The organism is Legionella rowbothamii, assembly GCF_900639985.1.
In the GTDB taxonomy this organism is placed as follows: Bacteria; Pseudomonadota; Gammaproteobacteria; order Legionellales; family Legionellaceae; genus Legionella; species Legionella rowbothamii.
The window spans coordinates 57,672-115,342 of sequence record NZ_CAAAIM010000003.1 but is presented as its reverse complement, the minus strand read 5'-3'; the positions used below and the strand labels follow the sequence as shown (position 1 = coordinate 115,342).

Here is a 57,671-nt window from a genome sequence, read left to right as displayed (position 1 = left end):
ATTCACGAAACTTGCGTGATTTAAATTCGCCTCCCTAAAATCAACATCATGAGCTTTGCACTCCTCTATAATTAAATCCGCAAGCTCTAAGTCATAAAAACTGGAGTGGCTAATGTTGCTGGTGTAAAAATACAAAGGGCTTGCAAGCTTCACTAATGGCCAGCTTAACTCGGTCCAATTGATTCCCACAAGCTTCGAATCGTTAAATGTAACTTCTGAAAATTTACAGCCTGGAAATTTTGACAGAGAAAGATCACAGGAATCAAAATTGCAGTCAGTAAACTTTACTTTTATAAAAATAACCCCAGAAAATTTACATTTTTTGAATTGGCAATTTTGAAACTCAATATGCTCAAGTTCAGTCTCCTCTATACTGAGATTAGAAAATGTTTTATTAGTGTAGAGCTTAAGATCAAAAGCAGACATGATTCGCATATTCCCTTCAGTTAATAAGACTTAATTGTCTCATAAAATAGGATGGCTTAGGAAAAACTTGATTAGGTCTAGGGAACCGCAACGAACAACCGCTCCATTTTCAATCTTTATGTAGATGTGAAGCATCTTTTTCTTAATGCATCTTAAAGTAAGTTGGTGAAAAAATTGTTAATATCTATTAACTGGACCGAAAGTCCAATTTGATTAATCAAAGGTATAAAATATGTCTATTGATAAGATAATTTGTGTAGGGAAAAATTACCTTGAGCATGCCAAGGAACTTGGTGAAGTCATGCCCGATAAACCCGTTTTATTCTTAAAGCCAGCTAGTGTTTTGCAACAAGCCACACATTGGGGGGAGCAGTTAGTGCTTGATTTCCCTAATGAAGATAATGCGGTGCAGCCAGAGTGTGAAATAGTATTGCGCCTAGCCAATGATGGATACCGCATGAATACTGAAGAGGCCAAAAAAGCCATTTCCGCCCTGACTCTTGGCTTGGATATGACCTTAAGGACCCGCCAATCTGTGTTAAAAAAACACGGCCACCCCTGGACTACCTCAAAAGTATTTAAAGATGCGGCGATCATTGGTCCCTGGATTCCCTATCCACAATTTACTAATTATAGGGAAACAACTTTTCAGTTGAGCATTGATGGCTCGCTGCGGCAATGTGCTAAGGGAACCGAAATGATGATGTCTCCCGAGGATTTATTAGTTTATATTAGCCAGTTTTTTCCCTTAAAAGCAGGTGATATTATATATACAGGAACTCCAGCAGGAGTAACGTCGATATCACAAAACAGCGTAGCTGAACTAGAGTGGAGCGATTACTCCTACCGTGTAAAATGGGTATAGGCTAAGATATGTGGTACCAACAAGAAGAAAACTTGATCACCATTAATGTGTACGTCCAACCAGGGGCCAAACATAGCGACATTGTAGGCCTTCATGGAGAGGCATTGAAAATTCGCTTGCAAGCCCCACCACTAGAAGGCCGAGCAAATGAGGCTCTAATAAAATTTATTGCGCACCTTTTTGAGGTCCCTATCCGGCAAGTACTTTTAAAGCGGGGTGAAAAATCGCGACATAAAACTCTGCTCATCACGGGGAGTAAACGCGCACCCAACACGATATACAATCCCTCATAGCCATCCTCTGACAAAAAACCACCATTTAGAAATAATTTACGCGAATACTTCACTATTTATACAAGCTCATTATAATCAGATGTACTAATGCAAAAAAAACACAGGGTTATCTTTGCTAGAGGATTGAGGATGTAAGAAAATGCCGGGGGTAAAAAAACATTATGCGCAACAGGAGCAACATGTACCTACAGAGCCAGAGACTATTCCATTGATTCATATTAGTCCTACTGTACAGAGACGAACCTCTACTTCTTTCCTTCTAGATCCCCCCTCATCTCCTCATTTATTAGAGCCCAAATCATTAAAAAGGAGTTCATCAGCCCCTCCAGAGTCTGATGATATAGAGCGTCTAGAAGACCAAGAAAGCCCCTCTCTACCACCAATATTTTCTTGCTCATCTCAATATTCCCTTCAAGACTCATCCATTACAATGATGCGTAATACCGGGGAACAAAAAAAATTCTATTTACGCTCCACCTTATCCCCTCAAGAACAAATTGCGTTACACAATGCACATCCTTTATTAGCAAAAAGAATTTTAGGTCCTATTATGGACAAAGGCATGGCTCAAGTTCTTCCGCTAGGCCAAGGTACCTTTTCTTCTGTGCGCTTAGCGAACGATGAAGAAGGACGATTTTGGGCTGTGCGAACAATATTAAGCAAAGAAGAACTAATCCAAAACATACCAAATAAATCATTACCCCGGGGCAAAGTATTATTCGATACCATGACTGAACTAGAGGCCCATGCCCTATTAAAAACTCAAAACCTTCATAATTCCATTCTCATAACTGAAGATGTGGCCATACTCAAAACGCCTACGGGAATTCAACTTTATCAGTTTTTACCTCTTGCCGATCTAGGAAATGGCAACCACATAATCAATAAAATGAGTTTTTTTAATGATTCCGAAAAAAAGCTATTATTTTATTACTTCGGAGTCAAATTGCCGCAGGAATTAGAAGAAATTCATGCAAAAGAGGTGGCGATTAATGACATAAAACCGGCTAACATTTTATTTACCAGCACAGGAGCGGTTTATTTTTCAGATCTAGGAGCTGTGAGCTATATGGATGCGCAGCATAAACTAAAATGTGCCTCCCCCCTAAAAGACCTGCGCTATTTAGCTCCCTACCGCCCACTTGCAGAAAATGCTTCAGATAGTGAACACTTAAAGAGAAATCAGCGGGGAGATTTATGGTCTTTAGCCTTAACTTTATTGGAATTATGGGACCAACCCATGGTTACCACATTTATTGATCGAGTTTTAACGCGGCGTTATTGCGAATCGGCACCAGCGGCTAGTTCGGCTCAGGCCTCACCTCCTGGCGTAGGTTATTATGTGGCTGATACCCATATACAAACTGGAGCATTAACTAGTGTTACACTAGATCACGCCCACTCTACCCCCAAACCACCTGTCCCCAAAACACCAGAGGAACTACAACACATCTATCAAGAGGAGTTAGAGGCGTGCCTTTTTGCCTCAGCCTCATTCGCAGCGCTACCCTTGTCCTATCAAATATTATTTAAAGCCATGCTGAATTTAGATCCCGACCCCAATAATATGAACGTCACCCTAGCATCGCTACGCAAGGAACAACACTATTTATCAGTAGAAGCTGTCAATATAGCTCCCCTATTTGCCAAATTCTTAACCATTCCAGATGATAAATTTAATCCCGACCTGCTAAAACATATTATTCAAAAAATTGGTGAACTCTTAAGTAGATTTGAGGGGAACAACTTGGTTTGTAGCCAAATCATCACTAATTTAACTCTCCATGCTCCTGTTGATTTCGCAAAGTTTGTTTTACCTTTAATACAAAGCCTAAACTTCGAAATTATCGCACAACCCAACTCCAAGGTTCTGAATCGATTTTTTTCTCTACGCCCTGATACCTCTTCTTTCGAGGAACAAGGCACCATCAAAGAGTCCTTTATGAGTCTTGTAGATAAATTTTGTAAGGGAGACCTGCCTTATTATATCGTACTCAATAACTTAACAGACCTTCTGTATTCGTTGGAAAGCCAAAAGAATATAACACCATAAAAATGGTACCTGGTTGCAAGCAATCAGGTACAGACCATTTCTCACAAATTTTTAGGACTCTCAACCCCATCAAATAATGGCGCTTCATAACCACCACGTACCCCATGTTTGGATAAAACAACTTGCCATAATTGCATGGAGCGTGCACGAAAGGCCCCTGCGCAAGATAACAAATAATAACGCCACATACGGTAAAAACGCTCATCATATTGCGGTTGTAAAGAAGGCCAATGCTGTTCAAAATTATCGTGCCAAGCCATTAAAGTTTTATCATAATAGGCACCGAAATTAGCCCAATTTTCCATCACAAATAAGCCTTCAACTGCTTTGCTAATTTGGCGCATGGAAGGCAACATGCCATTAGGAAAAATATATTTATTGATCCAGGGATCACAAAAAGTGGTAGTTATATTATTGCCAATGGTATGCAATAAAAATAAACCGTCATCTTCTAAACAATCAGCGACCTTTTGCATGTAAGTGCGATAATTCAAATAGCCTACATGCTCAAACATACCTAAGGAAACAATTCGGTCAAATCGCTCGTTTAGGTCCCGATAATCCTGAAAACGAATTTCAACTGGAAGGCCAGCACAATTTTTTTGTGCATACTCCCGTTGTTCTTTAGAAATGGTGATGCCAACAACAGAGACTCCATAATTTTCTGCTGCATATTTAGCAAAAGAACCAAAGCCACAGCCAATGTCCAAAATCCGCATACCCGATTTAAGCTTTAATTTCTGGCAACTTAATTCCAATTTATTGCACTGCGCTATATCCAAACTCGAGGCATTATGCCAATAGCCGCAGGTATAGTTCATGCGGTTATCGAGCATGGCTTGGAACAAATCATTCCCCAAATCATAATGATGTTGGCCAACAATAAGCGCTCGTTTTTTCGATTGATAATTGAACAGTTTTAATAATAACAGCTTAGGCCATAACCACCGATTCAATTTCACTTTATTTTCAATATCAGCACTAATAATGCGATCAAAAAACTGATCCAATTGACGGCAATCCCACCATCCATCCATGTAGGATTCACCAAGCCCTAAGACCCCCTCGTTGAGGATTCGAATATAAAATTCTTCATTATGAATTTGCAGATCCCAGGGCTCCTTGCCATTGAGTTTAACTCCTGCAAAAAACAATAAATTATCAATAACTTTCTGAGCAGATTTAGAATTCATCAGTAGCCTCTTGCTACTATAGGTGCTAAAGATTATGGCTCATAAATTTGAAATAATGCAAGTCTAATCAAGGATACGCGATGAACAAATCACCGCTCTCCTTGATTAGCACCAGATGGGAGGACAGGCCTTAATTGGCCTCGTCTTTTTATAAGTGTTTTGCCTAGCAGTGGCCGAAACAACTAAAAATAGAAGATTTTGCTTCAGGATTTACCTTATCTTCTCTATTATTCTTGGCTAAGTTCTCTACCTCTTTAAATAAAGAGCATAATTCTGATAAATTATCAGCTTTAAATGCAATGTTGCTGGTGTCAGCACCATGTGCAATCAAATTAGTCTTTAGCTTTTCGATAAAAGCAGAAACCTCAGTTTGCTTCTCCACAGAAAGTCTCTTTAGCTTAATATCTTCTGCCGCGAAAACACCATGAACCATGAGCTGCGGTAATCGTATCCCCTGCTTTAGAGCGACCATCTCATCTCTTAGGTTTTTAAGTTCTTCTTTAGTATAAGGTTTTGTTTGTTGGGGTTCTTGCTTCGCATAGGTCATTTAAAACTCCTTAGTTAATCCGACGCGGATGATACCATAAAACACAAACAGACTCAAATTAAGTCTTTGAGGGCCCTTTGAAATCAATTCCTTATATTGCATCCATTTAGAAACAACGCTATTGTTTGATTGACTCATTGCCGGCGATTAAGGAGAGCAGATAATGACAGACGTATTAGGTAGCATCAGTGCTTTGGCTCTCAATCAACCTGGCGTACAAATTACCGAAGGACTGTTGGTTTTAGCCGCTGCAGCTGGTGTTGGTGGTTATTTTGCGGGAAAAAAGATTGTTGAAATTATACACCGAGATTGGCTCGCCTATGAAGAAAAAAAACATAAAGCTCAAATAGATGCCATCAATAAATTGCATAAGAAATATCTATCTAGCCTGAGTACCTCTACCGGCGCTCAAATTACGGCACTACCCCAAATTTTTCAATTTAAAACAGACCATAAAACCATCGAGTCGCTACATTATAATGCTGATGAGCTCGATGACCTTGGCACAGTTCCTCCAGAAGCCCCCACACCGCTTGCACTTTATGAACAGCATGTTCTCGATGCTATTTTGAAACTCAAAGCATATTACCATGACTTGTCCAGCAACGATGACATTACCGCGGGTGTCTTGTCCTATCTAATGAATATTTTGCAAAATAGATGCCTGAGCTTTGCGGGTTATGAATATGATATAAGCTATCTTAACGCGCTGATCAGTTTCATTAATAATTATGCTTCCATGAAGAACACAGAGAATGACACCCACTTCAATCGCTTAATGGATGTATATACCCCATTAAAATTCGCCGTACAAGAATTAGAAAAACACAAAGAATCCATGTCCTTAAAAGATATGGTAGAAGAAGTGCGCAAGGCTTGTCTGGATACCAATAACCAGCTAATACGCTTGATGGTACGAATTATTGTGCCTGAAAAATATGATTCACTCATTGAAACCGTAACTCATAAAGAATTGGAACAAGACATACTCCGCAAAAAATATGTGGATATTGAAAAATGGGGGATAATTTTTAAAAGCAAACATGAAATTGACTTACCCAACTCCATCTTTCATGATTGGATCATGGGATTATCTAACTATTTCTTAGAGGCACAAGACCCAACAAGTATTCTCCATGGTAAGTCATTTATGCAACCCGATGAACTGTTTTCCTTTATTAATTGGGCTCGTGATGTAGCAATTCACCCTGAACCTGAGAAACTGAACAACCCACACTATAAAGAACAAAAAGAACAGTATAATGAAGATAAGAAAAGGCTCCATGATGCATTAAACCTAATCCATAAAGTCTTCGTCCATGCACCTTGCTTTGTCAACAGTAAACTGCACAAATCAAAAACCAAAGAAGAGTTTATTGTCGTGGACAGTGATGAAGACTTACTTGCTGCTGCAGAATTCATTGCTCAATTTGGCCATTTAATTCATGGGCTTATCTCCTTACAAGGCCTTTGTACTGCCTTATCCTCCCAGATTCAGGAACTGGGTTTAAACTTTTTTAACAGTAAACAGAATTTTGAGCGAACATTCGCATCCTTTAATGAGCTTTATACCCTCGCCCAGCAAGCTCTGCATACGATGCAAACAAGACTGGTAGACATTGATGTAGCCAATGAAAATGTGATGCGTATTGCTTATAAAATTGAATTACAAAACCAGATGGATAAAGCATTAAAAAATGTAGCCGCCAGACTACTCATTCTTGCGGATAAAGTCCGCCACTATAAAAATAAATACCCGAAGACACAGGAGGAATCAACTGAGGAATTGCTTGCGGATGGTGAATTTTTTGCGAAAATGTATCGACAAACACCTCATCAAGAACCACCAACTCCTGACGGTGATGAAATGAGTTCGCTCCCTGAGCAGCCACTCCCAACGCCAGAACCAATACCCCCAACGCTTATCCAGATGAAAAATAGATTGGGACAATTGAGTAATCAATTATATACCGAGGTAGCTCATATCTCGGATGGCAGGAAAAAAGACCCGCACCAGCAAAAATATAACCCGATTTATGATGCGTTAAAAGATTTAGAATTAAAGGCCATCAATATGCTAGAAGAAATTGACAAACTGCAGGGCGAGCAAAAAGAAGCAGATCCTGATCGCGCGGACAAAGCACAAAAGCTCTATAAGTTTACAGTTTCCTTATATGAGTCGACTATTGAATTTCTAGCACAAGTGCCCGAGGAACGTAGCAAGAGTCTAGATGCCTTTACGCAAAAAATGCGGATACAATTAAAGGCTCCAGAAAACAATGCATTTATTAACCGACATTATAATGGTCTGTCTAAATGGATTAACGATCATGTCTGTTTCTTCCCCACAAATACTCGAAAAAAAGTAATCGCGTTGGAGCATGCATATGAAAACTTATCACTCTAGTTCATTATCTTCGTTAAATTTATGGTTAGTCCGACATGGCGAAAGCAGTATTAATGCCGGAACATGGAGTACCAATCCGGCTGATGCACGTCTAACCCCTTTGGGACAAGAACAGGCACAAGCAGCCGCAGTAAGCATTACTGAAACACCGGATTTAATTATTTGCTCCCCCTTTATTAGAGCACGAGAAAGTGCAGACTATATCAGCAAAATTTGGCCCACAGTTCCACTAAACATATGGCCAATTCAAGAATTAATCTATCTTTCCCCAACAAAAATGTTTCCTTTAAGCCTGGCTGAGCGAAAAACACGAATAGCAGATTATTGGCAAAAAGCTGAGCCTTACTACTGTGATGGCGACGATGCCGAGTCATTTGCCAACTTTTTAGAGCGCGTACGCCAGTTTCACTCGCAAATAATACAGCAACAAGGTTTTGTTGTGGTGGTAGGGCATGGGCTATTTTTCCAGGCATTTCAATTAGGATTGACTTATGGATTTGAACCAACTTCGGATTGGATACGTCTATTTCGTCACTACGAAACCAACCAACCAATAAAAAATAGCGAATGGTTAAAAATAATGCGTAATAGTGCGGGGGGCTTAGAGGTTATCGCCTCCAGCCCTATTGAGGATTAAACATCCGCACTTTCCCTAAGGAAATTCCGTCTTAAAAACTACCCCCTAATTCCCCGGCTTGACCGCGGCAATTCAGCCTAGGACGTTTTTCCTTAGCTTGAAGCTACAGCGAATTATCTAGCGTGTGCTTGACCACTTCAGTAAAGTTTTTTAACGCCTTTTCACTTTCCTGTTTAAAAAAAATAAATTTACTGTTTTGCGGAACATGATTGACCCTCATTTCCGATTCCTTCAACGTATTAATCAATAGGGTCTTCAAGGCTTTAGTGTCAGGCTCGTCACCCGATTTGGCCGTCTCAATAAGCTCATTAACCTGTTGCTCGAGTTGTTCGGCTTCCAAAACCAATAAGATCGTGTCAAACATCAAGGGGCGTAAAAATGAATGGCTTAATAATGCAGTTATGGGTTTTAAGATGATCGATAATGAAAACTTGGCAAAACCTGTTGTATGCTCTATTTGATAAATGGCCAAGCATTGTTTTAAAACAAGTAAGTGCTGTACTAAAGATAGCTTATCAACCAACCCATTAACCTCGTTTGCACTCAATCGTTTAAAATCATTGGCAGCGATTTGGATATCTTGTTGTGGATTTAATGAAGCGACTGAAGTAGCAATGATTTCCTCTGCATACTGAATTAATCGCTGTTTGCGCTGCTCAAAAATGGACGTCGGCGTTATGGCCGAAGTTAAATTACCTACAGCATTTGCCGCACTGGCAGCCAGTTCATTTACATAGTGCGGAGTAAAATGCCCCACAACCGTCTGCGTAAGCGAGCTTAGCATTCCCACCGCAAAACGTGCCACACTAATCACGGTACGTACCCCAGTAATACCCAATACTTTTTTCTTACTGATCGGAGGAATATATTCATTCAAAGCTAACCAGTACTCAGCAAAATCAGGATAATTATTTTTTAAACTATTAGGCTCGGTTAAATCATTAGGCAATAGAGTATCTTCATCTAATAATTCGATGAGTTTTTTATAAGCAGTAATCTCTCTTAATGTAGCCACCTTCCCTTCTAATAAATTGCCTATTTTGGTAAACAACATGTTGATGTCTTCATGCTCAACATCAAACTGCTCCACTATTTTTCCCGTGGTCTGTTCAAGTTGTTTCAGTAATTTGTCTACAACAGGTTCTGTAGCAAGCCATCGCTCTATTTGTTCTAGTATGTCTGCTCCCTGCAGTAAGGTTATTTCAGGCCACATTGCCTGAATTGCGACAATGTGTTCAGGAGCCAGACAATATTCGTCAATACGCTTTTTGAGTTCATTTGCAGCATATTGAACACTAGGTTGTTCTTTAAGAATCTGGGCTAAAACTAACGAACTACCTTGAGTAATTGATTGATAACGCAGTAAATGGTGATAATAAATGAGCGCAAACAGTAACGATTCAGGAGAACCAATGCTGGGTAAATGCATCCTTTTCCCGGCCACCTCATTATAAAAGGGGGCTCCTAATTTTTCTGCAGCAGCATTAATCTTGGCCGCATAGTGCAATCCCCAAAGCAAATTAGCTTCAATCTGAGCTCCTTCGGCAATCATAGCCCGTGCAGCAATCCATGATTCGGTCTGAGAATCACTAACTTTGGACGCTAATCCATCAAGATCTGTGGCCAATGCTAACCACCATTCTGTCAGATTCATTTTGCCTTCCTCACTTTAGGAAATTACCATCACGTTTTTAGTTAAACGGCAATCCCCCATGAATATACAAGTTCATCGCCACAAAATAAATAAGTATATACCAAGGTACAAATAAACAAATGGTCCCAAATAAATCAATACAGCATTCACAATACAGTGTTGTATCATTTACACCTAACCTATCCCACGGCTTACCCGTGGGATAGGTAGATAGAAAGTAACGAAGACACGAAAATAATGTGCTAACTCTGCTACTTATTAATAACGACTCGAAGCGCTTGCAACTGCAAAGTCGTACTGTCAATATAATGTTCACTGTCGTTAAGCTGCTGTTTGAAAAAGTCTATTTCATCCTGGCGAATTGCCGGATTAATCGCCTGTAGGGCTTCAAGCCGCTCTACTTCATAGCGAACACTTTTTCGCATCTGTACTTTTGCCTGCTCAACAACCTCAGTTAATTGTCCTTCAGCCACCAGTTTCGTCTTTGCCAAAATACTTTCCACCACTTCGTGTATTTGCGTAATGATTGGATAGCCTAAATGACGTTTAACCGATTGGCACATTTGATTCAATTGGGTGTGATCCAATACTTTCGACAGGTTTTTACCGGAAACATCCATAAATATTCTAATGGGCGTTAAGGGTAAGAAGCGGTCCAATTGCAAACTTTTAGGTGAAGCACAATTTACCGTATAGAAAGACTCTAAAAATACGGTACCTGGGGCAATACTTTTCACAGAAATAGTCGCTAGAGTAGCATTCCCCATTTCCGAATCCAGAATCATCTCCATGCTTTCACTGACCATAGGATGTTCCCAACTCAAGAATTCCATATCCTCACGTTGTAATGCCTTAGGCCGAGCATAAGTAACCGTTACCCCTTCTTCCTTTAAGCCTGGGAAATGACTGATTTTCATATGATCCGTCGGGTGCAAAACTTCGGTGCCCTCGGAATGATATTCATGATCAATACCGTATTCATGAAACACTTGCGCCATGTAGTTTTCCAACGCCAAGCAATTCTCTTCAGCTTCAATGTCAGCAATCAACGCTTGAGCGTGGGGAACATTACAGGAGTTCAGCTCCAATAAACGGTCACGTCCTGCATGCAAGGCTTGATTGATTTGTTCCGTACGCACTTGTGTATCGGCAATGAGCTGGTCAAGCAATGCATCATCGGTAGAGTTCATGGCCTGATCTAAAACAGGCAATAAACGTTCAGAAAACTCTTCATAAAGCGAAAAACCAACAGAACAGCTCTTGGCAAACAAATTAATTCCTTCATGATACCAACGGAACAGTTTTTCCTGGGCTGTATTCAGGAGGTATGGGACATGAATTTCAATGTCGTGCTGCTGACCTATGCGGTCCAAACGACCAATACGTTGTTCTAATAGATCGGGGTTTATTGGTAAATCGAATAGAACCAAATGATGAGCGAATTGAAAGTTTCGTCCTTCACTACCAATTTCCGAGCAAATCATTACCTGGGCGCCCTCTTCTTCTTCACCAAAATAGGCTGCAGCTCGATCACGCTCAATAATTGATAAGCCCTCATGAAAAGCGGTGCTGCGAATGCCTGCGCTTATTTTGAAGTGCTGTTCCAAAGCAATTGCGGTTTTCGCTTTAGCACAAATCACTAATACCTTTTTCGGGAAAAGCTCATTGATTTTATTAGCAAGCCAGCTAACGCGAGGATCACGTCCTAGCCAAAGCTCTTTATTCAGGAAGCTCTCTGGCGATAAATTGGTAATACCAGATTGACCAGCAAGGGAAGAATAAAGTTCTGGACGCTCCAAAGGATAAGCATGTACATGGCGCTGGGGGAAGCCTTGAATTGCAGCACGGGTATTACGAAACAGTACCCGCCCAGTGCCGTGACGATCCAATAGGTTTTTAATAGCCTCCTGAATATTTTCCCCTTTCATTGCTCCCAAGTATGCATCCAATTGTTGCATTAACTGCTGTGGCAATTGGCTTAATGAAGTATTGGCATCATGAGCTAATAATTCTTGAACCAGCTGATTAATTTGTTGATATCCCTCTTCTTCTTTCTTGAATTCAGAAAGATCATAAAATCGAGAAGGATCAAGCAAACGTAAACGAGCAAAATGACTCGCAATCCCTGCTTGCTCGGGAGTTGCGGTTAATAACAAGAGCCCCTTACTTTGAGCTGATAAGGCTTCAACACATTCGTATTCAGGACTCACATCCATTTCAGACCAATGCAAGTGATGTGCTTCATCAATAACTAACAAATCCCAACCACTCGCAATTGCTTGCTCACGAGCTTCATCGTGCTCCATTAGAAAATCAAGGCTGCACAAAACCAGGGTTTCGGTTTCAAAAGGATTAGCAGTATTTGGCTTTAAGTCTTCTTCATCCAATTCGTCATCATAGTCATAATCATCCTCGCCATAAGGATCATGCGACTCCTTATAACGGCTTGCATCTATGATTGAAAAATGCAAATTAAAACGGCGAATCATTTCCACAAGCCATTGATGAATTAATGATTGCGGGACCACAATCAATACCCGATTAGCACGTCCAGTAACCAACTGGTAGTGCAAGATCATGCCGGCTTCAATGGTTTTACCCAATCCCACTTCATCAGCGAGTAAAACGCGTGGTGCATGTCGTTGTGCCACGTCACTGGCAATATAAACCTGATGCGGCAAATGGCTGGTACGCGAGCCCAATAATCCACGAACTTTAGATTGCTGCAATCTACTGGCGTGGTTTAGGGTATCTATTCTTAAACGAAAGGAACTTTGCTTATCTAACAAACCACTAAAGAGTCTTTGTTGCGGTGTATTCAAGCTAATAAAGCAATTTAACAATACTTCACTAATGTGAATCTCGTCCCCTGATTCATCGATACCGCTATAGAAAAAGAGCCCCTGACGCTCCTCGATACGGGTCAATCGTATTTTTTGCTGTTTACTGGTAACAACTTCTTCGCCTTCTTTAAAAATAATGCGACTCAATGGTGCATTATCTGTTGAATAAATGCGTTCTTCACCCGCCGCAGGGAAGCTAATGCTCACTTGCCTACTACTTAAATCTGTAATAATTCCCAAACCCAATTGCGATTCGGTATTACTTATCCATCGTTGACCAATGCTAAATGTCATAAAAATACTACCTTTTCTTAAAAACTAGCTAGAATACACACAACAAATCAGTATATCTCTTTTTAGGACATCTGTCCTAAAAAGAGAGCACAAAATAATTAAAAAAGACAAAAAATAGGTCATTTAATCGGTAAGTTTGCTGCTTTTTTGAGAATAAATCGAAGAAATTATTGTAAAAACAAAGAATTATCCTCATAATGGCCGCCCTTATCATGGCAGCAATCACTAAAAGTGTCTTCTTTTTAAACCTAGTGCTTACATTGCTTATAATATATTGAATTTAAATGAAAATTAATTACTTGTTTTATCGTATTTTTTGGTTAAAAATAAGAATTACAGGGAAATTCTTAGTCAAAGGAACTGAATATGGCTACCAGAGAAGATGAAGTAATAATTAATGTACATGATGTAGAGCAGGAAGCACTTATCCATGTAGCAACAGCAAATACGTCTCCAATGAAGATTACCACCCATGACGCAGAGCACGAAGCGCTTACTGATATTGAATCGTTAATCAAAAGAGCGCAGGCCGATGAAAAAAATGATATAGAAAAATTGCTCATCACTGAAGATATTTTTAAAAAAATCAAAGAAAGCCTTATCGTTACCATCAAAAGTATGGAAAAAAACCCCAGCCTGTTCTCGCGTGCTGCAGATTTCTGGGGTGACTTGCCTCTATGGCAAAAAATTATGGGCGGCCTCACGGTGACGGTCCCCACGTTAATTTTAGGCTTGGTCGCGAATGTTGGGTTTTTACTCGCACTATGCGGGATAACCACGCTTGCTTATGCGGGCGGGGGAATTATTCTCGATGATCACCATAATCATACAGTAAGCATCATCGACAGTTTAACTAAAGGGGTTCTAGGCCTTGCTAACCTTTTAGAAGTGACCATTACTGCTTTAGATAAAATACGCCTAAAGCTCGCTGATGAAGTAGAAAAATTTAGCTCGGAAAATGCCATCCTTAAAAACAGCAACGAAAAGCTATCTGAAGAATTGGAATCACTTGGTCATGAAATTAAAGCCGCTGCCGAATTAACTGAGTCGCTCAAAAACACCAAGGAATCATTAGAAGCAGCAGCCGCCTCCCTGAAAGAGCAAATGCTAGAAAAAGCTGAGTTATTAGACCTTAATCAAAAAAAACTAGTACAAGTCACTGAAGATTATCATGCAAGCCAACAACATCTAGAAAATAAAATAGGCGAGTTTGCGTTGATAGAAAGTAAATTAGGACTAGAACTTGAAAAAACGAGAAAAACCGTGCTCACCCTACAAGACACTGTAGCTCAATTAGTGGATACGGTTATTGTTGGAGAAAGACAACAGCAAGAATTTAAAGAACGCATGGATTCATTTTTTGAAACTCAAGGAAATAAATTTAATTCTATTGCTGAGCGTATCGGTGAAACAGAACAAAAACTTGCGGTATCAGAAGTCAAATTGAAGCAAAACAATGTCGAATATCAATCACAACTCATTGAACTACGTGACCAAATAAAACGACTTACTGAACTTGGGGATAGACGCCAAAAACAAATAGAGAACGTTAGTTCTCTGCCAACAGACGTGTTAATTAACGCATTGCAGAAGAGAGGATTTTTTGCCATAAAAAATCATCAAGCAGAAACACTAAACGGTGCTTTCGAGGCCCAACCAAACAACCCCGTTGTAACTTATTAATCTAAAACACGGTAGCCTGGTTGCTTGCAAACAGGCTACCGTAAACAACCAATCCAATTACATAGCTTAGAGCTTGAACTATTATTCATCAAAGCTACAGACTAACACCATAACAAAAATGGGCAAGAGCCATAATACTCGCCCCAAAATACTTGCAGAGGAAGATAATGCCAAAATCAATCAAAGAGCGTACACAACAGCTTCAAAATACTGTAGTTCAGCTTGTTGATAGTCTAAATCGAGGTAACCTAGAACCAGGAGAATTACAACAAAAGCATGATGAGCTTCAAACATTACTTACCAAACTATCTCAACAAATTAATGAGGGGTACCAAGAATCTGAAAGTAACATGGACGCATTGTTTGGCGGTCAATCTTCAACTGTTCATATTACTGAAATAGAACAAAGACTTGTGAATACTGAAAATGAGTTGAAGCACACCAATGAGAAATGCCAAGCACTTCTCGATAAACAGTCTGAGCTAATAGAGAGATATTCCAAGATATCAGAAAAGCAAATTAACGCATTGAAAGAGAACGGTTTTTTTTCAAAAGCGAGTGTTCCTCCAGAAATCCCATACACCGCTCAAACTCCGCCGAACCAACCCGCAGTGCCTCATTGATAGATACACATCCTTCGGGACACGCCTGGTTGCTCCAATCAGGCGTGCTGACTATTGATTAGAAAAATACGTTTCATAAAGCTTGAGATAACTACTATCTTGTTCCATTTGCAGTAAGACTTTATTAATTTGGCTAATTAAATACTCGCTTCTAGGTGTCGCCATAATTGCAAACCCTTCGCCTAAGGTAACTACCGGCCCTATGGTTTTAAATGAATTACTGCCATTATGATTCCAATAATTGACATCCGAGCGGTATAAGAAAACTGCCGCAATGCTTTTATTGCTTAAGGCAGCAAACATATCTTCTACGGAATTATACTGATTAATCTTGAATACTCCCGGAAAGTTATTGGTGATGTATGAGTATAATACGCCCCCACTTAATTCATCTTTAATGATGCCTATCGCCGCTCCTTTCAACTCCGCCAAGGAATTAATATTACTTTGCTTTAACGTTAAGAACTGACCTTTGCTCAGCATATAGGGTAAGCTAAAAATGAAATCTTTTTTGCGTTCCGAGGAGATCGTAATGCCCGAAAGCGCCAAATCTACTTGACCATTTTTTAACGCCTCATAGATCTGCTGTGAATTTTTTAAAAACACAAACTGGCAATCAAGTTTCGTATGCTTACACAGCATATTCGCCAAATCAATATCAAAACCTTCATGTGGGGAGATAACGAAAGGAGGATCATAGGTTAAGAATGCAATTTTAGTATTACTATAACTGATGTTAGCAAAAAAAATACAACAGAATGCTATCGAGATAATCCTTACTCGCTTCATCGTTCACCCTCTTATATAGCCCTGAAGCCCTTAAAATTCGTCCAAGATTTAAAGTATAGCTCCCTTTTTTGGGCTATGCTAAATAGGATAAAAAGGAGAAATCATGAACAGGGCTAAAAAAGTCGCAATTCTAGGGAGCTCCCGTACCCCCTTTGTTAAATCCCAAACGCTTTATACGGGTAAGTCAAACCAAGATTTATTAGGTGCCGCAGTTGCAGGTCTTATCAAAAAGAGCAAAATTGAGGGAGAGCGTTTAGGCGATCTTATTGCTGGCGCCGTTATTAATCACCCTTTTGACTGGAACCTGTCTCGTGAAGTGGTTCTGGGAAGCAGTCTGTCTCCAGAAACACCTGGTCTCACCATCCAACGCGCATGTGGTACAGGACTGGAAGCCATCAATCTTGTAGCACTCAAAATTGCTAGCGGGCAAATGAGCAGCGGCATTGGGGGTGGTACCGATACCAATTCGGATATCCCGTTAATTGGCCAACGCCGGTTAACGCATTTTTTAATCGAATTCCAACAAGCGAAAGGGTGGAAAGCAAAATTACGAGCCTGTAAGAAGTTTCGCTTCAGCATGCTAAAGCCCTTGTTGCCCGAAGTACGTGAGCCGCGTACGGGCTTATCGATGGGGCAACATTGCGAACTCATGGTAAAAGAATGGAAAATCAGCCGCGAAGCTCAGGATGAACTCGCCTTTCGCTCACATCAAAATGCCGCTAAGGCTTATGATGAGGGTTTCTACGATGATTTAATTACCCCCCTGGATGACTTAACCCGAGATACGATTACTCGCAAAGAGACCACCCTGGAAAAATTAGCTAAATTAAAACCTGCCTTTGATAAGTCAGCCAATGGAAGTTTAACCGCAGGTAATTCTACTCCCTTAACAGACGGAGCCTCTGTCGTCTTATTAGGTTCTCTCGAATGGGCTCAAGCACATCAGTTGGAGGCATTAGCTTATTTTGTCGATTGTGAAGTAGCTGCCGTGGATTATGTTCATGGCGCAGGGCTCTTGATGGCACCAACGATTGCCGTCAGCCGCCTCTTAGAGCGTAATAACTTAACCCTACAAGACTTTGATTTTTATGAAATTCATGAAGCCTTTGCCGGCCAAGTCTTATGTACTCTAAAAGCTTGGGAATCTACCGAATACTGTCAAAAGGTACTGCACCGCGATAAGCCTTTAGGAAGCATTGACTTGCAAAAAATGAATGTTAAGGGTGGTAGTTTAGCGCTGGGACATCCTTTTGCTGCAACAGGTGGACGTATTGTCGGCGCTGCTGCCAAAATACTGGCTGAAGCAGGCAAAGGAAGGATTCTTATAAGTATTTGTACGGCAGGAGGAATGGGGGTCGTTGCTATATTGGAACGCTAGTGGCTTCCTTTTGGCGCAAGATTATCCAACCGATGTAGCCTGGTTGCAACCAATCAGGCTATTGTTAATAATTTTCACCCCTCATTCTCCACGAACTTCTTGCTTAATTTTGCAGTTTAGTTGATGATAATAAAAGATAAATGGACCTTCTTCCCAACAATAAACTAGGGTCAATCGATAAACAATAATAATAAAGATTGGATTTATGGACATTCATTCATTGATTTCGACCCAGCGTGATCGTTATAAAAAATTACCCCCTCGCCAGCAAAAAAAAGTACAAATCGCCGTAGCCCTTCTGTTAATAGTATTACTCATCTCATTTTACAGCCTGACACTGAGTAGTCACCACAAGAAACCGAGTCATGCGCCAATGCTCATTCGCGAAGGCGAGCTCATCAAAGTTCCTGAACATTCCCCGCTACGTTCGCAATTAAATGTCCAAACAGTCAAAGCATCTAATGCACCTCACATTATTAAGCTGACGGGAATAGTTGAAGCAGAACAAACGCGCAATATAAGCATCTTACCCCCCTTAACAGGACAGTTGGTTAGTTTAACTACACAACTTGGAGAAGAGGTAAAAAAAGGCCAAGTGTTAGCCGTTATGCAATCCCCCGCCATGGCTCAGGCCTACGCCGATAAGATTAAAGCTCAAAGTGCATTAAAACAAGCAACGGAAGCTTGGAATCGGGCACAAAAAGTTAACCGTGCCGGTGCAAATGCCATAAAGGATGTAGAACAAATAAAAAATACTTACCTGCAAGCACAAGCAGAGATGTTGCGCGCGCAAGCAACTTTGGCAGCCTTAGGGCAAAATAAAAAGAACTTATTACAAATCATGGCCCCCATTGACGGTAAGATCACCACCCTAAATTATGGTAGTGGCGCCTATATTAACGATCAGAGCACTCCTCTTTTCAATCTCTCGAATATTCATGCGGTATGGGTTACCGCCTGTGTTCCAGAACAGTCCATCCCCTGGGTCAAAAAAGGTCAACGAGTAAAAATTCATGTAGCGGCCTATCCACAGCAGCATTGGGATGGCACCATAACCTTTACCAATCACTTTCTGGATCCCGATACGCGTTGCAATAAATCACGTATAGCCCTGACTAACCCCGATGAACGTTTACAACCCAATATGTTTGCGACGATCAATACCGAGATACCTCAGGATACACAACCAATAGTCCCATTGTCCGCCCTACTCATGCATAATGACACGACCTCCGTTTTTATTGAAACAGCCCCCTGGACCTTTACCCAACGTGCTGTAGTACTCGGCGCTGAAGACAAAGAGCATGTTCGTATTCGCTCAGGACTCAAACCAGGAGATCGCATCGTAAGCGCAGGAGGGATACTTATCAATGATTGATAAGCTGATTGCGCTGTGCTTTCGACGTCGCCATATTGCCTGGGGCGCAGCCATTTTGATTGGTATTTATGGTTATATTTCCAGCACTCAAATGACCATTGAAGCCTATCCTGAACTCGATGACGTACGCGTTTCCATTGCCACCCAATTACCCGGATTAGCGGCCGAAGAAATCGAGCAGCAAGTGACTATTCCACTCGAACGCGAGCTGGTTAGCGTACCCTATTTATCTGAGTTACGCTCAAGTAGTACCTTTGCCCTCTCGTTAATCACCATGATTTTCAAGGATGAAGCAAGTGAGTATTTTGCTCGAGCCCGGGTATTAGAAGCTTTGAGTTCATTGAGTCTTCCCCCAGGCATTCAACCGATAATGGATCCATTAACCGGCTCTGGCAGTGAGATCTACCGCTATACATTAGAATCCAATACCAAAAATCTGATGGAGTTATCCGAAATACAACGTTGGATTGTCATGCCTGCCCTCAAACAGGTTTCAGGGATTGCCGAAGTTAATAATTTTGGTGGTTTAACCAAAGAATACCAACTCAGCCTGGACCCCATAAAATTACGCCGTTTTAATTTATCGTTGGCCGATGTAACCAATGCAATTAACAATAATTCTGCCTTCGCTGGAGGCGGTCGTGTTTCACGAGGAGAACAAAGCTACATAGTTCGTGGTATCGGGCAAATCCGCACTTTAGACGAGCTCGGCGCAGTAGTTGTTACTCAATATCAGGGAACACCCATACTCATTCGTGATTTAGGGCAGGTTGAATTTGGTCATAAAGAACGTGAAGGGATCCTGGGTAAAAACCATAATCCAGATACTATTCAAGGGATTGTCCTTATGCGTAAGGGACTAAATCCAGGAAAAATTCTGGAGGGCTTACACGCAAAAATTGACTCCTTACAAGAACGACTAAAGCCAATGGGTGTATCCATTGTCCCTTATATTGATCGAGATGATTTAGTCCATTTAACAATTCACAAAATAACCCATACGGTTATTGAAGGTATTGCCATTGTATGCATTGTGCTTATGCTATTTCTAGGAAGTTTCCGTAGCGCCATCGTCGTTACAGTTGCCATTCCTGCCGCTCTGGTATCCGTGTTCATTTTTATGAATTTAACGCAAATGCCCACCAACCTATTCTCTTTAGGTGCAATTGACTTCGGGGTTATCGTTGATGGAGCTATTGTGGTTATGGAAACTATTTTGCGCCGTCGAGAAGAACACCCTAATGTCCCATTGTCCGTAGACGATACCTTATCCGCAACCAACCAAGTAGCACGCCCTATTTTCTTCGCCACCCTGATTATTATTTCCGCCTATTTACCTCTCTTTGCTTTTGAACATGCGGAAGGAAAACTATTTAGACCGATGGCATATACGGTAAGTTTTGCACTTTTAGGCGCCTTGGTCTGTTCTTTCGTGCTCATTCCTGGATTAGCCTACACCGCCTTACGTAAGCCGCAAAAAATACACCATAATCGGATGCTCATCTGGTTAACCGTACGCTATCGCGAGCTCTTGCGTGATTTAATTAAGCGGCCAGGGATTGCCTATAGCTTAGGTATCATTATTTTAGCGTTGATTATTATGCTTGGCGCCACGGCAGGTCGGGAGTTTTTGCCCGAACTCGATGAAGGAGCGCTGTGGCTGCAAGCTGATTTGCCTGCTGGACTATCGCTGGAGAAAGGCAATCAAATGGCAAGCACTCTACGGGAAACCATATTAAAACATCCTGAAGTTTCTTTTGTTGTAACTCAACTGGGTAGAAATGATGACGGCACCGATCCATGGACACCCTCACATATTGAAGCTCCAGTGGGTTTAAAACCTTATGGCGAATGGCCTGGAGGGGAATCGAAACAACAATTTATCTCCAAGCTTGCGCAAGAGTTCTCTCAAATGCCCGGCTTTACAATTGGGATTAGCCAACCCATTATCGACAACGTCAATGATCTGGTAGGTGGCGCGCATAGTCCACTGGCATTGAGGATTTATGGCACCGACTTACATGAAGCCCGCCGCATTGGTAATGAAATCGTGGGCGTGTTAAAAAATATTAAAGGAACGGCATCGGCCTCCATATTCCAAGAACCTCCCATTCCGCAAATTACCATCAAAGTAGATCGCGACAAGATGGCGCGATATGGGATCAATGTTGCGGATGTTACCAACTTAATTCAAACCGGATTAGGGGGAGCTCCTATTACCATAATTTATGTAGAAAACCGTAACTATAATGCAACGGCGCGTTTTTCCAAAACAGAAAAAAACAGCATACAAGCCTTAGGTAATTTATTTGTTAACAGTGCTAATGAAGCCAAAATCCCTTTATCAGAACTCGCCACATTAGAATATCGCACCGGGGAAAGTAATATTGCGCATGAACAAGGTGAACGTCAAGTCACGGTTCGTATGGATAATCGTGGGCGCGATCTAACCTCCTACCTTAACGAAGCCAAAGAGAAAATTGCTGAAAAGGTACAGTTTGATAAAAAGCAATTCCGCTTAGAATGGGCTGGGCAATTTCAAAGCCAAGAACGCGCTGAAAAACGTTTAGTCTATATTCTGGGGCTCATGCTCGTACTTATGGGTTTGCTTTTGTTCTTCGAGTTCCAAAAGCTACATTTAGTATTTCTCATTCTTGGAGTCGTTCCCATGGCAACCTTAGGTGGTCTTGTTACTCTACATTTAACTGGAGAAACCATCAATGTTGCAACCGCAGTAGGCTTTATCGCCCTATTTGGTGTTTCCATACAAAATGCCATTATCATGGTTGCCAATATCCGCCGGGTGCGCAAACTAAATCCTTCACTTAATCGAGCAGTAATTGACGGGGCAGCGGAACGCCTGCGCCCAGTGCTCATGACTGCAACTGTTGCTTCTTTTGGTATGCTGCCCGCTGCCTTGGCTACTGGGGTGGGAACGGATGTACAGCGTGGTCTGGCAACGGTCATTGTTGGCGGTTTAGCGGTCTCTACCTTGTTAACCCTATTTATTTTACCCACGTATTATTATGCCTTAGTGCGTTTTCTTGAACACAAACGACCTAAAGCGCGTCTTTTGGGGAAAAACCATGATGCATAATCTAGTACGCATAGGATTGCTGCCACTTTTACTCAATAGTTGTGCCGTGGGGCCCAACTATAAAAGACCGGTGGACCCACTTCCTCAAAGTTATACCAAACCTGCCTCACTGACTAAAACCGCAGCGAGTAAAACACGATTTGGTGCAGCGCAATCTTTTGTTGCAAATCACAAGTTACCCGTCGAATGGTGGCGATTATTTAATTCTGAACCATTGAATGAGTTAGTAGCGGTAAGTTTGCAATATAATCCCACCCTCAGTGGTGCCCAAGATGCTCTTCGTTCGGCTTTAGAAAACGCCTATGCAGGGCGAGGAGCACTTCTGCCTGCAGTGGGCGTATCATTTAATCCTACCACGCAAAAAACTGCCGATATTCTCACCAGCGTACTGGCGAGTAACCAATATCACTATTCGCTATACACCGGGCAAGTGTTTGTGTCCTATACCGTTGACGTCTTTGGTGGAACCCGGCGACAATTGGAATCATTAATGGCGCAGGCCGAATTTCAACGCGTTCAATTAGAAGCCACTTATTTAACCTTAACGGCTAATGTAGTAAATGCCGCAATCCAAGAGGCTGCTTTGCGGGAGCAAATAACTACGACCGAAAAAATTATTAGCGAGCAAAAAAGAATCTTAGCGATTATGCAACACCAATTAAGACTGGGTGATACGGCGCTTGCTAATGTGGCAGTCCAACAAGCGGCCTTGGCCGCATCAATAGCAAGCCTGCCTCCATTGCAAAAGCAACTGGCTATCCAACGAGATTTATTAAATTCCCTAACTGGGCGTTTTCCTGATGATCAACGCACGCCGCAAATTTATTTGAGCTCCTTACAATTACCCACGCAATTGCCCATTTCAATCCCCTCAACCCTCATCGAACATCGCCCTGATATTCGTGCAGCCGAAGCACAGATGCATGCTGCAAATGCGCTAATTGGGGTAGCCATCGCCAATCGTCTCCCCAATTTTACAATTGATACCACCAATGCGGGTACGGCAGCAACTACTCTTGCCACCTTACTGCGACCGGATACTCGCTTTTGGGCTCTCGCAGGCATTATTACGCAGCCAATTTTTAACGGTGGAGCACTGCGTCATAGGCAGCGAGCCGCGGAAGCGACCTATAGACAAGCAGCAGCACAGTACCGCTCAACGGTAATCAATGCCTACCAAAATGTAGCCGATACATTAAAGGCCTTACAAGCAGATGCCCTGGCTTTAGATGCAGCCAATAAAGCAGAACAGGCGGCACGTACAAGCCTTAGAATTTATCAACGCCAATTAGTGCTAGGTGATACCAGCCAGGCGGCTTTACTCCTTAACCAGCAAAATTATCAACAAGCTAAATTGAATTTAATTCAAGCTCAAGCAAATCGCCTCTCGGATACGGTTGCTTTGTTTCAAGCTTTGGGTGGAGGGTGGCAACAAAAACTGGGAATGGAAAAATGAACTGCTTCCCTTTACGAATCAAACTAAGGATGGAGAAGGTTAGGCCCATGGGCCCAACCTACATTATTTAAACCTGAAGAGTAAGTAAGGCGTCTTCCTCACCATCTTGAATAGAGAATACCGTCTTTCTCGCTGCAGTAATCAATCTGCGATCACGGGCTTCTAATTCTTTTTTCGCAAAAAAATTACTTAATAAATACGCGCTCGAGCCACCTACGGCACTAGCAGTTACCACAACCGGTGGAGCAATAGGGGCTGGCCCATTTTCTTTAAAGAAAATTCCCGCGCCGGCAGTAATATTCGCAGCACCATTGAACGCCATATTTAGCAACAAAGTTACATTACCAATAAACGGTAAATCGACGACGATTTGTTGGGGGTCAAAGGAAACCACGAGGGGGTAAGTAGTAGTCTTCTGCGGCCCATGATAATAAACCCCCCGTGCGTACCTGGTTCCTTGAAGCGGATAGGTCAGGCTCAACGATGAATTCAATATATCAGAATAATAGGCAAAACAAATTGCAGTGTTATAGCTTAGCATGGCAATCGTAAGTGAGCTACTCAATGACGTTAACTGGGATTGCATAAATTCGCGGGCCGCTGGTCGTTCAATCTTGGTGCCATAATTTTGTTGAGTAAATTGATCATCATCGCGATATTGCTGAAATTTTTTAAGCGTACTCCCTAAACCTTTTAAAATAACCCCCGAGCTTAGAACCACTGAGCTAATCATGCAGATCATCCCAGGTTCAACATAATCCATGGTGTGATATAATTCCTCTCCATCCAATGATTTGCTAAGTTGCAGGGGCAACGTGTAGTTAATACCGAATAAGTGGTCTAAAGTCCCTGAAACGTCTAATCCTCCCCAGCCAACCGCTGAGCCAGAATATGATGCCTGAAAAGTTTTATCGATTGCTTGGGCCGCCGCAAAACCCATTCCTCCTACACTACACGCAATAGAGCCTGCGGTATCCAACACACTTCCTGCCGTATTGATTACAGCACTGACAATATTTCCCATCCATCCCATAGCATAAATCCTTGTACATACTATAAAGTCCATTGATTTGTCATTATCCAGAGACAAAGAGAAATCAAACCAAACCTAAAACGGTCAGTTGTATCAAATCATAACTAGTTCATGCCGTCAATGACGAGGCATTGGTCTATATAGATAAAAAAAGATCCCATAGCAAAAATTTTACGCCAAAAAAACGTATTATTGTTTTAAAAGTGTACTTATCTTATTGATCTGATTAGTAAAAATCCAAGAAATGCCTCTATTCAATTCACGATATAAGCTGTTTTTCGACTCAACAAAACCCACTCCAACCACTTGCTGCGCAGAAAATAACCGATGTGCAAATTTATTGCTAATCAATACATAATGCCCTAGTAGTCCTCCATAATGCTTACTAAGACTTAAATCACAAAAATCGCCCACATTGTTATGCACGGCAACGAGCAATAGAGCCTTCTTAGGCACCTGATATAGGCAGTGAAAGCATTCGTCTTTTAAACTAAGCAAGTGATAATCCTTTACTGGAGTCAGTTCGTGCAAAACAGCTAACAAAGCTTCTTCATTGTACAATGGCACTTTTAATTCGATAAATAAATGCACTTTCCCACCAAATTCAGCAACAACTTCTGCAAGGGTTGGTATTTGCGGCACTTGAGCTCGTAAATCAGCAAAAGATGCTTCGGCAATAGTTAGATCTCGTCCCCAGAGGCGTTTTAATGTAGGGTCATGATTCACTACAAGCACCTGATCTGCAGTTGCATGCACATCCAACTCAATCCCCCAGCATCCAGCTTTTGCTGCCAAACGAAATGCAGTGAGCGTATTTTCCATCACCCCATGAGCATGATCATGAGCCCCGCGATGAGCGATTAAACGTGCAGCGGATATCTGCTCAGGTTTTGGTGTTTTTCTAGGTAGCAAAGCAAAATAACTATCGAGTATTTTTTCCAAAAGTATAAGTGACATGAACTGACCTCAAATTGTTGATCATTCATTCTATGCAGGGCATTTTAAAAAGGCAAAAAGAGCGGATAATAATGAGAATTTTCATGAAAACTATTCCATTAATAGGCCTAATTGTGTAAAAATAATTAGTTTTTTAAATCTACACGCGAGGGTAGATTACTACTGAGACCTGGATATGCCTTTAATTACCACTGATGTCGATCTCGCCATACGCGATTTACAAGCGGGGAACCCCGTTGCCATACCTACAGAAACAGTCTATGGTTTAGCTGCTCCTATTAATAACGAACAAGCTATTAGAGCCGTTTTTGCAATGAAAGAGCGGCCATTAAATCATCCATTGATCGTCCACGTAGCTCCAAATTGGGATTTATCCTCGCTGATTGAGCATATTCCAGATTATGCAAAACAACTTATTAACGCATTTTGGCCTGGACCATTAACTTTAGTATTACCTTGTACGCCAGAGAAGATAAACCCGATTATTACGGGAGGGCAATCTACCGTAGCCATTCGATGTCCGGCTCACCCCCTTGCTCAAGAACTCTTAAGCAAATTACAGGTCCCTGTTGTTGCCCCTTCAGCAAACCCCTTCGGCAAGGTAAGTCCAACAACGGCCCTACATGTAAAAGAATCGTTTCCTGAAAAAGAATTAACAATATTGGATGGTGGTCGCTGTACTGTAGGGATAGAATCAACCATTATAGATGCCAGCAACCCAGAAACCTATCAAATTTTGCGTCATGGACTTATTGATGAACACGCCATTGCCAGGGTTGTTACAACACTATCAAGTAACCAGCAAAGTACTCTTCGTGTCCCCGGCAAATTAGATAGCCATTATCAACCGCATAAAACATTATATTATTTCACCGACTACGCACAACTTGCGCAATTTTGTCAGCAAAGCAATAACTCAATCTATGCGATTGCCAGCAAACAACCCACAACCATTACCGCACAGCATTATCATCAACTAGCGGATAATCCAGAACAAGCGGCCTTTGATTTATACTATCAGCTAAGACAAGCAGACGCCTCAACAGTACAATGCATCGTCATCGAGTTACCGCCGGCAACAGGTATGTGGCAAGGAGTTCGAGAGAGGATTTTGAAAGCTGGAAGGCCTTATTCACCAGCATAAGGCCCAGAACTGTAGTCCGAATTGATATAGGGTAATCCGGACTACGTTCCCAGTTCTACGAAAATGAGCGGTTACATTTATACTAAAAACCATTGACAGTATCGAAAAATATGAGTAACTTAGCCGCGAATGCCGAGGTGGTGGAATTGGTAGACACGCTAGCTTCAGGTGCTAGTGGGGGTAACCCCGTGGAGGTTCGAGTCCTCTTCTCGGTACCATTTAAACAAAATTTAAAAGCACATTCTTAGATTAATCTTCTCTATTTAAACTCATAGGCTTGTGCCAAAGTCGTGATTAGTCTGCCTCAAAACGACCTTATTTTAATAGTTAAGACTCTCCCATCCTTTAATTCTCTTCATTAGTGGCCATCAACCACATAATACAATACACTTTTGAAGATACTAACTACTCAAGGATTGTGTGATGACGGTGCAATTGCTCTCACTTAATGACGTTAAGCAAAGTATTAATATGCTCCAGGCGATTGAGGCAATGGAGCGTGCTTTTATTCAATTGGCAAAAAATCAAGTTAAATTACCTTTACGAACAGGAATCACTATTGAGGAAGAGCAGGCGCTCACACTTACCATGCCTGCTTATCTTTCCGCCGATAAAGCTTTAGGCTTAAAAGTCGTTTCCATTTTTCCCAATAACTCCACACGAAATAAACCCTCCATTACTGGTTTTATTATGTTACTTGATGCTCAAACGGGAGAGCCGAAAGCCTTAATGGACGCGGGCTATTTAACCGCTCTGCGAACAGGAGCCGTCTCTGGGTTAGCTACAAAATATTTTGCCTGTGAGAATGCCTCCCATGCGGCTATTATTGGCTCCGGAGTGCAGGCAGAAACCCAATTAGAGGCAGTAGCCACCGTTCGTAATATCACAAACGTGTCAGTATGGTCCCGTGACCTGAAAAAAGCACAGAAATTTGCTGCTAAATTTGCAGATCGTTATGAGATTAAGGCTTATGAATCAATATCATTAGCGATTCAACATGCTGATATTATTTGTACTGCAACGAGCAGTAACGAGCCATTGATTCACCTTGAAGATCTTCAAGCTCACGCACACATTAATGCGATTGGCTCACATACCGTAAATATGAAAGAAATCGATAATGAAATACTAGGAAAGGCTCTGGTTATTGCCGATCAACTGAGTGCTGTTTTGGCGGAGTCTGGGGAAATTATAAGTGCGATTGCGCAGAAACAACTTCAGCCCGAATCAATTCTTGAGCTTGGGGCTTGGCTGCTGCACAAAAATATGGAGGATAAAAACCGTCTTACGGTATTTAAATCCGTGGGTCTATCCATTCAGGATGTTAGTGTGGCTTCTGTAGTGTATCAAAATGCCCTGAAGAAAAACCTGGGAACTTCTTTTGCATTGAGTTAAGAACTAAATCGTAGGCTGGGCTGGAAAGCCCAGCAAACAGAGGTGGTGCGACTCCTGATGCTGGACTTATCAGGCCCAGCTTACAGAACAAGAGCTAACTAACTAATACTCCCCATAGCCTCTCCAAAGCGAATCGCACTTCCAGCCTTTAAATTATCATTCCATTGGACTTTATTACCATCTGAAAATAATAAAATTACCGTAGAGCCCAGTTTAAAATAGCCAACCTCACTGCCCTTATGCATGTGCTTAGTCATCATCAAATCCTGGCGATAGTCAAACGAGGCGATTTGTTTGCAGCGTACAATATCACCATGCCAACTCGTACCAATAGCCCCGACAATAGTTGCACCAACCAGAACCATCTTCATCGGACCTACGGTCGTTGCAAAAGAAATGACTAAACGCTCGTTCCGTGCGAATAATTTAGGAACCACACGTGCGGTGGTAGGTTGAACTGAAAATAAGGCCCCCGGCACATACGTCATCGAAAGTAACTCCGCCTCCAAAGGCAAATGTACACGATGATAATCTTTAGGGGATAAATATAAGGTCGCAAAGCGACCGCTTTCAAATTGTTGTGCTTCCTCATCAGAGCAGGCAAGAAGTTCAGCCACAGAATACTCTCGCCCTTTTGCCTGAATAAGTTGTCCTTGATGGATAGCTCCAATCTCGCTAACACAACCATCAACCGGCGAGATAATTTCTGCTTGCGCCAACGGCCGGCATCCTGGCTTTAAATGACGAATAAAGAATTCGTTAAAATTGATATAAGCAGTCGGATCTTCAATTAATGCCTCACTCATGTTCACATTATATTTTTTAATAAAACGCTGAATGATAAAATTCTTAACTTTGGGCTCTTTAACTTCAGCCAAACAACCAGCTAAAGTGGTGAGCCCATGTTTCGGAAGGACATATTGAGGAAAGGTTTTTAATAAATCTAAAGACATGCAAGGAACCCGCCGTATTATAAAAGCAGAATCATACCCCATCCTGTATCCGGCCACAATTTATGCTTCTACATGGTTACTTCAGTAGAACACTTTTTTTCTGGAAGCATTCTGACCAAAGAATGCTTCGATTGCAAATATTGTAAATAAAAATCCTTATGTTCCATTTCATTAAACAGCGCAATCAATGCATACCCCGGATGTTCCTTTAATTTCACATTCTTTTTAATATCTTCTTGTATCTGTTGTATTATATCTAAAAATAATTGCGAGCTGGCTGTTGATGTAGGCTCTCCCTTCATAAAGGTCATAGCCAAAGCAGTAGGAGCATTATAATCACGAAAATAGTCATTAATCTCTTTTTTCCGCGATGAGTTGCCCCAAAAGAACGAACCTACTTTCGATAATCCATTTTCATATTTACCTAATGCAGAATTTTTTACGCGACGTAATCGCTCACTATCACTCTTGGAAATTTGTTCCACCCAGTTATACACCGTATTATAGACCAGAGAAACCCCTTCCATATTTTGTAAATGAACAAAAGCACTGCTATGTTTCGCACAACTGACAGCCGCTTTAGTAAAAACATTAATATTGGCTTCGAAACCACCATTTCGCAAAGCAGTTGAAACACTAGCAATGTAATTTGTTTGTAGCATAACAGGGGTAAGTTCACGAATAATGCAGGTATTTAATGCACCATCCTCTGTCTTTCCGGCACTTAATATATAAGCAAGTTTATTATGATTACTTTCTGTACTTTTCTCTAAATAGTCTTTAGTGGGCTTTGCGCGTACCCGTGTGAATTCAATGCTCTGGCTGTATTTTGTATCAATGATTTCATGCATGTAGAGCTTGAATGTGTCCGGGGACAGGGTATCTACCCATGCAAATAATTTTTCGTTAAATTCTTCAATAACCTGAGGATGCGTCAGTGGCAGTACCTCTCTTTTAATGGTTGGAGGTAATTTTAACATTTCCTCATCGGTTGCATGCAAATGCGTGCTAAATCTGGCTTGTAAAGCAAATTGTTCTAACTCATTTATAATAGGGCCGAATTTATCTTTGGCATAACTTGTAGTATGGGCCAAAGCATCTTTGATTTTATCAGAATATTCCAAGCAAAGTTTAAGTATGTTTTGCGTAAACTCCTTATTGTCGGTATCAAGTAAAACATCCCCTTTCTTTCCATAATATTGGGTGATAATATTTTGCAGCTCATTAGTAAATTGAACCAGTAGATCGAGCGCCTTATTCAAGGAGGCGCCATTGCCATTATTAGGAGTGGTATTACCATGCTCAGAATCTTTTTTTACCTTAATCGCGATGTTCTTTAATGTTCCAAATAACTGCCAAACATCGGTTAAGTCACTATCGGTCACTTCTAGAGCATCTGCAGTCTCAACGATCACCACATCATCTTTTTCAGCAACCAGTTTAGCTAATGATTTAGTTAAATTCCGAGTATCGCGTAATAGAGCTCTTAATCGAAGTGCATAAGCATCACGCCAAACCTGGTGATAGCGTTGGTGTAACTCATCTAAATTATATTTTTCTGTGGAATCCGTAATCGTCTCATTTTGTTTTGCCATCCATTCTTGGATATTCTTATAAATAGAGGGCTTGCGAAACAGTTCTTCATTGGTCGCTAAAAGTGGAACACCAAAACCATTATCTTCACAACCCATATAGAAAACGACCACTCGATACAAATTATCGTAATGCTCTTGATACATCTTCATCATGAAATTGACAAAAGATTTCCTATTGTTTTTTTCATTACAGAATTGAGGAAAAGTCTGCTCATATTTGACCCGCAACGCTTGACCTAAAGAAGTATAATTGAAGGGCATTGTTGTGGGGATTGGCTTATCTTCTGGACTTGCTCCCGTTTCGGAGATATTTTCATCAGAATGCTCGGCCCATTTGACTAAACTTCCGTATTTCTTTATTAGACGTTGATAGTCACTTTCATCTAGGGATTCAAATTCATCAAATAAGCGTTTACATAGAACTTCCGGCTGAAACGTTAAGATAATTTTTAATGCCGCGGCAACTTTTTGTGCTTGCGCCTCAGGGGTTGCTGCCAAACGCGCAAATTGCTCTGGCTCAGCATAAACTTTAGGTAAAGTACTGGGGAGAACCGTTGTTTGCACCATTTCAGGTACAGGAATTGTAATACTGCCTTGACCGGGGTGAGTATATGTTGGTGAATGATAAGGCTTTGAATCAACGCAACATGGAAAACGCTCATAATCACGAACAGTTAAATTGACTCGCGTTTTAGGTAATTCTATTCCAGTACGAGCGCCTTTAATAAAAATGACAAACCAATACCAAAACATGTCATAGTCGATCCCCCCCTTTAAACTCAGATTATGTGGATGCGGATCATCATCACCAAAAGCCCAGCGCCCCAACAAGATTTCCATCATGTTTTCAAGAATTAATGTCTCCGTAGAAGGGATAACCTGTTCTTTTTCCGTAGTATCACTAGGAATAGCCTCACCTTTTATATTAAAGGGCTTAAATCCTTCCAGTTTCAACGAGAAAATACCTAATACTTGACCTTGATCATTGTAAACTAAATGCTCTTCTGCGGTGCGCTCTTGAGATAATTTCAAAATAGTTGATGTAGCAACGCTACTTTTGGCAAGCAACTCAGGAAAATTTCTTTCCGGTTCAAGCTCCTTGAAAAAACCCTCTTTTAACGCCCCATCTTCAATATATTTAGCATGATAGACCTTATGAGAGCCATCACCAACTCGATTACCTAAAATCAATTTTCCTAGAGCGAGTTCCTCCTCTGGCTTTAGCCCCGATCCTAAATTTAGTGCTTTTTTTGGAATACTTACCATGTCTCGTCCATTAGATCGCAATAATCCTTAAAGAATAGTTCATATTAAGCAGAAATATTGAATAAGTTCAAGAATCTTTGGAACTGTTTAGCACAATATTAGACAAATTTTCGCAGCAAGGTAGAGGGGGTTGGACTATATAGTCCAACCAATTAATAAGGTGAAAAAATAAGGGGCAGATGATACCTTAAGGTTTAGGGGGCCAGTATCGCTCCCTCAGGATCTAAAGAGTTAATCATCTCTTTACTGAACATGCGTACAGCCTCGCCAGAACGAGTTTGAGTGAAAAACCAATAATTACCGGTGGCATTTCCTTTAAGGTAATTAAATATACCCGCGCCAAGTAAACTAATAACCGCATTGGCGATATAAATGAGGGCCTCCGAAAGGAAAAGAAGTAGCTTGGACGTTTCTGGGCTGGGAGCAGGATCAACCGTAGCTAGCATCTGTAGCTCCACATTTTGTATTTGTCTTTTTGCTTCTTCAAAAGCTGCCTGAGCATTGCGTCCCGAACTCATTAATGCATTATAAGCTATGCCGTATAAGCTTTTTCGATACTTCCCTTCATCTTTTTCCCACTGTTCGCCCATCTCAAAATAGAAGTAGGACTTAGACAAGCGCGAAGAAATTTTCTTACATTCATCTTCGATACATAAAATAATTTTGCGGAAGCACTCAGCTTTTTTATCATGTTCCCGAGCCGCAAAAGTAATCATGTCAACATCAAATTCTAAATCTTGTAATTGGGTTACACAGATGGAGCGTTCACATAATTTTTTCGCCACTGACCGGTGTTCCTGATTTTTGATCTTAAGAACCACATCTCCTTGTATGGGAATATTATACTTTACCCCAGCATAAAGAACATCGACCAGCACCCGGCGTTGCTCGCTATCCTTAATTGCTGCAAGCGATGGTAAAAGAGTACGCAATCTCGTCCCTTCCTTATCGGCACCTAATACCATACGATAAGCAGCTTGATCCTCAACCGCTGCACTGCGCAAAACTTGCAATGCCTCACTCACCGTTTCCAATTTGTCCAATGCCATCGCATTTAATCTTTTTGCATATTGCGATTCTGAGGTGGCGAAAAAGAAATGATCGATGATTGATTGTTTTAAATGCAGAGCCGGCGTTAATGCCAATCGCCTCAACCCATCAAAACCACCAGGAGTAGTGCCTTTTCTGGCCAAAGTAACTAACGTCGACGCCATTAAAGGGTACCTATTCGTCGCCTCCACAATTTCCTTGTAACCCTCTATGGTTAAAGAGTTTGTAGCCCATATTATTAAACAGAGATCTTTAGCATGCACATCCGCAATACTATTGATAAATTCTAAGGCATTTAATTTTTCTGGCTCTTGGAAAAATTGAGGGACATGTTGAGTAAATCCAATTCCTGGCTTTACTGACTTTACTGGGGTTAGCTGTACTAAACGGTTTATTGATTGAAAATAAAAGTCTTGTGATAAGATTTGCTGAATCAGCTCTTTAGGGTACTTTCTTTGCCACAAAATTGGCAGCAAAGTTATTTGCTCCCTATCCCACATAAAGCCACTATAATCTTTTATAAACCCCGGATCGAGCAAATGCCGATTCTTAGTTAAAGCACCTTCTTTTTTATTGATAAATTCTTCTTCATAAAGAACTGCAATCATACTCAATATATTACGGCTAATACTATCATTGCTACTCAGGGTGGCATTCTCCAATTCAAAGCGTAATTGGCTATTGTCTGCTAGACAGTCTTGCAACATCGCCATCGAGAAAGGTACATCATATTTCATAATCAAGTCTAATGCAGGATTGTCCGCAAAGAGTCGTGATAAATTAATTTTGGATAAATCGACCGGATCGGCAATTGTCGCCTTTTTTTCATTGATTTTCAGGAAACGTAATAGAAGGCGAATACGCTCGAAACGAGGATTAATTTCCTCATTTTCTGCATTAAATGCCAACTGCAACAATTCAGACGGAGCTGCCGCATTAAGCTGTGCCAGAAACTGATTCTTTGTTGTTGGCTCAGAGCTCGAAGCCAGCTCAAATTTAGCATCTTTAATGTGTGCGTTTAAATCAAAACTTGAAAAAAGGATTACCGGTCTAGTTCTTGGGTTCATATGTGCTTTGCGGGTAAAACCTATCATCCATTGTCCGGGCTCATCACGTCGATACATTATCATCATACCGCAATTTTCTTTATTATCATCAATATAAGCTAAAGGTTGGCAGACAAAGTTACGTTTGTATTCTTCGTCACTTTCCTCGTTGTTTTTGAATGGATGAGGGTCTAAAAGAATCTTTAGAATTTCAGCTGACTGATCACCTAGTGAATAATACTTAGCAGCAGTATCCTGGCTCCATATATTGAGATGCTGATTTGCTTGGGTTTCGTTACCTAAAAAAGGAGTTCGCAGTAAATCTTCAACAATCGCATTATCTTGCCTCCCAGTTTGCATAACAAACTGCGGGCAGCCAAAAGCGGAGAAAAGTTGTAGTGCATTTCCTTTTACCAAATAAGGCATAATTCAATTCCCAAAATGACAATTTGTGGCTATTATAACCAATAATGCAGGCAAAGGGTGATAGATTTTTGAAAAATCTGCATTATAAATGCGTTTTTTTGCAACAAAAGATAAAAAGGTTGTAATATTATGAGATGTAACATAATTGGTGCTGGTCGTTTAGGTAAAAACTTAGCGCGAGCATTAAATTCCGCGCAACTTATCTCCACTCTTACTGTGTGCAATCGCAGCCTAGAAAGCGCCAAACACGCCTGTGAGCATATTGGTTCAGGATTGGCTGTATCCCAAGTTAAACAACTTCCCGAAGCAGACATTACCTGGTTATGTTGTAATGATGATGCGATTCCCCAGGTAGTCGCAGAGCTCCTTCAGGAAGCCAATTTAAAACCGGGGAATTTTATCGTTCATAGTAGTGGAGTCTTAAACTCTTCGCTGCTAGCCCCCTTAAAACACTTAGGGTGCTCCATTGCCAGCTTTCATCCATTAAAAGCATTCAAGATTGGTTCTATAGATGCCGCCGCCTTTCACCAGGTTGATTGTGTCCTAGAAGGAGATACTGCTGTATGTAACTGGTTAAAAAAGTCATTTAGCCAACTAGGTGCCTATGTATCAAACTTGCATCCAGAAAATAAAGCTTTGTATCATGCCGCTGCATGCATCGCCTCGAATTATTTAGTCACTCTTATTGCCTATAGCGAGGAATTACTACTAAAGGCAGGTTTGTCTCTAGAACAGGCACGAAGAATGCTGATTAATTTAGCGCAAAGTAATATCCATAACATACAGCAAGTAACTGCCATTAATGAAGCACTCACCGGCCCGCTGGCACGAGGCGATATTAATACCATTAATTTGCATTTAGAGGCGCTAAAAAATCCCCAGCTACGCCAATTATATCAGGCCGCAGGCCAAGCTACGCTGGCGTTAACGACATTACCTGCGGAGCAAAAGGAACAAATTGGGGCCTTGCTGGACAAATAGGCTATTGTTTCACGGGAAACATCGATAAAGGGCCTGGTTGCTTACAGCGAATAGCTCTTACTTAAATATGCTTGGCGAGGGTGTGTGGCAGACCCGCATTACCGCGGCTAGACCGCGGTATCCAGGTTTTAACTTAAGTCTCACTCCGAACTAATGGACAGAATTAAGAGTGTCCAGGCCGGTTCCCAACAACCTCCTGTTGCTGCTCTTCTTGCCTAAGTCTCTCACCAATTTTTTTGATATCACCCAAAGCATCCCTAAAATCAGTTGAATGTTTTTGTAATGACTCTGTCCGTGGGGGTTCAAGATTGCCATTCGTAGCGCGCACCCCTTCCTTACGCCATTTGACCGGTTCAGGACTACCCTCTAAAACTTTTTTATTTTCCCCTTCCACAACAAATGTCGGCTCATCCTCAGGCGTATCATCGATCATACTGTGTGCTTCCTGACTCATACTTACTATTTCAACAAGCGCTTCTTGCTTAACCTGGAGCTTTTCTTGCTGGATGTCGACAGCGTTTTGAACATAATCCTTTTGCGCATCGAGCAACCGCCCCATAAAAGCATCATGTTGCTCTTTTACTTCGCTTTTATATTGAAAATAGCTCGGTGCAGCAAAGCCAAGCAGTGCTCCAAGTGTTCCCAACACCCCACCCCATTTTTCACGAGCGAAGGCAAAATAGCCTTGAGCTTGAGGCCCATCCCAAGCATTTGTTGATTCTTTAGTCAAGCTTTTATGAGCCTGCATTTTGCCGGCTTTGCCTTGGTGTAAATGCTCCAGAGTAGATTCTTCAGCATAGTTACGATTGAAAAGACCTGCAAAACCTCTTTTCGCATTAACTTTCGCCGCAGCACCCTGGTCTACAGCACTAATAATGGAAGCGCCAGATTGTAAATGATTGTCGTATGTCGAATCCAAGGCTTGCTTTAGATTTGCTGTAGCTTTAGTGACTTCTTTAGATGTTTTTGCCTGAGCGACCGCATTAATTGCCAGAACAATGGGATCATCTTTTTGAGGGGCAACACTATCTAAAACTGCAACCCGTCCATTAATCGCCTGAGCACGCTCATTACCACTCTTACATCCTGAAATTGATGCCTGTTCTACAAAGATGCTCATGGCTTGGAACAACTTCGCATGCTCATGGGATTGATGTAAGTTATTAGCCATCATCGCTTTCATCGCTAATTTTGCTGACTCAACCGTTTGCTCTGCTGTACTCAATTGATCGTCAACAACACCGCGCTCTGCAATTTGTGCCCATCCGGCTTTCACCTTTTCAATTGCACTTCTAGCGTCTTTAGCTTGGGGTGATTGGGAAAAGTAAGGCGCGCGATTACTGGAGGTTAAATAGGTCTTATAGGCATTAAACGCATCTTCTACAGCGGATCTTTGGGGGTCATCTTTAGCAACCAAGTTATACATCATTGACATTTCTGTCATTAAGGTTGCTTCATTCCTTAAGGCGTTCCAGCCATATCCTAAACTGTTACCAAAACCATTAACTGAAATATTTTGCACCAAACAAAAAACTGGTGGTTCTTTGCCTAATTGCGCCTGATTGTAATTATGTGCGCCCGTTAATATGTATTGAGCGCCTTGGGATTGCTTATTTTTACCCCCCTCAAAACTGTCATTAAGCGCTGTATGCAAATTATAAGTAAAGGCTTTAATCTCTGTAGGTTCCTCATCAATCTTAATCTTGATAGGTCCCACATCAACGCTCTCAGCAATATTGTATTTATCACGAATATGATTCAATTTTACTTCAACATCGCTAATCGCATCTTGAGGTTTAATTTTTTCTTTCACATCCAATGAAGGAACCCGAATCTGGATTCTTGGCTGGCCTTGATTCGCCTCATCATGACCAATAGTAATCAAGCGTCGATCAGCAAGATGCTCTGCCCCCTCCCCTCGGTCATGGGCTGTCACTTTAGATCCGGCGATGAGGGTAGTTTGCCTCATATCTTGGTCTATATGCACTACATCGTTAAGCGTTGCCGTTGTAATCTCGGCGTGATGCTTTAAGTGAAGATCTTTAATTTCTTTTTTGGTTAAAATAACGCCTGTAGCTCGAGTGATTTCTTCAACCAAAATTCTATGTGCGTCAGTAGAAATACTTTTACGTGCTTTATCAAGTGCCTGCACTAATTTTACATCATCAACTTCACCATTTTTGGTAGCCTTTTCGAAGGCATCCTTAACTGCTTGGGTAATTAACCCTTGAACACGAACCATAGCAGCTGCATGAGCCTGTTCCATTTGCTCTTCGGTAAAACGGCCTGCAGAAGCATAGCTTCGCGCTGCTAAAGCTAAATGGAAATGATATTCTTGTTGTAAAGGAATAATACTGCCTCGAACTCCCATGAGTGCTTGTTCTTGCTTCTCTTTTACATTTTCATTGTCAGTTAAACCATCATGAGCTAAATCATATTGCGCGCGATATTCTTGTTTTAGGCCATCAAAGTCCGAAGAGCGACTACCAAGAACATCCAAGCTTACGGTAGTTACGGGGGTAGGAGTATGTCCAAGATTGTTGAATTCTGCCAACTCTTCCCTGGTTAAGCTGACATTAATCAATACACGGCCCTGAGGGTCAAAGAGTAACGCACCTTTGCTGGGATCAGCCAATCTATTTAACGCTTCTTGTTGTGCTCGCTCCGTCAGCAATTTAATATAGCGTCTTTGTTGTGCTTGCTGCTCTTTCAACATATATTTCCCCAGATTGCCTTCATAACTATGATTTTAGCAGAATTTGTAATCAAACTAAATAACTTTAGCCCACAAATGAGCAAATAAAAGCTCGTTTGAGCGAAAAAATCTCATGCGGCTGGGCTGCAAAGCCAGGATAGGGGAATCACGTGAACTATGTTTGCTGGGCTTTTCAGCCCAGCAAACAAAATATGCCCATTAAGTTATAGTTTTTAAAGGCTGCGGGCTTCTTTTGGCAGCCTTTTTCTCCTGTCGCCGTTCCTGCCATGTTTGTAACATCACATAAAACGCAGGCACAAATACCACCGCTAGACAAGTGGAAGCCATCATTCCACTGCAGACCGCAATCCCAATAGAACGTCGTGCATTAGCCCCAGCGCCAGTAGCGAATACCAAAGGCATAACTCCTAAAATAAAGGCAAACGAGGTCATCAAAATAGGACGAAAACGAGTCTTGGCACCAATTACAGCAGCCTCCATGATCGATTTTTTATGAATTAGTCGTTGTTCACGCGCCACCTCGACAATTAAAATCGCATTCTTAGCCGCCAAGGCAATTAACAGCAATATACCAATTTGGGTATACATATTATTCGCCAGGCCCAGAGCGGATAAAGCCAATACGGTACCAATCAACGCTAAAGGCACACTTAATAGAATAGCCAGCGGAGTCACCCAATTCTCATATTGACCCGCCAAAATTAAGTAGATCAAGATGAGGGATAAAAGAAAAATGTAATAACTCATATTACCTGAAATTTTTTCTTGATAGGCAGTACTCGTCCATTCAAAAGCAATTCCCGCCGGTAAGACTTGCTTTGCCACGCGTTCCATTGCCGCCATCGCCTGTCCCGAACTATAACCAAGAGCCGCAGATCCATAAATATTGCTGGAAGGATATAAGTTATATAGGGAAATCAAGGAGGGGCCTACGGTTGGGCCAATATCCGTTAACGTACCTAAAGGAACCATAGAGCCTGACTCATTTTTAACATAATAATTACGTACATCTTCAACGCTCATCCGATAGGGTGCATCCGCCTGCACATAAACCTGGAACACTTGCCCAAATTTAGTAAACAAATTCACATAAGAAGAACCCAGATAAGTTTGCAAAGTATCGGAGGCATCGCCTATTTTTACTCCCAGTGATTCAGCCTTAGTGCGGTTAATAGGCGCAGCTACCTGAGGAACAGAGGCTCGAAACGAGGTCATTAGTCGTTGTAATTCGGGTTGCTGACTGGCATAGCGAATTAGTTGATCTGTTGCTGCCTGTAATTTGCGATAATCAAAGGAGCCATCCTGCAATTCCAGCTGCATTTGGAAACCACCTGACATACCTAGCCCTTGGATTGGTGGGGGCACCATCACCAACACTTTAGCGTCTAAAGTTTTCTCGGCAATATCATTAAGCTTATTATAGAGAGGCAATAAGCCCTCCTCCTTACCGCGAACACTCCAATCCTTAAACATAATATACAAGACACCGCCATTGGCTAAACTGGAACTGTTATCCAATAAGGAAATCCCATCAATAGCAATCACATCAGCGACACCTCCTACTTTGGAAACCTGATCACTTAAGCGATGCAATAATGCTTCCGTTCTCCCCAAGCTAGCGCCATCCGGCAGCTGTACGTTCATCATCATATAGCCCTGATCTTCGACTGGGATAAATCCTGTTGGAATACGGCTTAAACCGAGTATCGCCAGTAAAACAAGTATAATTCCTAAGGCACAAGCAAACTTATAACGATGAACTAAACGATCCATAAAACCAATGTAGTTGGCTTCAACAGGGTTATACAATTTATCAAAAAAACGAAACACTACATTTTTTTCTTTTTGGGGGTCCACAGGTTTAAGCCACAAGGCGCACTGGGTCGGCTTTAAGGTCATGGCATTGATTGCACTGATAAATGCGGTGGCGGCAATTACTAAAGCAAATTGTGCGTACATCGCCCCAGTTAAGCCTGGCATAAACCCAGCCGGTACGAATACCGCCATTAATACTAGAGTGATACCAATAATGGGGCCGAGCAATTCCGTCATCGCCTTAATAGCCGATTCTTTAGGAGGGCTGCCATGCTCAATATGCTGGCTAACCCCTTCAACAATAACAATCGCATCGTCAACCACAATACCAATCGCTAAAACCAGAGCAAATAAAGTCAATAGGTTAATCGAGTAACTTAGTAAAAGCAGGGCAAAAAACGCACCAATGATGGTTACCGGTACGGTTGTCGCCGGTACTAAAGTGGCTCGGAAATTTTGTAAGAACACGAGAATGACGATAAGTACTAAAATACCCGCTTCGTATAGAGTCTTATATACCTCATCAACAGAGGCCTTCACAAAAATGGTGGTATCGAAAGGAATTGAATACTTCATCCCAGGAGGAAATTTTTTCGCCATATTTGCAACAGCAACCCGCACCGAATCCGCAACTTGTAAGGCATTCGCTCCGGGTAACTGATAAATTCCAATCGCTGCAGTTGGTTGATTATTCAGTTTAGCTAGCTGACTGTAACTAGAAGAACCTAACTCCACTCGCCCCACATCGCGAATACGCACAATCTTGGCACTACTACTACCATTGGCATTTTCATTGGGTTGGGTGGCCACTGTTTTCACAATGATGTTGGCAAATTGGTCTTGATCGGCAAGCTGCCCCGGCACATTCACTGTAAACTGATAAGGCTGTGACCCTTGGGTTGGTGGTGCCCCAATTTGTCCGGCAGAAACCTCTTGGTTCTGACGGCTAATAGCATTTAACACATCACTAGGGTTTAACGCATAAGAAAGCATTTTTTGGGGGTCAAGCCATATACGCATGGCATAGTTTCCCGTACCAAAAATAAGTACGTTACCCACTCCAGGCAAACGCGCCAATTCATTTTGCATGTTAATCGTCGCGTAATTATTCAAAAAGAGTCCATCGTACTCGCCATGTTCTGAGGTCAGGGTAATAAATTGCAAAATAGCAGTCGACTTTTGCTGGACAACAACCCCTTGCTTTTGAACTGCTTCTGGGAGCTGCGCCATTGCGGCTTGCACCCGGTTTTGCACCAAAACTTGCGCAAAGTTCAAATCCGTACCGATTGCAAAGGTAACAATGAGTGTGTATGTTCCACTGTTGGTGCTGGTCGATTGCATATACAGCATTTTTTCCACCCCATTGACTTGTTGCTCAATAGGAAGACCTACGGTATTGATGAGGGTTTTAGCATCCGCCCCAGGATAGCTCGTCGTTACCTGAATCGTGGGTGGCACAATCGAAGGGTACTGCGTGACCGGTAAAGCCATAATGGCTACCAACCCCAATAAGACCAACAGAAGTGCAATAACGTTCGCTAAAATAGGTCGTTCAATAAAAAATTTGGAAATCATTTGGCTTTGCTCTCACTGGATGAGTCTGCTTGCTTTTGAGGCTGCACTTTGCTACCTGGAGTCGCATTTTGCACTCCTTCAACAATAACATTATCTTGTGCATCTATCCCCTTAACAATTCCCCGAACTCCTTGTTTGGCACTACCAAGTGTGACTCGTTTTAAAACAACCTTATTTTCTTTATCAACAGCGAATACATATGGGCCAATTTGATCATAGAGAATAGCGGTATCAGGTACTGTCAGCTGCTGTTCTGGCTTAGTCACAGCAATACGAACTTGTACAAAAAGACCGGGGAGGAATAAATGATCTTTGTTAGGTAATTTGGCGCGTAACTCCATCGTTCCTGTGGCAGCATTCAAGCCGGTATTTACGAAATCCAATGTCGCTTTATATTCCTTATTGGGATCATTTTGTAAACTAACGTAAACCGGAACCTGATTAAAATCTTTAGGAGTAATCCCCATTTCTTTTGCCGCAGCTCTTAACTTAAGTAGATCTAATTCATTCAAGTTAAAATACACATAGAGTGGGTCTATTTGCTCCACGGTTGCTAAATTAGTTGCCTGTCCGTTACCGACTAAATTGCCAATATCCACTAAATGCCGGCCAATACGACCATCAAAGGGAGACAAAACGTGGGTATAACTATAGGTGATTTCTGCATTAACGGCTTCGGCAGTGGATTTATCAATTTCAGCCCCAACTTCCTGAGTTTTAGCCAACCATTTTTCCACTTCATTTTTGGAAGTAGCATTTTGCTTGAACATCCGTTGTTGACGCTCATATTCGGTTTTGTTGTAAGCATTTGCTGCCTTTTGCGCAAGAACTGTGGCTTGAGCCGCTTTTAATTGCTCCATATAAGGTTGGGGCTGAATGACAAATAACTCTTGTCCTTTTTTTACAAAAGTCCCATCAACAAACTCTATTTTTTCCAGATAGCCGGCAACCCGAGCCACCAAGTTAACTGAGTTAAATGCAACCGTAGAACCCGTTTGAGTCACAAACTCAATCATTTCTTGGCGTATGGGCTTTTGTATAACCACGGAGGGTGGGGGTATTTCCACAATTTTAGGCTTAGAAAATAAATGCACGATCAAGTAGATAAAAAATAAAGCAACTACGGCAATCCCTGCATATTTGACTGATTTTGAATTTTTATTAAAGTTCATACTGGCTACCATTTTGGCAAATAAAGTTCTTTAATTTTCTGTTTTCTCGTGGCTGGTGGCTGATGGTTTTGTTGCTTTAACAAAGTACCCCAATTGGTACGTGCCGCCATTTCCGTTTTAATTTGTTGCGACACCACATCATCACATCCACGAATATCCCAGCCCCCACCAAGCGCTCGATACAAAGCTACTAAAGCCTGGGGAATGCTCCCTTGAGCATTAACAAGTGAGGTCTGCACACTAAGTTGTTGCTGTTCTGCATTGAGCACAGGGGTAAAATCTGTTTCCCCTTCTTTGTAGCGAATCAAGGCTAATTGTAAGGATTTAGTCGCAGAGACATTCGCTTTGGCTAAGTAACGCTCCGCCTTTTTGGCTTCGATGTATGCGGTAATATTATCTTGTACTTCTTGCTGAGCTTTTAATACTACATTGACATAATTTAATAAGGATTGCTGGAATGCCGCATCCTGTGCCCGCACGGAGTTGGTAATCTGTCCATAATTTAATATGGGCCAAGTAAAACTAGGTCCGGCGGAAATATTGCGATTCGACCAGTGGAATAAATCCCCAACGGACGATTGACCAATACTGTTAGAAGAAAAGGCAAATGCACCATTTAATGAAAGTGACGGGAATAAATTTGCTTTTTCAGCTCCAATTGCGGCGGATTGGCCTATCGCATCTAAACGTGCTTGTTGCACATCCGGACGTCTAGCCATCGTTTCTTTAGGAATACCTACCGCAATAGAGCGAGGAGCGTTGGGAATACCCTTGCTTTTTTGAATGACCACATCAATATTATTGGGAATGGTTCCCAACAATACTGCAAGCGCATCTTTTTGTTGCTGTAAATTTGTCACGATTGACGGAAGGCTAGCTTCGGTTTGTCCTAACTCGGTCATCGCTTGTTCCACATCCACAAGGCTTGCTTGTCCCGCAGTAAAACGAGCGCGCGCAATATTTAATCCCATTTTTTGTACAACAATATTCGCTTTAGTGATTTTGATTTGTGACTCGTACGTACGGATTTTAATGTAGGTAGTCGCCACATCCGCGGTCAGTGTAGTCAATGCATTATCATATGCCGCCAGGGAGCTTAAAAAGGCCGCATCTTTAGCTTGAATTGCGCGACGGTATTTCCCCCAAAAATCAATCTCCCAATTCGCGGAAAACCCCATTAAGGCAGTATCAAATGATTGCGGTAAAATTTGTTGGAGGGAAGTCCCACCAATTCGGTTGTAGGTGTAATTTCCCAACATCGCTTGCTGTTGCGGATATAATTGCCCCACACTCTGCGCCAATTGTGCCCTGGTTTGTAATACTTTCACGCCTGCCGCTTGTAAGGATAGATTGCTATGATAGCCTTGGTAAATAATTGCGGTTAGAACCGGGTCGTGGAATTCTTGCCACCATTTAGTGTCTTTAAACGGCTTCTCTTTAACAGAGGCATTTTTTTTTGCCCAATGCTCCGCAACTTGTTTATTCGGCTCTTTATAATTAGGGCCGACCATACAAGAACAAAGGAACAAACAAACTACAACAATAAAAGTCTTCAACATGGAGCTAGTATTTCCCTATTGCCACTGTTTCCTTTATGCCACGTGATACGTCATCTTAAACGCAGTGATTTTTTAAGGTCAAGAACGAGTACCGTGGGGGTGGCGGTTACCATATATGTAGCATATACAAGACTTTATCATCACTATTTCTAATTTGATAGTGAATTTTGAAGAAGGATCTCAATAACGTGTAGGTTGGGATATAGCCCAACCTACAATTTATATAAATACCATCCTCAGTGAAGATGCTCACCTAGCCAGCCTCAGTCACCTGGAGATTAGTTACATTCTGCAACCCTCGCGGCAAGCGATTACCTCGACGTCCCCGTTCGCCTAAATAATGCTCTAAATCCGCTCCTTTCAGGGTGAAATGACGTTTTCCCGCATGGACTGTGAGTGAATCATGCTTAGTGAGTACTTGCACATCAATAACATATTCTTCACGTGATGCGGCCTTAGCCGAAGGAATGCTTATTAACTTATTGCCTTTACCACGAGACAATTCGGGCAATTCTTGAATAGGGAATACCAATAACCGTCCCACACTAGTTGCACAAGCAACTAACAACTCGTCATGGCTCGGCACGATTCGCGGTGGCAAAATGAGGCTAGCTTCGGGTAATTTAATACAGGCTTTCCCATTACGATTTTTCACATAAAGATCGCCAATAGTAGCAATAAATCCATAACCCGCATCGCTTGCTAATAAAACCTTTTGTTCAGCTTCACCACCAATAACAGTTTCAAACAAAGCACCTTCAGCTGGGTTTAATTTTCCTGTAAGTGGCTCACCTTGGCCACGGGCGGAAGGTAGCGAGTGTCCAGGCAAGGAATAGACCTTCCCTTCACTATCAAAGAAAATGATTTGCTGATTTGAACGCCCAGGAGCTTGTGCCTTAAACTCATCTCCTGCCTTATAGCTCAGTTCGGTACCATTGACGTCATGACCTTTCGCGGCACGTACCCAACCATTTTTGGAGAGAACTACGGTGATTGGCTCATTAGGCAGTATATCTTCTTCTTTTAAGGCTTGGGACTCTTGGCGCGCAATAATAGGCGAACGTCGTACATCGCCGAACTCATCCCGATCGCGAATAATTTCTTCTTTAACTAAGTTTCTTAACTTGGTTTCGCTAGCTAAGATACTTTGTAATTGATCGCGCTCAGCAGATAAATCATCCAATTCACCACGTATTTTAATTTCTTCCAATTTCGCCAAATGGCGCAATTTCATTTCTAAAATAGCCTCGGCCTGTCGTTCGCTTAAATTAAAACGTGCAATGAGCCCTTCTTTAGGATTGTCGTGCTCGCGAATAATGGCGATCACTTCATCGATATTTAAGTATGCGATGAGTAAGCCTTCTAACACATGAATGCGTTCAAGAACTTTTGCCAAACGATATTCTAAACGGCGAGTTACTACCCCAATACGATAAACTAACCATTCATTAAGAATAGTTAATAGATTTTTTACTTTAGGCTTGCCATCAAGGCCGATCATATTGAAGTTCACGCGATAGCTGCGTTCTAAATCGGTGGTAGCAAATAAATGCGACATCAAGCCATCCGCATCCACACGATTAGAACGTGGAATAATGACCAGGCGCGTAGGATGTTCATGATCCGACTCATCACGAAGATCTTCAACCATGGGCAATTTCTTTTGTTGCATTTGTAATGCAATTTGCTCCATCACTTTCGCACCAGATACTTGATAAGGTAATGCGGTGATGACGATGTTCTGTTTTTCCAAGCTGTAAATAGCACGCATTTTAATGGAGCCATTACCCGTCTCATACAGAGTTGAAATCATTTCCGGTGGCGTGATAATTTCTGCGGCTGTGGGGAAGTCTGGGCCTTTTATATGTTGATTAATTGCCGCTAAATCCGCTTGTGGATTTTCCAATAAGTGCACACAAGCATTCGCTACTTCAGTTAAATTATGCGGTAAAATATCCGAAGCCATACCCACCGCAATCCCAGTTGCACCGTTTAACAGGATGTTGGGTAAACGTGCTGGAAGTAGTGCGGGTTCTTGCAAAGTGCCATCAAAATTATCTACCCAATCAACCGTTCCCTGTTGTAGCTCAGAAAGCAATACTTCTGCATAAGCAGACAAACGTGCTTCAGTATAACGCATGGCCGCAAATGATTTTGGATCATCCGGAGATCCCCAGTTTCCTTGGCCATCAACAAAGGGATAACGATAGGAGAAAGGCTGTGCCATTAAGACCATAGCCTCATAACAAGCACTGTCGCCATGAGGATGGAATTTACCTAAAACATCCCCCACGGTACGCGCAGATTTTTTATGTTTGGCTGTAGCCTTTAAACCTAATTCAGACATCGCATAAACAATACGGCGTTGTACTGGTTTGAGTCCGTCAGCAATATGCGGTAATGCTCTATCGAGAATAACGTACATAGAGTAATCAAGATAGGCTTTTTCTGTAAATTCGGTGAGTTCTTTTCGTTCTGTAACATCGTTCATAATTTTGTTTTCATCGTTATCTATTAGGGCTATTTAACCATTGCTATGGGCTCTTGCATAGCTATTTTACCAGAGGAACGGGAGTGTTAGATATATATACAGCCTGCAAATTGTGAATAACTTTACCTTTTTTTTCGTGCACAGCAATTATACCAGCCTAACCTATTGATTTACAAATAATTTTATTGACTTTGTCATTGATGCCCTATGAATAACCTGTGGATAACCATGTGTATGAAGCTGGAATAAGTTCGTTAAGTTATTGTAAGTTAGGGTTTTATGATGAGAGGGATTTTATAACTGAGTCGTCGTTAAAAATCTCTTATGTTCGATTTGCAAGCCAGGTACCTCACATACCTTTCCAAGGAAAAGCCGAATTACCGTTGTCCAGCCACGGTAATTCGGGTTATTTTTACCAAATACCACTCGAAGGATGTCTGCAGCGGTTACATCCGCAAGATATCCTCAGCTGTTAAATGAGAGCGATGAATACTATTCTCGGTGATGGTCTCTAACTGCTGCTCATTAATTATATCGAAATAATTAATGACTTCATTGCAGTAATTTAAAGCATCCTCACTGGTACACCTTCGCTCAAGATCGGCATTCATCATTGCATTGACTAAAGTAACAATGCTCTGATCATAAACACTGAAATCAGATTTATTTAATGAAAATTTAAGTTTTTTATTTTCAAAAGAAACGCTATAAAGTTCTGGAAATAAATGCATGGTGACAATACCCATAGCATATAGATCAACACACAGTAGATCACCAGTAACACTAGGATCCAAATATTCGCTGGTCCAACCAAATGATTTAAAAGACCCCTTTTTATGCGACGTACCAAAATCAATAAGCCTCATAGATACATTATCTAAATTTAAAACAAAATTTTGACACTTAACATCACCATGTTTACGATGGTGCTGGTGTAGGGTATTCAAGTCTTTTAAGGCTGTGCTAAGGCAGAGTAATCGTGCTTTCATGGGTACTCGGCACAGTTCCTCTTTACTGTAATGATGCAAACCCTTACCCTGCTGCCATTCTGAAACCACACTCGTTATATTATCTCTTACAAAATATGTGGCATTGCGACCCAATAAACGATTGTATTTAACTTCACGAGCAGCCTCTTCTTGCACATGAACATGTGGCTTTAACTTCTTAATAGCATAACGTGGCTCTAGAGATTCAGCAGAAGCGTAGCCCTTTTTAACAGAACCACAGCCGCCCTCTTCCGGGCTACCATGCTCAATAAAAAAACGATAGTCATTATCTAATAGAAATTCTGAGCGTTGTGTGCCGGTATCTTTCCTACTGTGCTTGCTTATTGTGGATGACACTACTAGTGGAAACTTTTCCGCGACTCGCTCAAGAGCCCTTAGCAACGAATGTTGATTCAATAGCTTGCTGTATTTTAAATCTTCTAATAAGTTATTGAGCCGTTTAATGTTGCTGCTAGATAGAGAAAAGATCGTTTGCAATTGGGCTTTGCTTAAGTTCAAATCATTTTGCTCAAGGAGATCCAATAGACCACAAACCACTCGTTTATTTACTACGAATTCAACGCATGAATTGAGTGTATTTTGATCCAATAAATCTATTTTTTTTAAATAATTAATCGCTTTGTAAAGAGCAGAACTATCAAGCTTACGATCCATCAATTGATTAATTAACTCTTGATTTTCCTGTACTAATAACTTCTCTGATAAAACTTCTAGCACTCGCGTCAATGAGTAAACTTCATTGCTACATACGTAAGAAAATGTTCCCTCATCAAGTAAATCGTGCTGCTGAAGCAGTACTAATATCCTTGTTTTTTCTACGAAAAAGTCATAATCCTTTTTTAAAAGTAGAGCAAGGGTTGCACTATTTAAAATAGTCTTTTTACAACGGAGTAAGACTGATAATAATTTATCAAAGTAAAATAAGTTACTCGTGTTACTTGTGCAAAGTGACTTAATCAATTCATTGTTAAGAGGGATTTTTGCTTTATTAATTTGTGTGAGTAGACCTGCTAACAAATCAAAATAAGTTACGCTCGAAATCAACTCTAAACATTCCTCGTTTAAACAGCCCGCCTTATGCAGTTCTTGCAGTATATTAAACAAGTGATATACGTCTTTTATTCGGGTGTGCAGCAGATTAAGTGCGATTGGCCTCAGGAAATTTTTGTTATATAAAAACCTAAATGTTTGTTCTATTACCTCTTCCGAAAGCCCTATTTGTGGGGCAATCACTAATACAGTGTTAAACACCTCTTCGTTTAAAGGAATTCTTGCCTGCCTTAAATCGCTGCAAAATAAACGTTGCAAAAACAAATGGATATGAGCTGGTAGCTCATAAATAACCACGAAATTTTTTACGCTAATTAATTTTAAATTAGATAAGGCCACATAAATTTCAAAAAAGTACTCATTAGCGAGCTTCATTCTTATGATTTGAATCAATTCTAAATTACTATTTGTCTCCGCAATTTCAGGAACATCTCTGAGTAGCTTAAATACATCATATGCGCTTAGATGATAATCATCGGACTGATATTTGAGCCTTTGCACGAATGTTCTAAGTCGTTTAGCACGGTCGTGATCACCGATAAAATATTTGCGGAGGTAGAATGTTTCTTCATATTCTTTTAAGTAGTGGCGTAACTCCTGTAATTTCATATTAAGTCCGTTTAAAACAGGGATGAGCCCCATGCTATCACAAGCAATAAAAACGAACAAAACGTAGCATGTATTGGACGAGAGAAAGTGTAAATCCCTTATTATTACTGCGTTAATTAAAAAAATATACCCAGAACAATGAATTAATTATATAGAAATGAAATTTGAAAATCGCGGAAGACGCCGAGATAAAGCATTTGCTTTACCCGGCATAAAGAGTTACTTAATTGCTTTTCTGACTTTTTGAATAGCACGGATTTGGGCAACCGCACGTGCCAACTCAGCAGCAGCGACGGAGTAATCCATCTCACCACTTTTGTTCGCCATATCAGCTTCTGCTTGTGCTTTTGCAGCTAGAGCAGCAGCTTCATCAAGATGCTCTGCGCGCTCAACCACATCGGCCAGAACGGTGACACAGTTTGGTTGTACTTCAAGCATACCGCCCTGAACATAATAAATATCTTGAGCACCACCAGGTAAAGTCAATCTGACTTCGCCTGGTTTCAAGACAGTTAGTAAAGGGGCGTGACCTGCGGTAATACCCACTTCACCTAATTCTCCAGTAGCAACAACCATCTCTACTAAGCCAGAGAATATTTCCTGTTCAGCACTAACGATATCCAAGTGCGTTGTTATAGTCATATCATCTTGCCTCATAAGGTTTTCGCTTTAGCAACTGCTTCCTCAATGCTACCAACCATATAGAATGCTTGCTCAGGCAAATCATCGTACTCACCAGCAAGAATACCTTGGAAGCCTTTAATAGTATCTTTTAAAGATACGTATTTACCTGGAGAACCAGTGAAGACTTCAGCAACGAAGAATGGTTGTGACAAGAATCGTTGAATCTTACGAGCACGAGTTACTACGCGCTTGTCTTCTTCTGATAATTCGTCCATACCCAGAATTGCGATAATATCTTTCAATTCTTTGTAACGTTGTAAAGTTTGTTGTACACGACGAGCAGTATCATAGTGTTCTTGACCAACAACTAATGGATCTAACTGACGGGAAGTCGAGTCTAATGGATCCACCGCTGGGTAAATACCTAATTCAGCAATTTGACGTGACAATACAACGGTCGCATCCAAGTGCGCGAAGGTAGTAGCTGGTGATGGGTCAGTCAAGTCATCCGCAGGTACGTATACAGCTTGGATTGACGTAATAGAACCAGTCTTAGTAGAAGTAATACGCTCTTGGAGCATACCCATTTCTTCTGCTAATGTAGGCTGGTAACCCACCGCTGAAGGCATACGACCTAAGAGAGCCGATACTTCAACCCCTGCTAAGGTATAACGATAAATGTTATCTACGAATAATAATACGTCACGGCCTTCGTCACGGAATTTTTCCGCCATAGTCAAACCCGTTAATGCGACACGTAAACGGTTCCCTGGTGGCTCGTTCATCTGACCGTATACTAGAGATACTTTATCTAGTACGTTTGAATCTTTCATTTCATGATAGAAGTCGTTTCCTTCACGAGTACGCTCTCCCACACCAGCGAATACTGAGTAACCACTGTGCTCAATCGCGATGTTACGGATTAATTCCATCATGTTAACGGTTTTACCCACACCGGCACCACCGAACAGACCAACTTTACCACCCTTAGCAAATGGGCAAAGTAAGTCAATAACTTTAATACCAGTTTCTAATAACTCTTGGCTACCTGCTTGCTCTTCGTAGCTTGGTGCCTTACGGTGAATCGCCCAGTGCTCATCAGCGCCGATTGGTCCCGCATCGTCTACTGGACGGCCTAAAACGTCCATAATACGACCTAGAGTCTTTTTACCTACTGGAACTTGAATTGGGTGACCAGTATTTTCAACTTTTAAACCACGCTTCATACCATCAGTGGTTCCCATAGCGATAGTACGCACAACACCATCACCTAGCTGTTGCTGTACTTCGAAAACTAACTCGCCATCAACTTGTTTCAACGCATCATTGATTTTGGGAACGCTATCACGTGGGAATTCAACGTCCACAACCGCACCAATAATTTCTACGATTGTTCCGATATTTCTTACTGCTACTGTATCTACGCTGCTCATTATATACCCTCTTATAAAGCGGCTGCGCCACCGACAATCTCTGCCAATTCTTGAGTAATTGCAGCTTGTCGAGCTTTGTTATAAGCCAATTGAAATTCTTTAATCAAATCACCAGCGTTGTCGGTTGCGCTTTTCATTGCAATCATTTTTGCCGCTTGTTCACAGGCGATGTTTTCCACAACAGCCTGATACACTTGCAATTCGATATAACGTTCTAAAAGATTATCCAACAAGTCTTTAGCATCTGGTTCATAAATGTAGTCCCAGTGATGTCCCATTGTCTTGCTGTCATCTTCTGATTTTGGCAATGGTAGTAATTGTTTCACCAATGGCTTTTGCGTCATGGTGTTAACAAATTCATTGTACACGATATGTAAAGCATCAATCTTACCAGTGTAAAAGGCATCTAACATGACTTTTACGATACCAATTAAATCATTAATGCTTGGTGTATCGCCTAAATGGTCTTTTGATCCAAGTACATTGCTACCAACACGCTTAAAGAATGCTTGTCCTTTACGGCCAATAACCGCAATATCAACTTCCTTACCATTGGATTTCCAATCACGAATAGTACGTACGGTTTCACGCAATAGATTTGCGTTTAAGCCGCCACATAAACCGCGATCTGAAGTAACTACAATAAGACCTATGCGATTAACCTCGCGCTGCCCCATGAATGGATGATTGTATTCAGAGTGTGCGCGAGCAATGTGTTTTACCACATTATAAATTTTATTGGCATAGGGCTTGGATGCGCGCATTCTGTCTTGTGTTTTGCGCATTTTACTTGCAGCCACCATTTCCATTGCACGAGTAATCTTTCGAGTCTTATTGATACTCGAAATCTTAGAACGGATTTCTTTTGCTCCAGCCATATCTTATCTCGCCTTAAATTGACTACCAACTAGCTGTACGTTTAAAGTCTTCAACAGCTTTCTTCAATTGTGCTTCAATATCATTATCGTAAGCACCTGCTTCATTGATTGATTGCATCAATGCAGCGTGAGTAGTACGCATGTAGTCATGTAAAGAACCTAAGAATGATGAAATTTCATTTAATGGAACATCATCTAAATAACCCTTTTCAACAACAAACAATGCAACACCCATATCTGCTACAGAATAAGGAGCGTATTGTTTTTGCTTCATGAGTTCAGTAATACGTTGACCGCGCTCTAACTGCTTACGAGTTGCATCATCAAGATCAGAAGCAAACTGAGAGAAAGCTTCTAATTCACGGAACTGAGCTAATGCCAAACGAGTACCACCACCAAGCTTTTTCATAATCTTAGTCTGTGCCGCACCACCTACACGCGATACTGACAAACCTGAGTTAATTGCAGGTCGAACACCTGAGTTGAATAAGTCAACATCAAGGAAAATCTGACCGTCAGTGATCGAAATAACGTTTGTAGGTACGAATGCCGATACGTCGCCCGCTTGCGTCTCAATAATTGGTAACGCAGTCAATGAACCTGTTTTACCTTTTACTTCGCCTTTAGTTAATTTTTCTACTTCATCAGCATTAATACGTGCAGCTCTTTCTAGGAGACGTGAGTGTAAGTAGAAGATATCCCCTGGATACGCTTCACGACCTGGTGGTCGACGTAATAACAAAGAAATTTGGCGGTATGCCCAAGCTTGCTTGGTTAAATCATCATAAACGATTAATGCATCTTCGCCGCGCTCCATGAAGTATTCACCCATGGTGCATCCTGCGTAAGGAGCAATAAACTGTAATGCTGCAGTATCAGAAGCACCCGCAACCACAACAATAGTGTGCTCTAATGCGCCGTGTTCCTCTAATTTACGTACAATCGCCGCAACTGAAGAAGCCTTCTGGCCAACCGCTACGTACACGCACTTAACACCAGTACCTTTTTGGTTAATGATGGCATCGATAGCAATCGCTGTTTTACCAGTTTGACGGTCACCAATGATCAGCTCGCGCTGTCCACGACCAACTGGAACCATAGCGTCAATCGCGATTAATCCAGTTTGTACTGGTTGGTCTACTGATTTACGAGCAATAACCCCAGGAGCTACTTTCTCGATTGGCGCCATTGCAGTTGCTTCAATTGGACCTTTACCATCTATTGGTGTACCTAAAGCGTCAACTACACGACCTAAAAGTGCATTACCAACTGGTACTTCAAGAATACGACCAGTACATTTAACTTTTTGACCTTCAGCTAAAGACGAAGCATCACCAAGGATTACCGCACCTACTGCATCGCGCTCCAAGTTTAAAGCAAGACCATATACCCCGCCTGGGAACTCAATCATTTCCCCAGCCATTACATCTTTAAGACCATGAATTGTAGCTACGTTGTCTTTAAAGCTTACAACAGTACCTTCGTCGTTTGCTTCAGATACTACATTGAACTGTTCTATTTTCTTTCTGATTAATTCACTGATTTCAGAAGGATTTAATGCTACTTGTTCTGACATGAAAATTATCCTCTAATTTAAGCGGCTAAGTTGGTGTGAAGCTTTCTCAGCTTGCCCCGAACTGAACCATCGATAACTAAATCGCCTGCTCGAATAACAGCTCCACCAAGCAGGGTAGGATCAATACTGATTTTTAATGTAACTGTACGCTGTAAGCGCTTACTTAAAGATTCTATTAATCGCTCTTTTTGTGATGCAGATAAGTCAGAGAAACTGCTTACATCCACATCCAGAGTTTTTTCTTGCTCTGCACGAAGAGCTTCGTAGTGAGCACAAATCTCAGGCAACAGCATTAAACGTTTGTTTGTAGCCAGCAAGGCAACCAGATTATTTATTGATTCGCTCTTTTTTGACCCAGCATTGACTATGCCTTGCAGCAACTCAATTTGTTGAGCAACAGTTGAGGCAGGATTTTCAATAAACTGTACTGCTTCAGGATACATCACAGCCTGGGCAAGCGTTGTCAAATGAGCTGACCACTCGGCTAATTGATTCTCTGCTAACGCTGATTCAAAAATAGCTTTGGCATAAGGTCTGGCAATAGTGGTGCTATCAGACATTTTAAATCTCTTCTATCAAGTTATCTAACAGTGCAGCATTCGCTTTCGCGTCCACTTCACGCATTAAAATCTTTTCAGCGCCAGTAACAGCTAAGGTAGCAACTTGCTTGCGCAGCTCTTCTTTAGCATGATTTACTTGCTGCGTTAGTTGCTCTTGCGCTTGCTTAAATTGCATTTGCGCTTCGTGCTTCGCAGCTTCTTTTGCTTCTTCAATGATTTGAGCAGCACGCTTGTTTGCTTTCTCAATGATGTCAGCTGATTGAACTTTAGCTTGCTTTAACTCATCTTTAACGCGATGCTGCGCTAATTCAAGTTCTTTACGACCACGTTCAGCGGCAGATAGACCATCAGCAATTTTGTCTTGTCTTTCTTCCAAAGCTTTCGCTAATGGAGGCCAAACTAGTTTCATGGTAAATAAAACAAAAGCTGCGAACACCAGCATTTGTACTATTAATGTTAAGTTAATATCCACCGTAATTATCTCCTGCAACAATCAGGGCGCTTAAGCGCCCCAATCATTTGTTATCAAGAACCCAGGTTGTTTAGGAAAGGGTTTGCGAAAGTGAAGAACAATGCGATACCCACTCCAATCATTGTTACCGCGTCAAGAAGACCTGCAACGATGAACATTTTAACTTGTAACATTGGAACCATTTCTGGTTGACGAGCAGAACCTTCTAAGAATTTGCCGCCCAGCAGACCAAATCCTATAGCGGTACCTAACGCACCCAAACCAATCAATAAAGCAACCGCAACAACGGTCATACTTTGAACTTGTGCTATTAGACTAGCAGCTTGCATATTTAATCCCCTTTAAATGGATGATGAAAATAAATCGATTAATGTTCTTCGTGTGCCAAACTAAGGTAAACAATAGTTAACACCATGAAAATAAATGCCTGCAAGGTAATTACCAGGATATGGAATATTGACCAGCCAAGCGCCAATATGAATTGGGCCAAGCCTAGAGTCGCAGTACCGACAGGTGATGACATTGAAGCATTTAAGGTTAGCAAGGCAATTAAAATAAAGATTAATTCGCCGGCGTATAAATTTCCAAATAACCGCAGTGCTAAAGAGATAGGTTTAGCAATCAAACCTACTAATTCAAGCAACAGGTTAAAAGGTATAAATCCAGGATGATTAAAAGGTTGTAACGTTAATTCTTTAATGAACGTTTTGGGCCCTTTAATTTTAATACTGTAAAAAATGATCAGAAGGAATACGGTAATTGACAATGCAAAGGTCAAGTTTAAGTCATTCGTTGGTACAACTTTAAGGTAATGTATACCGCCTGCCTGCGCCATTAAAGGCAATACATCTACAGGGAAAATATCCATGAAATTCATCATGAAAACCCATAAGAAGATAGTCAGCGCCAAAGGACCGATTAATTTATTTTTGCCATGAAAGCAATCTTTAACCTGGTTGTCAGCGAATTGCAGCATTAATTCCGCAAAATTCTGTAATTTCCCAGGAACACCAGTGGTTACCTTGCGGGCACCAAAATACATGAGGCCACATACAATAATTCCCATAGTAATCGAGAAAAATAATGTATCAAGGTTTAATGTCCAGAAACCACCGCCTGGTCCCATTTTCATATCACTAACGTTGTATGTCAGGTACGTTAGATGATGTTTGATATAGTTTGTGCTAGATACCATTTCAGTCACTTTCAGGCCTATTCTGTTTATTAACAATAATCAATGGAGCAAACCAGTGCGTCATTAGAATCATGATGTACGATGCAAAAAAAGCCAGCGGGGTAATCTTAACCCACACAAACACGGCAGTGAAAAGCATAATCGATAAAATTATTTTTATCGCTTCGCCCTTATAAAAACTATTCACTATCTTTTTTGCTGATCGCGCGCCTTGATACTTAAATAACTTTCTTGCGAAATACGCATTAGGGATAAGGCAGACCATGCCACCGAGCAATGCAGAAGTCGCTGCATTCACACCATAGGCTAGCGCACATATGGCCGCTAAGGCCAATGTAATGCCTAACTGCACCAACCATAATCGCACAATTCCGCGTTTACTCAGCTGTTTGTTCACATATTCACCTACGTTTCACCGCGCGGATTATAAAGCAACCAAATTAAATGATCAACGATCCCAGTGGTTTTAATCCATTTTATTGGTAAATTTTCTATCAATTGAGTTGATTGAATTTTCCATACCTTTAAATGCGATGCTACGATTCTTTCATCCATTAATTGGTCGGCATGCCGGGAACGGATAAAAAAAAGTAACCTCGTGTTTGTTATAAAACATATTCGTCATGTAGGAATTCGGAATTGCCTGGAATTGTTTGATTACGGATAAATCGATTTCGCCCTGTAGTTTAATGGTGAAAATCATTTTTTTTGCTTTGCCTGAGGCAATCCACTTCATAATGAGCGTGTAAGCTCTTTCTGGATAACACGCAATATCAGATAAAACCCAATCAAAACATTCGGTGAAGGTTGCAGGCTCAATGGCAAATGCACTTTGCTGCAGGCAAGCTATTCGCGGTAGTTTTGCAATTTTGGGATCTAAAGGTGCTTTATCAACTGCAGTTACCTGCGCGCCTAAGGACTGCATTACATAAGTCCAGCCACCCGGAGATGCGCCTAAATCCAAGGCTGTCTCCCCTGATTTAGGATAATCCTCTAATAAGGTTAAAGCTTCCCACAATTTTAAATAGGCGCGATTGGGTGGATTAATTTTATCTTCAATAAAATAACAATTCCCCTGCGGCCATTTTTTTAAACGTTTCGCACTAAAAACCAAGGTATTTTTGTCTAAAAGGCTAAAAACACCCAGTGGTGGAATAGCCTCGCTCAAGGGAAAATGCTGCGTTAATGGCGAGTACTGACGTAATTGTTCTTCAATTAAACGGGAGCGCCTCACATTCTCAATAGGATGCAAATACCAGTATTTTCCTGATTGTCGGAGAATTTTCACTGCTTCAGAGATCGACTGGAAGCTGACAATTTGTGGTTCTAACCATATATCAAGAGCAAAACAAACGTCGACTTTTTTATAAGGAGAAAAAACCAAGTCCGCAACTACCTGAGAGATTTCGCCTAGTTCATTACAAAGCTCTGTACGAAATTCTGGTTTTACCACATAAATTGCAGCGAGTTTTTT

41 protein-coding genes and 1 tRNA gene (2 of these 42 cut by a window edge) are annotated in these 57,671 nt (G+C 41.4%); 15 read left to right on the top strand and 27 right to left on the bottom strand.

Features of this window, described 5'->3' with window-relative positions; genetic code table 11:
• On the bottom strand, nucleotides 1–426 hold the 5' portion of the coding sequence (locus tag E1P08_RS07240) for a pentapeptide repeat-containing protein (protein ID WP_133136364.1). Its footprint begins 192 nt before the window's first position; the window shows 426 of its 618 coding nt (coding positions 1–426); the start codon lies at nucleotides 424–426; the stop codon falls past the left edge of the window.
• A 232-nt stretch (nucleotides 427–658) separates the two neighbouring features.
• Here E1P08_RS07240 and E1P08_RS07235 point away from each other — a divergent pair, with 232 nt between their 5' ends.
• The 3 genes from E1P08_RS07235 (at nucleotide 659) to E1P08_RS07225 (ending at nucleotide 3,637) form a co-directional block, all read left to right on the top strand.
• A complete protein-coding gene (locus tag E1P08_RS07235) occupies nucleotides 659–1,291 on the top strand; it encodes a fumarylacetoacetate hydrolase family protein (protein WP_133136363.1) in 633 nt (210 codons plus the stop codon).
• An 8-nt stretch (nucleotides 1,292–1,299) separates the two neighbouring features.
• Nucleotides 1,300–1,584, top strand: a complete 285-nt coding sequence (locus E1P08_RS07230; RefSeq protein ID WP_133136362.1) for a DUF167 domain-containing protein — start codon at nucleotides 1,300–1,302, stop codon at nucleotides 1,582–1,584.
• A 139-nt stretch (nucleotides 1,585–1,723) separates the two neighbouring features.
• Nucleotides 1,724–3,637 (top strand): protein kinase domain-containing protein, encoded by a 1,914-nt coding sequence (locus tag E1P08_RS07225; RefSeq protein ID WP_133136361.1) that lies wholly within the window; start codon nucleotides 1,724–1,726, stop codon nucleotides 3,635–3,637.
• A gap of 41 nt (nucleotides 3,638–3,678) precedes the next feature.
• Here the strand turns inward: E1P08_RS07225 and cfa are convergent, their stop codons facing one another.
• Together cfa and E1P08_RS07215 are read right to left on the bottom strand one after the other, a co-directional pair.
• Nucleotides 3,679–4,830 carry a cyclopropane fatty acyl phospholipid synthase gene (gene cfa, locus E1P08_RS07220; protein WP_133136360.1) on the bottom strand — a complete coding sequence of 384 codons (1,152 nt, stop codon included), beginning with the start codon at nucleotides 4,828–4,830 and terminating at the stop codon, nucleotides 3,679–3,681.
• A gap of 163 nt (nucleotides 4,831–4,993) precedes the next feature.
• Nucleotides 4,994–5,377 carry a hypothetical protein gene (locus E1P08_RS07215; RefSeq protein WP_133136359.1) on the bottom strand — a complete coding sequence of 128 codons (384 nt, stop codon included), beginning with the start codon at nucleotides 5,375–5,377 and terminating at the stop codon, nucleotides 4,994–4,996.
• 163 nt (nucleotides 5,378–5,540) lie between these two features.
• Here E1P08_RS07215 and E1P08_RS07210 point away from each other — a divergent pair, with 163 nt between their 5' ends.
• Both E1P08_RS07210 and E1P08_RS07205 read left to right on the top strand, forming a co-directional pair.
• A complete protein-coding gene (locus tag E1P08_RS07210) occupies nucleotides 5,541–7,784 on the top strand; it encodes a hypothetical protein (RefSeq protein WP_133136358.1) in 2,244 nt (747 codons plus the stop codon).
• The gene (locus E1P08_RS07205; protein ID WP_133136357.1) at nucleotides 7,765–8,421 is read left to right on the top strand and encodes a histidine phosphatase family protein; all 657 of its coding nucleotides are present in this window, start codon (nucleotides 7,765–7,767) and stop codon (nucleotides 8,419–8,421) included. The genes E1P08_RS07210 and E1P08_RS07205 overlap by 20 nt, the downstream gene beginning before the upstream one ends.
• A 103-nt stretch (nucleotides 8,422–8,524) precedes the next feature.
• Here the strand turns inward: E1P08_RS07205 and E1P08_RS07200 are convergent, their stop codons facing one another.
• Both E1P08_RS07200 and rapA read right to left on the bottom strand, forming a co-directional pair.
• On the bottom strand, nucleotides 8,525–10,075 hold the full coding sequence (locus E1P08_RS07200) for a hypothetical protein (protein WP_133136356.1): 1,551 nt from the start codon (nucleotides 10,073–10,075) through the stop codon (nucleotides 8,525–8,527).
• 251 nt (nucleotides 10,076–10,326) lie between these two features.
• Nucleotides 10,327–13,212: an RNA polymerase-associated protein RapA gene (gene rapA, locus E1P08_RS07195; protein WP_133136355.1), complete on the bottom strand. Its 2,886-nt coding sequence runs from the start codon at nucleotides 13,210–13,212 to the stop codon at nucleotides 10,327–10,329.
• A gap of 366 nt (nucleotides 13,213–13,578) precedes the next feature.
• Between rapA and E1P08_RS07190 the strand changes: the two genes are divergently transcribed.
• Nucleotides 13,579–14,895 (top strand): LegC2/C7 family Dot/Icm T4SS effector, encoded by a 1,317-nt coding sequence (locus tag E1P08_RS07190; protein ID WP_133136354.1) that lies wholly within the window; start codon nucleotides 13,579–13,581, stop codon nucleotides 14,893–14,895.
• A gap of 167 nt (nucleotides 14,896–15,062) precedes the next feature.
• Nucleotides 15,063–15,518: a hypothetical protein gene (locus tag E1P08_RS07185; protein ID WP_133136353.1), complete on the top strand. Its 456-nt coding sequence runs from the start codon at nucleotides 15,063–15,065 to the stop codon at nucleotides 15,516–15,518.
• Nucleotides 15,519–15,569: 51 nt separating this feature from the next.
• Here E1P08_RS07185 and E1P08_RS07180 read toward each other — a convergent pair whose 3' ends face one another.
• Nucleotides 15,570–16,307, bottom strand: a complete 738-nt coding sequence (locus E1P08_RS07180) for a transporter substrate-binding domain-containing protein (RefSeq protein WP_133136352.1) — start codon at nucleotides 16,305–16,307, stop codon at nucleotides 15,570–15,572.
• 103 nt (nucleotides 16,308–16,410) lie between these two features.
• Between E1P08_RS07180 and E1P08_RS07175 the strand changes: the two genes are divergently transcribed.
• The 4 genes from E1P08_RS07175 (at nucleotide 16,411) to E1P08_RS07160 (ending at nucleotide 23,616) form a co-directional block, all read left to right on the top strand.
• Nucleotides 16,411–17,685: an acetyl-CoA C-acetyltransferase gene (locus E1P08_RS07175; protein ID WP_133136351.1), complete on the top strand. Its 1,275-nt coding sequence runs from the start codon at nucleotides 16,411–16,413 to the stop codon at nucleotides 17,683–17,685.
• 205 nt (nucleotides 17,686–17,890) lie between these two features.
• Nucleotides 17,891–19,063, top strand: a complete 1,173-nt coding sequence (locus E1P08_RS07170; protein ID WP_133136350.1) for an efflux RND transporter periplasmic adaptor subunit — start codon at nucleotides 17,891–17,893, stop codon at nucleotides 19,061–19,063.
• Nucleotides 19,056–22,160 carry an efflux RND transporter permease subunit gene (locus E1P08_RS07165; protein ID WP_133136349.1) on the top strand — a complete coding sequence of 1,035 codons (3,105 nt, stop codon included), beginning with the start codon at nucleotides 19,056–19,058 and terminating at the stop codon, nucleotides 22,158–22,160. Before E1P08_RS07170 ends, E1P08_RS07165 begins: the two co-directional genes overlap by 8 nt.
• Nucleotides 22,150–23,616 carry an efflux transporter outer membrane subunit gene (locus E1P08_RS07160; protein ID WP_133136348.1) on the top strand — a complete coding sequence of 489 codons (1,467 nt, stop codon included), beginning with the start codon at nucleotides 22,150–22,152 and terminating at the stop codon, nucleotides 23,614–23,616. Before E1P08_RS07165 ends, E1P08_RS07160 begins: the two co-directional genes overlap by 11 nt.
• Nucleotides 23,617–23,683: 67 nt before the next feature.
• Here E1P08_RS07160 and E1P08_RS07155 read toward each other — a convergent pair whose 3' ends face one another.
• Nucleotides 23,684–24,649 (bottom strand): hypothetical protein, encoded by a 966-nt coding sequence (locus tag E1P08_RS07155; RefSeq protein ID WP_133136347.1) that lies wholly within the window; start codon nucleotides 24,647–24,649, stop codon nucleotides 23,684–23,686.
• A gap of 189 nt (nucleotides 24,650–24,838) precedes the next feature.
• Complete coding sequence (locus E1P08_RS07150) at nucleotides 24,839–25,606, bottom strand: glycerophosphodiester phosphodiesterase (protein ID WP_133136346.1); 768 nt, start codon at nucleotides 25,604–25,606, stop codon at nucleotides 24,839–24,841.
• Nucleotides 25,607–25,781: 175 nt separating this feature from the next.
• Here E1P08_RS07150 and E1P08_RS07145 point away from each other — a divergent pair, with 175 nt between their 5' ends.
• The 3 genes from E1P08_RS07145 to E1P08_RS07135 all read left to right on the top strand — a co-directional run bounded on the left by E1P08_RS07145 (nucleotide 25,782) and on the right by E1P08_RS07135 (nucleotide 28,145).
• On the top strand, nucleotides 25,782–26,750 hold the full coding sequence (locus tag E1P08_RS07145) for an L-threonylcarbamoyladenylate synthase (RefSeq protein WP_133136345.1): 969 nt from the start codon (nucleotides 25,782–25,784) through the stop codon (nucleotides 26,748–26,750).
• Between the two features lie 131 nt (nucleotides 26,751–26,881).
• A tRNA-Leu gene (locus tag E1P08_RS07140) sits at nucleotides 26,882–26,968 on the top strand.
• A 205-nt stretch (nucleotides 26,969–27,173) separates the two neighbouring features.
• A complete protein-coding gene (locus tag E1P08_RS07135) occupies nucleotides 27,174–28,145 on the top strand; it encodes an ornithine cyclodeaminase family protein (RefSeq protein ID WP_133136344.1) in 972 nt (323 codons plus the stop codon).
• Nucleotides 28,146–28,243: 98 nt separating this feature from the next.
• On the opposite strand, the gene asd is transcribed toward E1P08_RS07135, so the two are convergent.
• The 3 genes from asd to E1P08_RS07120 all read right to left on the bottom strand — a co-directional run bounded on the left by asd (nucleotide 28,244) and on the right by E1P08_RS07120 (nucleotide 34,481).
• Nucleotides 28,244–29,098 carry an archaetidylserine decarboxylase gene (gene asd / locus E1P08_RS07130; protein WP_133136343.1) on the bottom strand — a complete coding sequence of 285 codons (855 nt, stop codon included), beginning with the start codon at nucleotides 29,096–29,098 and terminating at the stop codon, nucleotides 28,244–28,246.
• Nucleotides 29,099–29,166: 68 nt separating this feature from the next.
• On the bottom strand, nucleotides 29,167–31,959 hold the full coding sequence (locus tag E1P08_RS07125) for a hypothetical protein (RefSeq protein ID WP_133136342.1): 2,793 nt from the start codon (nucleotides 31,957–31,959) through the stop codon (nucleotides 29,167–29,169).
• 194 nt (nucleotides 31,960–32,153) lie between these two features.
• The gene (locus E1P08_RS07120; protein ID WP_133136341.1) at nucleotides 32,154–34,481 is read right to left on the bottom strand and encodes a hypothetical protein; all 2,328 of its coding nucleotides are present in this window, start codon (nucleotides 34,479–34,481) and stop codon (nucleotides 32,154–32,156) included.
• Nucleotides 34,482–34,610: 129 nt separating this feature from the next.
• Here E1P08_RS07120 and E1P08_RS07115 point away from each other — a divergent pair, with 129 nt between their 5' ends.
• Nucleotides 34,611–35,462, top strand: coding sequence for a Rossmann-like and DUF2520 domain-containing protein (locus E1P08_RS07115; RefSeq protein ID WP_133136340.1), 852 nt, complete (start codon nucleotides 34,611–34,613; stop codon nucleotides 35,460–35,462).
• 163 nt (nucleotides 35,463–35,625) lie between these two features.
• On the opposite strand, the gene E1P08_RS07110 is transcribed toward E1P08_RS07115, so the two are convergent.
• The 16 genes from E1P08_RS07110 to E1P08_RS07035 form a co-directional block, all read right to left on the bottom strand.
• The gene (locus E1P08_RS07110; RefSeq protein WP_133136339.1) at nucleotides 35,626–38,178 is read right to left on the bottom strand and encodes a hypothetical protein; all 2,553 of its coding nucleotides are present in this window, start codon (nucleotides 38,176–38,178) and stop codon (nucleotides 35,626–35,628) included.
• Nucleotides 38,179–38,376: 198 nt separating this feature from the next.
• Complete coding sequence (locus E1P08_RS07105; RefSeq protein ID WP_133136338.1) at nucleotides 38,377–41,568, bottom strand: efflux RND transporter permease subunit; 3,192 nt, start codon at nucleotides 41,566–41,568, stop codon at nucleotides 38,377–38,379.
• On the bottom strand, nucleotides 41,565–42,740 hold the full coding sequence (locus E1P08_RS07100; protein WP_133136337.1) for an efflux RND transporter periplasmic adaptor subunit: 1,176 nt from the start codon (nucleotides 42,738–42,740) through the stop codon (nucleotides 41,565–41,567). Before E1P08_RS07100 ends, E1P08_RS07105 begins: the two co-directional genes overlap by 4 nt.
• A 5-nt stretch (nucleotides 42,741–42,745) precedes the next feature.
• On the bottom strand, nucleotides 42,746–44,299 hold the full coding sequence (locus E1P08_RS07095) for an efflux transporter outer membrane subunit (protein WP_133136336.1): 1,554 nt from the start codon (nucleotides 44,297–44,299) through the stop codon (nucleotides 42,746–42,748).
• Between the two features lie 253 nt (nucleotides 44,300–44,552).
• Nucleotides 44,553–46,790: a DNA topoisomerase IV subunit A gene (gene parC, locus E1P08_RS07090; RefSeq protein ID WP_133136335.1), complete on the bottom strand. Its 2,238-nt coding sequence runs from the start codon at nucleotides 46,788–46,790 to the stop codon at nucleotides 44,553–44,555.
• Between the two features lie 446 nt (nucleotides 46,791–47,236).
• Nucleotides 47,237–49,459: a protein kinase family protein gene (locus tag E1P08_RS07085; RefSeq protein WP_165485118.1), complete on the bottom strand. Its 2,223-nt coding sequence runs from the start codon at nucleotides 49,457–49,459 to the stop codon at nucleotides 47,237–47,239.
• A 219-nt stretch (nucleotides 49,460–49,678) separates the two neighbouring features.
• A complete protein-coding gene (locus E1P08_RS07080) occupies nucleotides 49,679–50,101 on the bottom strand; it encodes a F0F1 ATP synthase subunit epsilon (protein ID WP_133136333.1) in 423 nt (140 codons plus the stop codon).
• An 11-nt stretch (nucleotides 50,102–50,112) separates the two neighbouring features.
• Nucleotides 50,113–51,516, bottom strand: coding sequence for a F0F1 ATP synthase subunit beta (atpD, locus tag E1P08_RS07075; protein WP_133136332.1), 1,404 nt, complete (start codon nucleotides 51,514–51,516; stop codon nucleotides 50,113–50,115).
• Nucleotides 51,517–51,527: 11 nt separating this feature from the next.
• On the bottom strand, nucleotides 51,528–52,394 hold the full coding sequence (gene atpG, locus E1P08_RS07070) for a F0F1 ATP synthase subunit gamma (protein WP_133136331.1): 867 nt from the start codon (nucleotides 52,392–52,394) through the stop codon (nucleotides 51,528–51,530).
• A 22-nt stretch (nucleotides 52,395–52,416) separates the two neighbouring features.
• Complete coding sequence (gene atpA / locus E1P08_RS07065; protein ID WP_133136330.1) at nucleotides 52,417–53,970, bottom strand: F0F1 ATP synthase subunit alpha; 1,554 nt, start codon at nucleotides 53,968–53,970, stop codon at nucleotides 52,417–52,419.
• A gap of 17 nt (nucleotides 53,971–53,987) precedes the next feature.
• Nucleotides 53,988–54,530 carry a F0F1 ATP synthase subunit delta gene (locus E1P08_RS07060; RefSeq protein ID WP_133136329.1) on the bottom strand — a complete coding sequence of 181 codons (543 nt, stop codon included), beginning with the start codon at nucleotides 54,528–54,530 and terminating at the stop codon, nucleotides 53,988–53,990.
• A 1-nt stretch (nucleotide 54,531) separates the two neighbouring features.
• The gene (locus E1P08_RS07055) at nucleotides 54,532–55,002 is read right to left on the bottom strand and encodes a F0F1 ATP synthase subunit B (RefSeq protein ID WP_133136328.1); all 471 of its coding nucleotides are present in this window, start codon (nucleotides 55,000–55,002) and stop codon (nucleotides 54,532–54,534) included.
• Nucleotides 55,003–55,055: 53 nt separating this feature from the next.
• Entirely contained in the window at nucleotides 55,056–55,331 is a 276-nt protein-coding gene (gene atpE / locus E1P08_RS07050) for a F0F1 ATP synthase subunit C (protein WP_058534289.1), read from the bottom strand.
• Nucleotides 55,332–55,369: 38 nt separating this feature from the next.
• The gene (atpB, locus tag E1P08_RS07045) at nucleotides 55,370–56,197 is read right to left on the bottom strand and encodes a F0F1 ATP synthase subunit A (protein WP_133136327.1); all 828 of its coding nucleotides are present in this window, start codon (nucleotides 56,195–56,197) and stop codon (nucleotides 55,370–55,372) included.
• Between the two features lies 1 nt (nucleotide 56,198).
• A complete protein-coding gene (locus E1P08_RS07040; protein WP_133136326.1) occupies nucleotides 56,199–56,594 on the bottom strand; it encodes a F0F1 ATP synthase subunit I in 396 nt (131 codons plus the stop codon).
• Between the two features lie 150 nt (nucleotides 56,595–56,744).
• Nucleotides 56,745–57,671 carry the 3' portion of an SAM-dependent methyltransferase gene (locus E1P08_RS07035; RefSeq protein ID WP_133136325.1) on the bottom strand. 12 nt of this gene lie beyond the right edge of the window, so 927 of the gene's 939 nt are visible here — the last part of the coding sequence; its start codon lies off the right edge, out of view — the gene reads right to left on this strand; its stop codon occupies nucleotides 56,745–56,747.

Coding starts and splice junctions, on each gene's coding strand:
- E1P08_RS07235 (WP_133136363.1), top strand. CDS start 659: ATGTCTATTGATAAGATAATTTGTGTAGGGAAAAATTACCTTGAGCAT.
- E1P08_RS07230 (WP_133136362.1), top strand. CDS start 1,300: ATGTGGTACCAACAAGAAGAAAACTTGATCACCATTAATGTGTACGTC.
- E1P08_RS07225 (WP_133136361.1), top strand. CDS start 1,724: ATGCCGGGGGTAAAAAAACATTATGCGCAACAGGAGCAACATGTACCT.
- cfa (WP_133136360.1), bottom strand. CDS start 4,830: ATGAATTCTAAATCTGCTCAGAAAGTTATTGATAATTTATTGTTTTTT.
- E1P08_RS07215 (WP_133136359.1), bottom strand. CDS start 5,377: ATGACCTATGCGAAGCAAGAACCCCAACAAACAAAACCTTATACTAAA.
- E1P08_RS07210 (WP_133136358.1), top strand. CDS start 5,541: ATGACAGACGTATTAGGTAGCATCAGTGCTTTGGCTCTCAATCAACCT.
- E1P08_RS07205 (WP_133136357.1), top strand. CDS start 7,765: ATGAAAACTTATCACTCTAGTTCATTATCTTCGTTAAATTTATGGTTA.
- E1P08_RS07200 (WP_133136356.1), bottom strand. CDS start 10,075: ATGAATCTGACAGAATGGTGGTTAGCATTGGCCACAGATCTTGATGGA.
- rapA (WP_133136355.1), bottom strand. CDS start 13,212: ATGACATTTAGCATTGGTCAACGATGGATAAGTAATACCGAATCGCAA.
- E1P08_RS07190 (WP_133136354.1), top strand. CDS start 13,579: ATGGCTACCAGAGAAGATGAAGTAATAATTAATGTACATGATGTAGAG.
- E1P08_RS07185 (WP_133136353.1), top strand. CDS start 15,063: ATGCCAAAATCAATCAAAGAGCGTACACAACAGCTTCAAAATACTGTA.
- E1P08_RS07180 (WP_133136352.1), bottom strand. CDS start 16,307: ATGAAGCGAGTAAGGATTATCTCGATAGCATTCTGTTGTATTTTTTTT.
- E1P08_RS07175 (WP_133136351.1), top strand. CDS start 16,411: ATGAACAGGGCTAAAAAAGTCGCAATTCTAGGGAGCTCCCGTACCCCC.
- E1P08_RS07170 (WP_133136350.1), top strand. CDS start 17,891: ATGGACATTCATTCATTGATTTCGACCCAGCGTGATCGTTATAAAAAA.
- E1P08_RS07165 (WP_133136349.1), top strand. CDS start 19,056: ATGATTGATAAGCTGATTGCGCTGTGCTTTCGACGTCGCCATATTGCC.
- E1P08_RS07160 (WP_133136348.1), top strand. CDS start 22,150: ATGATGCATAATCTAGTACGCATAGGATTGCTGCCACTTTTACTCAAT.
- E1P08_RS07155 (WP_133136347.1), bottom strand. CDS start 24,649: ATGGGATGGATGGGAAATATTGTCAGTGCTGTAATCAATACGGCAGGA.
- E1P08_RS07150 (WP_133136346.1), bottom strand. CDS start 25,606: ATGTCACTTATACTTTTGGAAAAAATACTCGATAGTTATTTTGCTTTG.
- E1P08_RS07145 (WP_133136345.1), top strand. CDS start 25,782: ATGCCTTTAATTACCACTGATGTCGATCTCGCCATACGCGATTTACAA.
- E1P08_RS07135 (WP_133136344.1), top strand. CDS start 27,174: ATGACGGTGCAATTGCTCTCACTTAATGACGTTAAGCAAAGTATTAAT.
- asd (WP_133136343.1), bottom strand. CDS start 29,098: ATGTCTTTAGATTTATTAAAAACCTTTCCTCAATATGTCCTTCCGAAA.
- E1P08_RS07125 (WP_133136342.1), bottom strand. CDS start 31,959: ATGGTAAGTATTCCAAAAAAAGCACTAAATTTAGGATCGGGGCTAAAG.
- E1P08_RS07120 (WP_133136341.1), bottom strand. CDS start 34,481: ATGCCTTATTTGGTAAAAGGAAATGCACTACAACTTTTCTCCGCTTTT.
- E1P08_RS07115 (WP_133136340.1), top strand. CDS start 34,611: ATGAGATGTAACATAATTGGTGCTGGTCGTTTAGGTAAAAACTTAGCG.
- E1P08_RS07110 (WP_133136339.1), bottom strand. CDS start 38,178: ATGTTGAAAGAGCAGCAAGCACAACAAAGACGCTATATTAAATTGCTG.
- E1P08_RS07105 (WP_133136338.1), bottom strand. CDS start 41,568: ATGATTTCCAAATTTTTTATTGAACGACCTATTTTAGCGAACGTTATT.
- E1P08_RS07100 (WP_133136337.1), bottom strand. CDS start 42,740: ATGAACTTTAATAAAAATTCAAAATCAGTCAAATATGCAGGGATTGCC.
- E1P08_RS07095 (WP_133136336.1), bottom strand. CDS start 44,299: ATGTTGAAGACTTTTATTGTTGTAGTTTGTTTGTTCCTTTGTTCTTGT.
- parC (WP_133136335.1), bottom strand. CDS start 46,790: ATGAACGATGTTACAGAACGAAAAGAACTCACCGAATTTACAGAAAAA.
- E1P08_RS07085 (WP_165485118.1), bottom strand. CDS start 49,459: ATGAAATTACAGGAGTTACGCCACTACTTAAAAGAATATGAAGAAACA.
- E1P08_RS07080 (WP_133136333.1), bottom strand. CDS start 50,101: ATGACTATAACAACGCACTTGGATATCGTTAGTGCTGAACAGGAAATA.
- atpD (WP_133136332.1), bottom strand. CDS start 51,516: ATGAGCAGCGTAGATACAGTAGCAGTAAGAAATATCGGAACAATCGTA.
- atpG (WP_133136331.1), bottom strand. CDS start 52,394: ATGGCTGGAGCAAAAGAAATCCGTTCTAAGATTTCGAGTATCAATAAG.
- atpA (WP_133136330.1), bottom strand. CDS start 53,970: ATGTCAGAACAAGTAGCATTAAATCCTTCTGAAATCAGTGAATTAATC.
- E1P08_RS07060 (WP_133136329.1), bottom strand. CDS start 54,530: ATGTCTGATAGCACCACTATTGCCAGACCTTATGCCAAAGCTATTTTT.
- atpE (WP_058534289.1), bottom strand. CDS start 55,331: ATGCAAGCTGCTAGTCTAATAGCACAAGTTCAAAGTATGACCGTTGTT.
- atpB (WP_133136327.1), bottom strand. CDS start 56,197: ATGGTATCTAGCACAAACTATATCAAACATCATCTAACGTACCTGACA.